Annotated in this window: 57 protein-coding genes, 2 tRNA genes and 1 other RNA gene (1 of these 60 cut by a window edge); 40 read left to right on the top strand and 20 right to left on the bottom strand. The window is 56.8% G+C overall.

Annotated elements, in window-relative coordinates; genetic code table 11:
- The 3 genes in view from kdsC to ABLU95_RS23170 are tightly spaced (at most 14 nt apart) and all read right to left on the bottom strand, a layout consistent with a single transcriptional unit that may run on beyond the window.
- Positions 1-500 carry the 5' portion of a 3-deoxy-manno-octulosonate-8-phosphatase KdsC gene (gene kdsC / locus ABLU95_RS23180; RefSeq protein ID WP_023319211.1) on the bottom strand. Its footprint begins 67 nt before the window's first position, so the window shows 500 of its 567 coding nt (coding positions 1-500); it begins with the start codon at positions 498-500; its stop codon lies beyond the left edge, outside the window.
- A 14-nt stretch (positions 501-514) separates the two neighbouring features.
- Entirely contained in the window at positions 515-1,501 is a 987-nt protein-coding gene (gene kdsD / locus ABLU95_RS23175) for an arabinose-5-phosphate isomerase KdsD (RefSeq protein ID WP_023291128.1), read from the bottom strand.
- 14 nt (positions 1,502-1,515) lie between these two features.
- The gene (locus tag ABLU95_RS23170; RefSeq protein ID WP_023291127.1) at positions 1,516-2,493 is read right to left on the bottom strand and encodes a calcium/sodium antiporter; all 978 of its coding nucleotides are present in this window, start codon (positions 2,491-2,493) and stop codon (positions 1,516-1,518) included.
- 209 nt (positions 2,494-2,702) lie between these two features.
- Here ABLU95_RS23170 and mlaF point away from each other — a divergent pair, with 209 nt between their 5' ends.
- The 7 genes from mlaF (at position 2,703) to murA (ending at position 7,509) form a co-directional block, all read left to right on the top strand.
- Positions 2,703-3,515: a phospholipid ABC transporter ATP-binding protein MlaF gene (mlaF, locus tag ABLU95_RS23165; protein ID WP_004206196.1), complete on the top strand. Its 813-nt coding sequence runs from the start codon at positions 2,703-2,705 to the stop codon at positions 3,513-3,515.
- Between the two features lie 7 nt (positions 3,516-3,522).
- Positions 3,523-4,305 carry a lipid asymmetry maintenance ABC transporter permease subunit MlaE gene (gene mlaE, locus ABLU95_RS23160; RefSeq protein ID WP_004150949.1) on the top strand — a complete coding sequence of 261 codons (783 nt, stop codon included), beginning with the start codon at positions 3,523-3,525 and terminating at the stop codon, positions 4,303-4,305.
- Positions 4,306-4,309: 4 nt separating this feature from the next.
- Positions 4,310-4,861: an outer membrane lipid asymmetry maintenance protein MlaD gene (mlaD, locus tag ABLU95_RS23155; protein ID WP_004206195.1), complete on the top strand. Its 552-nt coding sequence runs from the start codon at positions 4,310-4,312 to the stop codon at positions 4,859-4,861.
- 18 nt (positions 4,862-4,879) lie between these two features.
- Positions 4,880-5,515, top strand: a complete 636-nt coding sequence (mlaC, locus tag ABLU95_RS23150; RefSeq protein ID WP_023291126.1) for a phospholipid-binding protein MlaC — start codon at positions 4,880-4,882, stop codon at positions 5,513-5,515.
- Positions 5,515-5,805 (top strand): lipid asymmetry maintenance protein MlaB, encoded by a 291-nt coding sequence (gene mlaB / locus ABLU95_RS23145; protein WP_023291125.1) that lies wholly within the window; start codon positions 5,515-5,517, stop codon positions 5,803-5,805. The genes mlaC and mlaB overlap by 1 nt, the downstream gene beginning before the upstream one ends.
- A 136-nt stretch (positions 5,806-5,941) precedes the next feature.
- Positions 5,942-6,196 carry a BolA family iron metabolism protein IbaG gene (gene ibaG / locus ABLU95_RS23140; protein ID WP_004144910.1) on the top strand — a complete coding sequence of 85 codons (255 nt, stop codon included), beginning with the start codon at positions 5,942-5,944 and terminating at the stop codon, positions 6,194-6,196.
- Positions 6,197-6,249: 53 nt separating this feature from the next.
- Entirely contained in the window at positions 6,250-7,509 is a 1,260-nt protein-coding gene (gene murA / locus ABLU95_RS23135) for a UDP-N-acetylglucosamine 1-carboxyvinyltransferase (protein ID WP_023291124.1), read from the top strand.
- 54 nt (positions 7,510-7,563) lie between these two features.
- Here murA and sfsB read toward each other — a convergent pair whose 3' ends face one another.
- Together sfsB and ispB are read right to left on the bottom strand one after the other, a co-directional pair.
- Entirely contained in the window at positions 7,564-7,836 is a 273-nt protein-coding gene (gene sfsB / locus ABLU95_RS23130) for a DNA-binding transcriptional regulator SfsB (RefSeq protein WP_004206189.1), read from the bottom strand.
- 197 nt (positions 7,837-8,033) lie between these two features.
- Positions 8,034-9,005, bottom strand: coding sequence for an octaprenyl diphosphate synthase (ispB, locus tag ABLU95_RS23125; RefSeq protein ID WP_023291123.1), 972 nt, complete (start codon positions 9,003-9,005; stop codon positions 8,034-8,036).
- A 260-nt stretch (positions 9,006-9,265) separates the two neighbouring features.
- On the opposite strand from ispB, the gene rplU reads away from it, so the two are divergent.
- The 4 genes from rplU to cgtA all read left to right on the top strand — a co-directional run bounded on the left by rplU (position 9,266) and on the right by cgtA (position 12,108).
- A complete protein-coding gene (rplU, locus tag ABLU95_RS23120) occupies positions 9,266-9,577 on the top strand; it encodes a 50S ribosomal protein L21 (RefSeq protein WP_002918379.1) in 312 nt (103 codons plus the stop codon).
- Positions 9,578-9,597: 20 nt separating this feature from the next.
- Positions 9,598-9,855 carry a 50S ribosomal protein L27 gene (rpmA, locus tag ABLU95_RS23115; protein ID WP_002434222.1) on the top strand — a complete coding sequence of 86 codons (258 nt, stop codon included), beginning with the start codon at positions 9,598-9,600 and terminating at the stop codon, positions 9,853-9,855.
- A 93-nt stretch (positions 9,856-9,948) separates the two neighbouring features.
- Entirely contained in the window at positions 9,949-10,914 is a 966-nt protein-coding gene (locus ABLU95_RS23110) for a DMT family transporter (protein ID WP_004206187.1), read from the top strand.
- A 15-nt stretch (positions 10,915-10,929) separates the two neighbouring features.
- The gene (gene cgtA, locus ABLU95_RS23105) at positions 10,930-12,108 is read left to right on the top strand and encodes an Obg family GTPase CgtA (protein ID WP_004206186.1); all 1,179 of its coding nucleotides are present in this window, start codon (positions 10,930-10,932) and stop codon (positions 12,106-12,108) included.
- A 52-nt stretch (positions 12,109-12,160) separates the two neighbouring features.
- On the opposite strand, the gene dacB is transcribed toward cgtA, so the two are convergent.
- Entirely contained in the window at positions 12,161-13,594 is a 1,434-nt protein-coding gene (dacB, locus tag ABLU95_RS23100) for a serine-type D-Ala-D-Ala carboxypeptidase (RefSeq protein ID WP_023291122.1), read from the bottom strand.
- Positions 13,595-13,829: 235 nt separating this feature from the next.
- Here dacB and greA point away from each other — a divergent pair, with 235 nt between their 5' ends.
- Positions 13,830-14,306, top strand: coding sequence for a transcription elongation factor GreA (gene greA / locus ABLU95_RS23095; RefSeq protein WP_002918375.1), 477 nt, complete (start codon positions 13,830-13,832; stop codon positions 14,304-14,306).
- A gap of 152 nt (positions 14,307-14,458) precedes the next feature.
- Here the strand turns inward: greA and yhbY are convergent, their stop codons facing one another.
- Positions 14,459-14,752, bottom strand: a complete 294-nt coding sequence (gene yhbY / locus ABLU95_RS23090) for a ribosome assembly RNA-binding protein YhbY (protein ID WP_002918374.1) — start codon at positions 14,750-14,752, stop codon at positions 14,459-14,461.
- A gap of 123 nt (positions 14,753-14,875) precedes the next feature.
- Here yhbY and rlmE point away from each other — a divergent pair, with 123 nt between their 5' ends.
- From rlmE to ABLU95_RS23055, 7 genes are all read left to right on the top strand, one after another.
- On the top strand, positions 14,876-15,505 hold the full coding sequence (gene rlmE, locus ABLU95_RS23085) for a 23S rRNA (uridine(2552)-2'-O)-methyltransferase RlmE (protein WP_008806638.1): 630 nt from the start codon (positions 14,876-14,878) through the stop codon (positions 15,503-15,505).
- Positions 15,506-15,604: 99 nt separating this feature from the next.
- The gene (gene ftsH, locus ABLU95_RS23080; RefSeq protein WP_004206183.1) at positions 15,605-17,539 is read left to right on the top strand and encodes an ATP-dependent zinc metalloprotease FtsH; all 1,935 of its coding nucleotides are present in this window, start codon (positions 15,605-15,607) and stop codon (positions 17,537-17,539) included.
- 96 nt (positions 17,540-17,635) lie between these two features.
- The gene (gene folP, locus ABLU95_RS23075) at positions 17,636-18,484 is read left to right on the top strand and encodes a dihydropteroate synthase (RefSeq protein WP_348875106.1); all 849 of its coding nucleotides are present in this window, start codon (positions 17,636-17,638) and stop codon (positions 18,482-18,484) included.
- Entirely contained in the window at positions 18,477-19,814 is a 1,338-nt protein-coding gene (gene glmM, locus ABLU95_RS23070; RefSeq protein WP_004206179.1) for a phosphoglucosamine mutase, read from the top strand. Before folP ends, glmM begins: the two co-directional genes overlap by 8 nt.
- A gap of 229 nt (positions 19,815-20,043) precedes the next feature.
- A complete protein-coding gene (gene secG / locus ABLU95_RS23065) occupies positions 20,044-20,373 on the top strand; it encodes a preprotein translocase subunit SecG (RefSeq protein WP_002918369.1) in 330 nt (109 codons plus the stop codon).
- A 9-nt stretch (positions 20,374-20,382) separates the two neighbouring features.
- Positions 20,383-20,469, top strand: a tRNA-Leu gene (locus tag ABLU95_RS23060).
- A 297-nt stretch (positions 20,470-20,766) separates the two neighbouring features.
- Positions 20,767-21,015, top strand: coding sequence for a hypothetical protein (locus ABLU95_RS23055; RefSeq protein WP_072096600.1), 249 nt, complete (start codon positions 20,767-20,769; stop codon positions 21,013-21,015).
- Between the two features lie 42 nt (positions 21,016-21,057).
- Here the strand turns inward: ABLU95_RS23055 and ABLU95_RS23050 are convergent, their stop codons facing one another.
- The 3 genes from ABLU95_RS23050 to argG all read right to left on the bottom strand — a co-directional run bounded on the left by ABLU95_RS23050 (position 21,058) and on the right by argG (position 24,099).
- Complete coding sequence (locus tag ABLU95_RS23050; RefSeq protein WP_032454172.1) at positions 21,058-21,609, bottom strand: YfaZ family outer membrane protein; 552 nt, start codon at positions 21,607-21,609, stop codon at positions 21,058-21,060.
- A gap of 344 nt (positions 21,610-21,953) precedes the next feature.
- Positions 21,954-22,583 (bottom strand): winged helix-turn-helix transcriptional regulator, encoded by a 630-nt coding sequence (locus ABLU95_RS23045; protein WP_023291118.1) that lies wholly within the window; start codon positions 22,581-22,583, stop codon positions 21,954-21,956.
- A gap of 172 nt (positions 22,584-22,755) precedes the next feature.
- Positions 22,756-24,099 carry an argininosuccinate synthase gene (gene argG, locus ABLU95_RS23040; protein ID WP_004144895.1) on the bottom strand — a complete coding sequence of 448 codons (1,344 nt, stop codon included), beginning with the start codon at positions 24,097-24,099 and terminating at the stop codon, positions 22,756-22,758.
- A gap of 307 nt (positions 24,100-24,406) precedes the next feature.
- Between argG and ABLU95_RS23035 the strand changes: the two genes are divergently transcribed.
- The 12 genes from ABLU95_RS23035 to mtr all read left to right on the top strand — a co-directional run bounded on the left by ABLU95_RS23035 (position 24,407) and on the right by mtr (position 38,107).
- Positions 24,407-24,483 (top strand) — tRNA-Met (locus tag ABLU95_RS23035).
- A 208-nt stretch (positions 24,484-24,691) separates the two neighbouring features.
- Positions 24,692-25,144, top strand: a complete 453-nt coding sequence (gene rimP, locus ABLU95_RS23030) for a ribosome maturation factor RimP (RefSeq protein ID WP_002918364.1) — start codon at positions 24,692-24,694, stop codon at positions 25,142-25,144.
- A gap of 27 nt (positions 25,145-25,171) precedes the next feature.
- The gene (nusA, locus tag ABLU95_RS23025; RefSeq protein ID WP_002918252.1) at positions 25,172-26,659 is read left to right on the top strand and encodes a transcription termination factor NusA; all 1,488 of its coding nucleotides are present in this window, start codon (positions 25,172-25,174) and stop codon (positions 26,657-26,659) included.
- A gap of 24 nt (positions 26,660-26,683) precedes the next feature.
- Positions 26,684-29,374 (top strand): translation initiation factor IF-2, encoded by a 2,691-nt coding sequence (gene infB, locus ABLU95_RS23020; protein ID WP_023291117.1) that lies wholly within the window; start codon positions 26,684-26,686, stop codon positions 29,372-29,374.
- A gap of 102 nt (positions 29,375-29,476) precedes the next feature.
- A complete protein-coding gene (gene rbfA / locus ABLU95_RS23015; protein ID WP_002918248.1) occupies positions 29,477-29,878 on the top strand; it encodes a 30S ribosome-binding factor RbfA in 402 nt (133 codons plus the stop codon).
- Positions 29,878-30,822 (top strand): tRNA pseudouridine(55) synthase TruB, encoded by a 945-nt coding sequence (truB, locus tag ABLU95_RS23010; RefSeq protein ID WP_023291116.1) that lies wholly within the window; start codon positions 29,878-29,880, stop codon positions 30,820-30,822. The genes rbfA and truB overlap by 1 nt, the downstream gene beginning before the upstream one ends.
- Positions 30,823-30,969: 147 nt before the next feature.
- Entirely contained in the window at positions 30,970-31,239 is a 270-nt protein-coding gene (gene rpsO, locus ABLU95_RS23005; protein ID WP_002918244.1) for a 30S ribosomal protein S15, read from the top strand.
- 242 nt (positions 31,240-31,481) lie between these two features.
- The gene (gene pnp / locus ABLU95_RS23000) at positions 31,482-33,617 is read left to right on the top strand and encodes a polyribonucleotide nucleotidyltransferase (protein WP_023291115.1); all 2,136 of its coding nucleotides are present in this window, start codon (positions 31,482-31,484) and stop codon (positions 33,615-33,617) included.
- A gap of 108 nt (positions 33,618-33,725) precedes the next feature.
- Positions 33,726-34,610 carry a lipoprotein NlpI gene (nlpI, locus tag ABLU95_RS22995; RefSeq protein WP_004206169.1) on the top strand — a complete coding sequence of 295 codons (885 nt, stop codon included), beginning with the start codon at positions 33,726-33,728 and terminating at the stop codon, positions 34,608-34,610.
- Positions 34,611-34,714: 104 nt separating this feature from the next.
- Positions 34,715-34,795 (top strand): protein YrbN, encoded by an 81-nt coding sequence (gene yrbN, locus ABLU95_RS22990; RefSeq protein WP_085903200.1) that lies wholly within the window; start codon positions 34,715-34,717, stop codon positions 34,793-34,795.
- Positions 34,788-36,719, top strand: a complete 1,932-nt coding sequence (gene deaD / locus ABLU95_RS22985; RefSeq protein ID WP_023291114.1) for an ATP-dependent RNA helicase DeaD — start codon at positions 34,788-34,790, stop codon at positions 36,717-36,719. The genes yrbN and deaD overlap by 8 nt, the downstream gene beginning before the upstream one ends.
- A 143-nt stretch (positions 36,720-36,862) precedes the next feature.
- The gene (gene mtr, locus ABLU95_RS22980; RefSeq protein WP_023291113.1) at positions 36,863-38,107 is read left to right on the top strand and encodes a tryptophan permease; all 1,245 of its coding nucleotides are present in this window, start codon (positions 36,863-36,865) and stop codon (positions 38,105-38,107) included.
- 44 nt (positions 38,108-38,151) lie between these two features.
- Here mtr and ABLU95_RS22975 read toward each other — a convergent pair whose 3' ends face one another.
- From ABLU95_RS22975 to ABLU95_RS22965, 3 genes are all read right to left on the bottom strand, one after another.
- On the bottom strand, positions 38,152-39,159 hold the full coding sequence (locus ABLU95_RS22975) for an LLM class flavin-dependent oxidoreductase (RefSeq protein ID WP_017899898.1): 1,008 nt from the start codon (positions 39,157-39,159) through the stop codon (positions 38,152-38,154).
- 143 nt (positions 39,160-39,302) lie between these two features.
- A complete protein-coding gene (locus ABLU95_RS22970; protein ID WP_023291112.1) occupies positions 39,303-40,181 on the bottom strand; it encodes a U32 family peptidase in 879 nt (292 codons plus the stop codon).
- A 5-nt stretch (positions 40,182-40,186) separates the two neighbouring features.
- Complete coding sequence (locus ABLU95_RS22965; RefSeq protein WP_004206164.1) at positions 40,187-41,182, bottom strand: peptidase U32 family protein; 996 nt, start codon at positions 41,180-41,182, stop codon at positions 40,187-40,189.
- 221 nt (positions 41,183-41,403) lie between these two features.
- Here ABLU95_RS22965 and ABLU95_RS22960 point away from each other — a divergent pair, with 221 nt between their 5' ends.
- Complete coding sequence (locus ABLU95_RS22960; RefSeq protein ID WP_348880429.1) at positions 41,404-41,928, top strand: SCP2 domain-containing protein; 525 nt, start codon at positions 41,404-41,406, stop codon at positions 41,926-41,928.
- Positions 41,922-42,425 (top strand): N-acetyltransferase, encoded by a 504-nt coding sequence (locus ABLU95_RS22955; protein ID WP_023291110.1) that lies wholly within the window; start codon positions 41,922-41,924, stop codon positions 42,423-42,425. The genes ABLU95_RS22960 and ABLU95_RS22955 overlap by 7 nt, the downstream gene beginning before the upstream one ends.
- Here the strand turns inward: ABLU95_RS22955 and ABLU95_RS22950 are convergent.
- Entirely contained in the window at positions 42,412-42,702 is a 291-nt protein-coding gene (locus ABLU95_RS22950; RefSeq protein WP_074186135.1) for a GIY-YIG nuclease family protein, read from the bottom strand. The two genes, ABLU95_RS22955 and ABLU95_RS22950, sit on opposite strands and share 14 nt — an antisense overlap.
- A 49-nt stretch (positions 42,703-42,751) precedes the next feature.
- On the opposite strand from ABLU95_RS22950, the gene ABLU95_RS22945 reads away from it, so the two are divergent.
- The gene (locus ABLU95_RS22945) at positions 42,752-43,195 is read left to right on the top strand and encodes a YhbP family protein (protein WP_065882612.1); all 444 of its coding nucleotides are present in this window, start codon (positions 42,752-42,754) and stop codon (positions 43,193-43,195) included.
- On the opposite strand, the gene ABLU95_RS22940 is transcribed toward ABLU95_RS22945, so the two are convergent.
- A complete protein-coding gene (locus ABLU95_RS22940) occupies positions 43,157-43,693 on the bottom strand; it encodes a type 1 glutamine amidotransferase domain-containing protein (protein WP_004206160.1) in 537 nt (178 codons plus the stop codon). The genes ABLU95_RS22945 and ABLU95_RS22940 overlap by 39 nt on opposite strands.
- A gap of 128 nt (positions 43,694-43,821) precedes the next feature.
- On the opposite strand from ABLU95_RS22940, the gene ABLU95_RS22935 reads away from it, so the two are divergent.
- Entirely contained in the window at positions 43,822-44,469 is a 648-nt protein-coding gene (locus tag ABLU95_RS22935; RefSeq protein ID WP_023291107.1) for an NAD(P)H-binding protein, read from the top strand.
- A gap of 75 nt (positions 44,470-44,544) precedes the next feature.
- The gene (locus ABLU95_RS22930; RefSeq protein WP_023291106.1) at positions 44,545-45,585 is read left to right on the top strand and encodes a permease; all 1,041 of its coding nucleotides are present in this window, start codon (positions 44,545-44,547) and stop codon (positions 45,583-45,585) included.
- Positions 45,586-45,705: 120 nt separating this feature from the next.
- Here the strand turns inward: ABLU95_RS22930 and dolP are convergent, their stop codons facing one another.
- The 4 genes from dolP to ABLU95_RS22910 are packed head-to-tail and all read right to left on the bottom strand — an operon-like array spanning position 45,706 to position 49,359.
- Entirely contained in the window at positions 45,706-46,281 is a 576-nt protein-coding gene (dolP, locus tag ABLU95_RS22925) for a division/outer membrane stress-associated lipid-binding lipoprotein (protein WP_023291105.1), read from the bottom strand.
- Between the two features lie 9 nt (positions 46,282-46,290).
- A complete protein-coding gene (gene diaA, locus ABLU95_RS22920; RefSeq protein WP_002918211.1) occupies positions 46,291-46,881 on the bottom strand; it encodes a DnaA initiator-associating protein DiaA in 591 nt (196 codons plus the stop codon).
- Positions 46,882-46,906: 25 nt separating this feature from the next.
- Complete coding sequence (locus tag ABLU95_RS22915; RefSeq protein WP_023291104.1) at positions 46,907-47,293, bottom strand: YraN family protein; 387 nt, start codon at positions 47,291-47,293, stop codon at positions 46,907-46,909.
- Positions 47,251-49,359 (bottom strand): penicillin-binding protein activator, encoded by a 2,109-nt coding sequence (locus ABLU95_RS22910; RefSeq protein ID WP_048298403.1) that lies wholly within the window; start codon positions 49,357-49,359, stop codon positions 47,251-47,253. Before ABLU95_RS22910 ends, ABLU95_RS22915 begins: the two co-directional genes overlap by 43 nt.
- A gap of 63 nt (positions 49,360-49,422) precedes the next feature.
- Between ABLU95_RS22910 and rsmI the strand changes: the two genes are divergently transcribed.
- On the top strand, positions 49,423-50,286 hold the full coding sequence (rsmI, locus tag ABLU95_RS22905) for a 16S rRNA (cytidine(1402)-2'-O)-methyltransferase (RefSeq protein ID WP_004144878.1): 864 nt from the start codon (positions 49,423-49,425) through the stop codon (positions 50,284-50,286).
- A 223-nt stretch (positions 50,287-50,509) separates the two neighbouring features.
- Here the strand turns inward: rsmI and garD are convergent, their stop codons facing one another.
- Entirely contained in the window at positions 50,510-52,081 is a 1,572-nt protein-coding gene (gene garD, locus ABLU95_RS22900; RefSeq protein WP_048298401.1) for a galactarate dehydratase, read from the bottom strand.
- Between the two features lie 563 nt (positions 52,082-52,644).
- Here garD and garL point away from each other — a divergent pair.
- The 3 genes from garL (at position 52,645) to rnpB (ending at position 54,963) form a co-directional block, all read left to right on the top strand.
- Complete coding sequence (garL, locus tag ABLU95_RS22895) at positions 52,645-53,415, top strand: 2-dehydro-3-deoxyglucarate aldolase (RefSeq protein ID WP_023291100.1); 771 nt, start codon at positions 52,645-52,647, stop codon at positions 53,413-53,415.
- Between the two features lie 26 nt (positions 53,416-53,441).
- Positions 53,442-54,332 carry a 2-hydroxy-3-oxopropionate reductase gene (garR, locus tag ABLU95_RS22890; protein WP_032454164.1) on the top strand — a complete coding sequence of 297 codons (891 nt, stop codon included), beginning with the start codon at positions 53,442-53,444 and terminating at the stop codon, positions 54,330-54,332.
- Positions 54,333-54,580: 248 nt separating this feature from the next.
- An RNA gene (gene rnpB / locus ABLU95_RS22885) (RNase P RNA component class A) lies at positions 54,581-54,963 on the top strand.
- Positions 54,964-55,048 lie beyond the last annotated feature (85 nt).

The following is a 55,048-nucleotide window of genomic DNA, read 5'->3' as shown; positions in this document are numbered from 1 at the left end:
CGTACCGCGCCGCGTCCGCCATTAATTCGGGTGATGTAATCGGCGCGCGGCAGCAGCAGCGGATGCGCATCCGCGACGGCGACGCTGAGGCCCACTTCGGCCATCACCGGCCAGTCAATCAGATCGTCGCCGATGTAGGCGACTTCCTCTGGCCGCACGCCCAGTTTGTCAGTGAGATCGCGGAACGCCAGCAGCTTGTCCGACTGCCCCTGATACAAATGCGTAATGCCCAGCGTCTGACAGCGATCTTCTACCAGTTTAGCTTTTCGTCCGGTAATAATCGCCACTTCAATGCCAGAGGTCAGCGCGCAGCGGATACCATAGCCATCGCGGACATTGAACGCTTTCAGCTCCTCGCCGTGATTACCCATATAGATAAGCCCGTCGGATAATACACCGTCGACATCGAGGATCAGTAGACGGATCTTAGCCGCGCGATCGAGAAACGTCTGGCTTACCGGCCCATAGCAGGTCGCTAACTGAGCATCAGCATTATTCATTATTTTTTCCTTACTTACACTACGCCCGCGCGCAGGAGATCGTGCATATGTACCACACCCAGCAGATGGTCGCCATCGGCAACCAGCACGCAGGTGATATGACGGGATTGCATCAGGTTTAGCGCATCCACCGCCAGAGTGCCGGGACGGATGCGGATCCCTCCCCGGGTCATGACGTCGGCAATGCTGGCATCGCGCATATCGACGCCGGTGTCGAAGACCCGGCGCAGGTCACCGTCGGTAAAGATACCGATGATGTTCATGTCGTCATCGCAGATAGCGGTCATACCTAAATTTTTACGAGTGATTTCCAGCAGCGCATCGCGCAGGGTGGCCTGCAGGCCGACGTGCGGGATCTCATCACCGGTATGCATAATATCATTGACGCGCAGCAACAGCTTACGACCGAGTGCGCCGCCCGGATGCGAGAGAGCGAAATCCTCAGCGGTAAAGCCGCGAGCCTCCAGCAGGGCGACGGCGAGGGCATCGCCCATCACCAGCGCGGCGGTGGTGCTGGAGGTGGGGGCCAGCCCTAATGGACAAGCCTCTTTCGGCACTTTCACGCACAGATGGATATCCGCCGCGCGCGCCATGCTGCTTTCAGGCCGGCTGGTGATGCAGATAAGCTTCACCTGCTGGCGTTTCAGGACCGGGATCAGCGCGAGGATTTCGTTCGATTCGCCGGAGTTCGACAGCGCAATCACCACGTCCTGCGGCGTAACCATGCCCAAATCGCCGTGCGCGGCTTCGCCAGGGTGGACAAAAAATGCCGACGTGCCGGTACTGGCGAAGGTTGCCGCCATTTTGCGGCCGATATGACCGGATTTGCCCATCCCCATCACCACGACTTTCCCGCCGCAGCGGAAAATCGTTTCGCAGGCGCGGGTGAAATCTTCATTTATATATTGATCGAGCTGGGCCAGACCTTCACGTTCAATTTCCAGCACCTGACGGCCGGCCTGTTGAAAGTCAAAATCCGTGGGCAAATCTATTTGCGACATGATGTTATCCCGAGTCATTCAACGAAGAGCGGCGCTGTCCAGAACAGCATCGCCAACCAAACCACAAAACCACCGACCAGCAGCGCGCCAACCAGTCGTCCCGGCTGCTGCCTACGGCGCCAGCACAGCACCGCGAAGATCAGGCTGACCAGCAACATCACGCCATAGTCGCGGGTAAAGGCTTCCGCCGCAAAGGCTCCCGGCGCGATCAGCGCCGGCAAACCCAGCACCAGCGCAATATTGAGGATATTCGCGCCGATGATATTGCCGATGGCAATGTCATCTTCCCCTTTGCGCGCCCCGGCGATGGCGGTGGCCAGCTCCGGCAGGCTGGTGCCTATCGCCACTACCGTCAGGCCGACGGTCAGTTCGCTGATAGCAAAATAGTTTGCCAGCACCGTGCTGTTATCCACCACCATGCGGGTGGCCATCGGCATGACGATCATCGCCACCCCTAACCACAGCAGAGCGACCGGCAGCGACCCTTCACGCGGCAGTTCCGCCAGCTGTTCGCGGGTCAGGCTATCGCTTCCCTGGCGTTCCGCCAGACGGGCGATCTTGATGGTGAACAGCAGCCATAGCAGCGCCAGCGCCAGTAAAAACAGGCCGTCGAGACGGGACAGTTGACCATCATAGAGCACCAGCCCCGCCAGCACGCTGACCAGCAACATTAGCGGTAATTCGCGGCGCAGAATATCAGAATGCACGGTAAATGGCCTGAGTAAGGCAGCCAGACCGAGGATCAGGAGAATATTGGTGATATTGGAGCCGAGCGCGGTGCCCACCGCCAGATCGGTCTGCCCATGCAGCGAGGCCGCGGTGGAAACCATGATCTCTGGCAGGCTGGTGCCAATACTCACCACCGTCATACCGATGATCAGCGGCGGGATCCCCAACATGCGACAAAGGATGGAGGCGGCATAGACCAGACGATCGGCGCTGTAGACAACCAGCAATAAACCAATAATTAACAGAGCCGTCGCTAAGAGCATCTAAAGTCCTTTCTTCAGGTATAATCGTCGCCTCGCTGGGTTATCCCTACGCAGCGTAACGAATTCTTAATTTTGACTTTATGCGTGCCAAAAGTAAAACAAATGCCAGCTTTCGCTAACCTGTGCAGGTAAGATTCTGTAAAAATGTTGTGATTGTGGCGTAAGAAAGGGCGATGCTTGCCCATCAGGTGCTTAGTAAGGATGATTTTATGAGCCAAACTCAGGCGAATTTAGTTGAAGTGCGCGGTATCCGCTTTTCTCGCGGCGATCGCGTGATCTTCGACGACATCTCGCTGTCGGTGCCGCGCGGTAAAATTACTGCGATTATGGGACCTTCGGGGATCGGCAAGACTACCCTGTTACGCCTGATCGGCGGACAGATCCCGCCGGACAGGGGAGAGATCCTGTTCGATGGCGAGAACGTGCCGCAGATGACCCGTTCACGTCTGTACACGGTGCGTAAGCGGATGAGCATGCTGTTCCAGTCCGGGGCGCTGTTTACCGACCTCAATGTTTTTGACAACGTCGCCTACCCGCTGCGCGAACATACGCATCTGCCGCCTGCGCTGCTGCATACGACGGTGATGATGAAGCTGGAGGCGGTGGGGCTGCGCGGTGCGGCGAAGTTAATGCCCTCCGAGCTTTCCGGCGGCATGGCGCGTCGCGCCGCCCTGGCGAGGGCCATCGCCCTGGAGCCGGATCTCATTATGTTCGACGAACCGTTCGTCGGGCAGGATCCCATCACCATGGGCGTGCTGGTGAAGCTGATTTCTGAACTCAACAGCACGCTGGGCGTCACCTGCATCGTGGTTTCGCACGATGTGCCTGAGGTGCTGAGCATCGCGGACTATGCGTATATCGTGGCGGATAAAAAGATTGTCGCCCACGGCAGCGCCCAGTCGCTACGGGAGAATGCCGACCCTCGGGTTCGTCAGTTCATTGATGGTATTGCCGACGGTCCGGTGCCGTTCCGTTATCCGGCTGGCGACTATCACCATGATTTATTAGGCATAGGGAGTTGAGCGACTGATGCTGTTTAATGCGCTGGCCGCGCTAGGCCATCGCGGTATTAAAACCACCGCGACCTTTGGACGCGCCGGATTAATGCTGTTTAACGCCGTTGTCGGCAAACCAGAGTTTCGCAAGCACGCGCCGCTGCTGGTTCGTCAACTCTACAACGTCGGCGTTCTGTCGATGCTGATTATCATTGTATCGGGCCTGTTTATCGGTATGGTGCTCGGGCTGCAGGGTTATCTGGTCTTAACCACCTACAGCGCAGAGACCAGTCTTGGCATGCTGGTGGCGCTGTCGCTGCTGCGCGAGCTGGGGCCGGTGGTCGCCGCGCTGCTGTTTGCCGGTCGCGCCGGGTCGGCGCTGACCGCCGAGATTGGCCTGATGCGGGCCACGGAACAGCTCTCCAGTATGGAGATGATGGCGGTGGATCCGCTGCGCCGCGTCATTTCTCCCCGTTTCTGGGCCGGCGTCATTTCGCTGCCGCTGCTGACGATTATCTTCGTCGCGGTGGGGATCTGGGGTGGCGCGCTGGTGGGCGTGAGCTGGAAGGGCATTGACGGTGGTTTTTTCTGGACCGCGATGCAAAATGCCGTCGACTGGCGAATGGATCTGGTGAACTGCCTGATTAAGAGCCTGGTATTCGCCATTACGGTAACCTGGATTGCGTTATTCAATGGTTATGACGCTATCCCCACTTCCGCCGGGATTAGCCGGGCGACTACGCGCACCGTGGTGCATGCGTCGCTGGCGGTTCTGGGGCTGGATTTTGTGCTGACTGCGCTGATGTTTGGGAATTGAGTTCATGCAAACGAAAAAAAATGAAATCTGGGTAGGGGTGTTCTTACTGGTGGCGCTGCTGGCGGCGCTGTTTGTCTGCCTGAAGGCGGCCAACGTCACCTCGTTACGTACCGAGCCGACTTACCGTCTTTACGCGACCTTCGATAATATCGGCGGCCTGAAAGCGCGCTCGCCGGTGCGCATCGGCGGTGTGGTTGTTGGCCGCGTGGCGGACATCACCCTCGACCCGAAAACCTATCTGCCGCGCGTGGAGCTCGATATTGATGAGCGCTACAACCATATCCCCGATACCAGTTCGCTGGCGATCCGCACCTCTGGCCTGCTGGGCGAGCAGTATCTGGCGCTGAACGTCGGTTTTGAAGACCCGGACCTCGGGACGACTATCCTTAAAGACGGCGGTACTATCCAGGACACCAAGTCCGCCATGGTGCTGGAAGATCTGATTGGTCAGTTCCTTTATAACAGCAAGGGCGGCGACAATCAGAATTCTGGCAATGATAAGGCCGAGGCAGAAGGTCATACTGACGCGACGCCGGCAGCCGGCACGACGCATTAATTTCAGGAGAAATACGATATGTTTAAACGCTTACTCATGGTCGCCATGCTGGTGATTGCCCCGCTGACCGCGGTCCAGGCGGCAGACCAGTCCAATCCGTATAAGCTGATGAATGAAGCGGCGCAGAAAACCTTCGATCGCCTGAAGAATGAACAGCCGAAGATCAAGGCCAACCCTAACTATCTGCGCGACATCGTCGACCAGGAGCTTCTGCCGTATGTGCAGGTGAAGTATGCCGGCGCGCTGGTGCTGGGCCGCTATTACAAAGAAGCCACCCCGGCGCAGCGTGAAGCCTATTTTGCCGCCTTCCGTGAATACCTGAAGCAGGCCTATGGCCAGGCGCTGGCCATGTACCACGGTCAGACCTACCAGATTGCCCCGGAACAGCCGCTGGGCAGCGCGACCATCATTCCGATCCGCGTCACCATCCTCGACCCGAATGGCCGTCCGCCGGTACGTCTCGACTTCCAGTGGCGTAAAAACACCCAGACCGGCAACTGGCAGGCCTACGATATGATCGCGGAAGGGGTCAGCATGATCACCACCAAACAAAACGAGTGGAGCGATCTGCTGCGTACCAAGGGCGTTGATGGCCTGACCGCGCAGCTGAAAGCGATCTCCGCTCAGCCGATCACCCTGGAACAGAAAAAATAATGAGCGGGCAGCTGAGCTGGACTCGTGATGGCGAGACGCTGGCGCTGCACGGAGAGCTGGATCAGGATCTGCTGGTCCCGCTCTGGGAGGCACGCGCCCAGGCGACGGCGGGGACAGCGATCATCGATCTCAGCCAGACCACGCGCGTGGATACGGCGGGCCTGGCGCTGTTAGTGCATTTTGTCGCGCTGATTCGCCGCCAGGGCCGGGAAGCGCAGCTGATCGGCAAGAGCGAAAATCTGCAAACGCTGGTCGGTCTTTACAACCTGCCTGCCGATATGATCCCATAATCTTTTCAGTGCCTTAGCATTGAAGCTATTCCGAAAGCCCCGGCAATCTTTTCGCCGGGGCTTTTTGCTTGTTTAAGACCGCGCCACTTTCCTCTAAGATGTTGGGCTGTTTTCACTATCAGATAAATTTGAGCCCATGGAAAATCATGAAATTCAGACCGTGCTGATGAACGCACTCCCCCTCCAGGAAGTCCACGTCTCTGGCGATGGCAGCCACTTTCAGGTTATTGCTGTGGGTGAGATGTTCGATGGCATGAGTCGGGTTAAAAAGCAGCAGAGCGTCTACGCGCCGCTGATGGAATATATTGCTGACAACCGCATCCATGCGCTGTCGATCAAGGCCTTTACTCCGCAGGAGTGGGCGCGAGACCGCAAACTAAATGGCTTCTAAGCTGTGGGGGATCCCCTGCAGCGTATGTGAATTTTTAATAGAGAACAGAATCAATGGATAAATTCCGTGTTCAGGGGCCGACTCGCCTTCAGGGCGAAGTCACCATCTCCGGTGCAAAAAACGCCGCCCTGCCAATCCTCTTTTCCGCGCTGCTTGCCGAAGAGCCGGTAGAGATCCAGAACGTACCTAAGCTGAAAGACATCGATACCACCATGAAGCTGCTGAGTCAGCTGGGCGCGAAGGTAGAGCGCAATGGTTCGGTGTGGATTGACGCCGGCCCGGTCGATGTATTCTGTGCTCCGTACGATCTGGTGAAAACCATGCGCGCCTCCATCTGGGCGCTGGGCCCGCTGGTGGCGCGTTTCGGTCAGGGACAAGTCTCTCTGCCTGGCGGCTGCGCCATCGGCGCGCGTCCGGTCGATCTGCATATTAGCGGGCTGGAACAGCTGGGCGCCGAGATCAAACTGGAAGAAGGTTATGTTAAAGCCTCGGTCAATGGTCGTCTGAAAGGCGCGCATATCGTGATGGATAAAGTGAGCGTCGGCGCCACCGTCACTATCATGAGCGCAGCGACCCTCGCCGAGGGGACGACGATTATCGAAAACGCCGCTCGCGAGCCGGAGATCGTCGATACCGCGAACTTCCTTAACGCGTTGGGCGCAAAAATCAGCGGCCAGGGCACCGATCGCATCACCATCGAAGGCGTGCAGCGTCTGGGCGGCGGCGTTTACCGCGTGCTGCCGGACCGTATTGAAACCGGGACCTTCCTGGTTGCCGCAGCCATTTCCGGCGGCAAGATCCTCTGCCGTCACGCGCAACCAGATACCCTGGACGCCGTACTGGCGAAGCTGCGCGACGCCGGAGCCGACATCGAAACGGGCGAAGACTGGATCAGCCTTGATATGCACGGCAACCGTCCGAAAGCGGTTAACGTGCGTACCGCGCCGCATCCGGGCTTCCCGACGGATATGCAGGCCCAGTTCACGCTGCTCAACCTGGTCGCGGAAGGGACCGGCGTGATCACCGAAACGATCTTTGAAAACCGCTTTATGCACATTCCGGAACTGATCCGTATGGGCGCCCACGCGGAGATCGAGAGCAATACCGCGATCTGTCACGGCGTGGAGCAGCTTTCGGGCGCGCAGGTGATGGCGACCGATTTGCGTGCCTCGGCGAGCCTCGTGCTGGCAGGTTGTATCGCTGAGGGAACCACCATCGTCGATCGCATTTATCATATCGATCGTGGCTATGAGCGTATCGAAGATAAACTGCAGGCGCTGGGTGCCAATATTCAGCGCGTGAAAGGCGAGTAACCGCATCCTGTCAGGGCCCGGGCGTCTATCCCGGGTCCTTGTCGAACAATCACATCACTTGTCCATCTTCTTTTGACGCATCATCTGCGTTCTGTCGATAAACTCATGCGTTACCGGATCATGGTAGCGTGACGGCCAGATGACCCACGGCTGTGTATCCAGCGCCGTGGCGATGATTAATTCGCCTTTCGGCCAGGGGCGGGTCAGGGCGTTCGCCAGCGTTGAAGAACTCAGACCGTGCCGTCGCGACTCTGCCGCCAGCGATGTTCCCCGTTTACGTAATCCCGCAACAATATCTGCGGGATGCCAGTCGATGAACTTATCCATAAATTCTCCTGGTGATAAAGATCCTGATCGGCCCATATGGGCGACGGGGACACTATACCCGCGCACCAGGTAAGGTTCTAACAAGTTCTGTTAAAGCGCCGGAATATTCAGAATGTATCAAGGTATCCGGAAATTTACGGTAGGGAATAGGTTTTTACTGGAACTTTCCCGCGCATTGCGCGGGAAGGGGGAGGAGATTAATGATCGCGCTGAACCGCGATATGCGCCAGCCCGATCAAGGCTTCACGCCAGGGGGTGTCAGGGAGAACCTGCAGCGCGGCAATCGCTTTGTCAGCTTCTTCTTCGGCACGTTTCTGCGTCCACTCCAGCGAACCGCAGGCAGCCATCGTTTCCAGGACGGCATCCAGCAGATGGCGGCCGTTGCCCTGCTCGATTGCCCCGCGGATCATCGCCGATTGATCGGCGGTACCATGGTGCATGGCGTGCAGCAGCGGTAGCGTCGGTTTGCCTTCGTTGAGGTCATCACCGACGTTTTTACCAAGCCGCTCTCCGTCGGAGCTGTAATCGAGTAAATCGTCGATCAGCTGGAAAGCGGTGCCGAGATAGCGGCCATAATCCTGCAACGCGCGCTCTTCTTCCGCAGTGCAGTCGGCCAGTAATCCCGCACACTGCGAGGCTGCCTCAAACAGACGCGCCGTCTTGCTGTAGATGACGCGCATGTAGTTCTCTTCCGTGATATCCGGGTCATTGACGTTCATCAGCTGCAGCACTTCGCCTTCGGCAATGACGTTCACCGCTTCCGACATGACCTCGAGGATCTTCAGCGAGCCCAACTGGGTCATCATCTGAAAGGCGCGGGTATAGATAAAATCGCCGACCAGCACGCTGGCGGCATTGCCAAACGCCGCATTTGCCGTGGCTTTGCCGCGACGCATATCAGACTCATCGACGACGTCGTCATGCAGCAGGGTGGCGGTATGAATAAATTCAATCAGCGCAGCAATGGTGACATGCGCGCTCCCCTGATAACCCACCGCGCGGGCGGCGAGCACAGCAATCATCGGGCGAATGCGTTTGCCGCCGCCGCTGACGATGTAATAGCCTAACTGATTGATAAGCTGAACATCGGAGTTGAGTTGCTCAAGAATCGTCGCATTGACACCCGCCATATCTTGCGCGGTTAACTCATTGATTTTTTCTAAATTCATCGCAAAAGCCGGGCCAAATGTCCTGTTACCATGAATCCAGGTGGGATCACAGAAGGATTAAGACAGAATTAAAAGAAGTTATGATTGTACTGAAAAATTGCCGTAGATAAACGTTGTCGTGAAAGTTGTGTTTTTTTTCTGCATTGATCGCTAATCGCTCTTGTCAAAGGCTCGCGTTTTGCGTAATATTCGCGCCCTATTGTGAATATTTATAGCGCACTCTGAATCACACGAAGAGGTGCGCGGAAGCGGAGTTTTATATGTACGCGGTTTTCCAAAGTGGTGGTAAACAACACCGAGTAAGCGAAGGTCAGACCGTTCGCCTGGAAAAGCTGGACATCGCAACTGGCGAAGCTGTTGAGTTCGCTGAAGTGCTGATGATCGCAAACGGTGAAGAAATCAAGATCGGCGTTCCTTTCGTTGAGGGCGGCGTAATCAAAGCTGAAGTTGTTGCTCACGGTCGTGGCGAGAAAGTTAAAATCGTTAAGTTTCGTCGTCGTAAACACTATCGTAAGCAGCAGGGCCATCGTCAGTGGTTCACTGATGTGAAAATCACTGGCATCAGCGCCTAAGACCTGAGGAGTAGATTTAAATGGCACATAAAAAGGCTGGCGGCTCGACTCGTAACGGTCGCGATTCAGAAGCTAAACGTCTGGGCGTAAAACGTTTCGGCGGTGAAGCAGTTCTGGCAGGTAGCATCATCGTTCGTCAACGTGGTACCAAATTCCACGCTGGCACCAACGTTGGTTGCGGCCGTGACCACACTCTGTTCGCTTTGACTGACGGTAAAGTCAAGTTCGAAGTTAAAGGCCCGAAAAACCGTAAATTCATCAGCATCGTTGCTGAATAAGTTTTTCGCGTCCCGGTAACGGATGAAAGCCCCGCAACACGTTGCGGGGCTTTTTACATTCGTCTACCGGAAAATTTTTGCAGGGAAACAGGCATGAAGCAGCAGGCTGGGATTGGCATTATTCTGGCGCTTACCACCGCGATGTGTTGGGGAGCGTTGCCGATTGCAATGAAGCAGGTTCTTGAAGTGATGGCGCCGCCAACGGTGGTGTTTTATCGCTTCCTGATGGCCAGTATTGGCCTTGGCGCGATCCTCGCGATCAAAGGCAAACTGCCGCCGCTGCGAATTTTTCGCAAGCCGCGCTGGCTGGTCTTATTAGCGATTGCCACCGGCGGCCTGTTCGGTAACTTCATCCTGTTCAGTTCTTCCCTGCAGTATCTCAGCCCCACGGCTTCTCAGGTCATCGGCCAGCTATCGCCGGTAGGCATGATGGTGGCTAGCGTCGTGATTCTGAAAGAGCGCATGCGCGGCACCCAGGTGGTGGGCGCGTTGATGCTGCTCAGCGGGTTGGTGATGTTCTTCAACACCAGCCTGATTGAAATCTTTACCCGCCTGACGGACTACACGTGGGGGGTAATTTTCGGCGTTGCTGCCGCCACGGTGTGGGTAAGCTACGGCGTCGCGCAAAAGGTGTTATTGCGCCGTCTGGCATCGCAGCAGATACTATTTTTGCTGTACACTTTATGTACGATTGCATTACTGCCGCTCGCTGAGCCTGGGGTGATATCCCGGTTAAGCAGCTGGCAACTGGCATGCCTGATTTTTTGCGGGCTGAATACCCTTGTCGGCTACGGGGCGCTGGCGGAAGCCATGGCGCGCTGGCAGGCGGCGCAGGTCAGCGCGTTAATCACCTTGACGCCACTGTTTACGCTACTGTTTTCTGATTTATTATCAATGGCCTGGCCCGATGTTTTCGCCAGACCGATGTTAAACCTGATTGGTTATCTCGGTGCGTTTGTCGTGGTTGCGGGCGCGATGTATTCCGCCATCGGTCATCGTCTTTGGGGACGTTGGCGTAAGCGAGAGGCGGTAGTACCGCTGCCCCGCTCAGGCGAATGATTTACGGAGAGTAAAATGAAGTTTGTAGATGAAGCAACGATCCTGGTCGTAGCAGGTGACGGCGGCAATGGTTGCGTAAGCTTCCGCCGCGAAAAATATATTCCGAAAGGCGGCCCGGACGGCGGCGATGGCGGTGACGGCGGCGATGTCTGGCTGGAAGCGGACGAAAACCTGAATACCCTGATCGACTACCGTTTTGAAAAATCTTTCCGCGCCGAACGCGGGCAGAATGGCCAGAGCCGCGACTGTACCGGTAAGCGTGGTAAAGACGTGACGGTAAAAGTGCCGGTCGGGACCCGGGTTATCGACCAGGGCACCGGCGAGACCATGGGCGATATGACCAAACACGGTCAGCGTCTGATGGTGGCGAAGGGCGGCTGGCACGGTCTGGGCAACACCCGTTTTAAATCATCCGTTAACCGTACGCCGCGTCAGAAGACCATGGGTACGCCGGGTGATAAGCGCGACCTGCAGCTGGAGCTGATGCTGCTGGCGGACGTCGGAATGCTGGGGATGCCGAACGCCGGTAAATCCACTTTCATCCGTGCGGTCTCCGCCGCCAAGCCGAAAGTGGCTGACTATCCGTTTACCACCCTGGTGCCAAGCCTGGGCGTGGTGCGTATGGACAATGAGAAGAGCTTTGTGGTCGCCGATATCCCGGGGCTGATTGAAGGCGCAGCGGAAGGCGCAGGCCTCGGCATCCGCTTCCTCAAGCACCTTGAGCGCTGCCGCGTATTGCTGCACCTGATCGACATCGAGCCTATCGACGGTTCCGATCCGGTTGAGAACGCGCGCATCATCATCGGCGAGCTGGAGAAATACAGCGAGAAGCTGGCCTCCAAACCGCGCTGGTTAGTCTTTAACAAGATTGACCTGATGGACAAAGCGGAAGCCGAAGCTAAAGCGAAGGCGATTGCTGAAGCGCTGGGTTGGGAAGAGAAATTCTACCTGATCTCCGCCGCCAGCCAGCAGGGCGTAAAAGATCTGTGCTGGGACGTGATGACCTTCATCATCGAAAACCCCATCGTGCAGGCGGAAGAAGAGCAGAAGCCGGAGAAAGTCGAGTTTATGTGGGACGACTATCACCGTCAGCAGCTTGAAGAGGCCGAAGCCGAAGTGGAAGATGACGAAGACTGGGATGACGACTGGGACGAAGACGACGAAGAAGGCGTTGAATTCATCTACAAACGTTAATCCTGACTTCTCTGGATCAAAAAGGGCCGCATCTGATGCGGCCCTTTTGTTTTTAGTTGTTCTGGTACAAATCTTTATAAAGCCGGCTTTCAAAGCGCACCAACGGTATGCGGCGGTTACGCTGATCGGCTGGCTCCACGGCGTAGCCGGAGAGGTATTGCACGAAGGCCACCTTTTGCCCGCTGGCGGTAGTGATGAAGCCCGCAAGGTTATAAACCCCCTGCAGCGACCCGGTTTTCGCCGAGACTTTGCCATCGACGCCCGCCTGATGGAGGCCGGCGCGATACTGCAGCGAGCCGTCATGGCCCGCCAGCGGCAGCATAGAGATGAAGTTGAGCTCGGTGTCGTGCTGGGCGATATACTGCAACACCTGCATCATGGTCGCCGGGGCGATCAGGTTGTGGCGCGACAGGCCAGAGCCGTCGGCGATGATGGTGTTGCCGAGATCAACCCCAGCCTGTTGACGCAGGATCTGACGTACGGCATCGGATCCTGCCCGCCAGGTCCCTGGTACGCCGAACCGGGCATGACCGATGGTACGAAAAACGGTATCCGCAATCATGTTGTCGGATTTTTTCAGCATGATCCGCAGCAGATCGTGCAGCGGCGCCGACTGGGTGGTGGCTAATACCGTGCCGGGCTCATTGGCCAGCGTCTGACGCAGCAGCGTGCCGCTATAGGCGATCCCCGCCTGCTTCAGCTCCGCTTTAAGGATCGCCCCGGCGTAGCTGGCGCCATCCTGTATCGCGAAGGCCAGCGGCAGCGGTTCGCTACGCTGCGGCAGGCAGCCGGTGAGGGTATAGCGATTGAGGTCGCCCGGCACCACGTCCAGTTCGCAATACTGGGCTTCCGATGAGCCACGCGCCAGGGTGCGAACCTGACTGAACATGGTGACCGGATAATAGGAGGCGACGCGAATGAAGGCGAGATCGCCCGGCTTCTGCGCGCTATACAGCGAGACCGAGAAGCAGTTGCGGTCGACAATCGCCGCCGCAGGCGGAGCGCTGAAGCATTGTGTCAGGTCGTTCCACGGCCACCCCGGCGCTTTATCATGGCTGGCGAAGACCGAGGTATCGATAAGCACATTGCCGTCGATACGCTGCACGCCAGCTTTTTTCAGCGTCGCCACCATATTGCGAATATCCTGCCGCTTCAGCGTCGGGTCGCCGCCGAAGCGGGCGATCAGATCGCCTTTCAGCACGCCGCCGTCCAGTGAGCCTTTGGTTTCCAGCGTGGTGGTGAAACGAAAATCGGGACCCAGCTGCAGCAGGGCCGCCAGCGCGGTGATGACCTTTTGCGTACTGGCCGGAAGCGCCATTTGCTGGCTGTGATAGTCGATTTCCGGCGTCGATGCGCCGACCTTTTGCGCCATAAAGGCAAGGTTCGCACCGGCGGGAAGCTGGGTGATGTACTCGTCAATATTCGCCGCCTGAGCGCTAAGCGCTATACCGGCAGTCAATCCGATGATAAATCTGGGAAATCGCATAATCTCGCGCTAACAACCTGAAGCCAGGCCGTCATACTACGGTGCAACGCCCAGTAAAGTAAACGATGACCCATAATGAACTTCGGGGTAAAATACCTATCAAATGAAAAATTGCTGCTGACCTGGGGAGTGTTTCCCGGGTCGGTTTCTTTTTGCTCGTGTCCTGCCCGTGGACAGGACAGGTGGCGGAGCGGAGCTATCCGTTTCCTGAAGGAATGATAAAGAGGTATAACTAATGCAAGCGATTCCGATGACCTTACGTGGCGCTGAAAAACTGCGCGAAGAACTGGATTATCTGAAGTCTGTGCGTCGTCCTGAAATCATTGCCGCTATTGCTGAGGCCCGTGAACACGGCGATCTGAAAGAGAATGCCGAGTATCATGCCGCGCGTGAACAGCAGGGCTTCTGCGAAGGGCGTATCAAGGATATCGAAGCGAAGCTGTCCAATGCGCAGGTTATCGATATCACCAAAATGCCGAACAATGGCCGGGTGATTTTTGGCTCTACTGTCAGCGTGCTGAACCTCGATACTGACGAGGAACAGACCTACCGTATCGTGGGCGATGACGAAGCTGATTTTAAGCAGAATCTGATCTCCGTGAACTCGCCGATTGCCCGTGGTCTGATCGGTAAAGAGCAGGATGACGTCGTGACTATCCGTACACCGGGTGGGGAAGTGGAATACGAAATTACCAAGGTTGAATACCTGTAAGGCGTATTTCCCGCTACGATGTTTATAGATTGTAAAGAAAGGAAAAAGGCCGCATAGCGGCCTTTTATCAACGTCACGAGCATGGCATTTTGCTCGCCTGGCCACAGAAATCCCTCGTTTTACACAAAGTTGTGTCGGGATTGAGGATATTCTTAGCGTGGCAGCGAGATTTTACGCTCTGGCGTTGGGCGGTACAGAACCAGCGTTTTACCGATGACCTGTACGTTACAGGCGCCGGTTTCGCGCACGATGGCTTCCACGATCAAGGCTTTAGTTTCGCGATCTTCTGAGGCGATCTTCACCTTGATGAGTTCATGGTGCCCTAACGCTTGTTCGATCTCGGCCAGTACCCCTTCGGTCAAACCATTGTTGCCAAGCATAACTACCGGCTTGAGCGGATGTGCCAGACCTTTCAGGTGCTGTTTTTGTTTAGTACTCAGATTCATCGTATTTTTTTGCTTACGTTGGGATTGAAAACGGGTCATTCTACCGCCATCTCCCATATATCGCCAAACTACCGCGTCGATTTTTACGCAGTAAAGTACGATGAACCCGAACGGGAATGTTAAATGACAGGTAAAAAGCGTTCTGCCAGCTCAAGCCGCTGGCTTCAGGAACACTTTAGCGATAAATATGTTCAACAGGCACAGAAAAAGGGGTTACGTTCCCGTGCCTGGTTTAAACTTGATGAAATACAGCAAAGTGACAAAATTTTTAAGCCGGGGATGACGATAGTTGACCTCGGCGCTGCTCCCGGAGGCTGGTCGCAGTATGCGGTCACGCAGATCGGCAACAGCGGCCGCATCATCGCTTGCGATCTTTTACCAATGGATCCAATCGTTGGTGTGGACTTCCTTCAGGGCGACTTTCGTGATGAATTAGTCCTGAAAGCGTTACTTGAGCGAGTAGGCGACAGTAAAGTACAAGTGGTCATGTCCGATATGGCGCCGAATATGTGCGGAACACCGGCGGTGGATATTCCCCGGGCGATGTATCTGGTAGAACTGGCGCTTGAAATGTCTCGTGATGTATTAGCGCCAGGTGGTAGTTTTGTAGTGAAGGTGTTCCAGGGCGAAGGCTTCGATGAGTATCTTCGAGAAATTCGCTCCCTGTTTACGAAGGTCAAAGTTCGTAAGCCGGACTCTTCCCGCGCTCGTTCGCGTGAAGTGTATATTGTAGCGACCGGGCGTAAACCATAACCGGCAGATTTCAAATGAAAGTTTGAAAGAAACTGGATATAGCGTATCCTGACGCTGTTTTTAACACAGTTGTAATAAGAGGTTAATCCCTTGAGTGACATGGCGAAAAACCTAATACTCTGGCTGGTCATTGCCGTTGTGCTGATGTCAGTATTCCAGAGCTTTGGGCCCAGCGAGTCGAATGGCCGCAAGGTGGATTATTCTACCTTCCTGCAAGAGGTCAATCAGGACCAGGTTCGCGAAGCGCGTATCAACGGACGTGAGATCAACGTTACCAAGAAAGATAGTAACCGTTACACGACTTACATTCCGGTTAACGATCCGAAGCTGCTCGATAACCTGTTGACTAAAAACGTCAAAGTTGTTGGTGAACCACCAGAAGAGCCAAGCCTGCTGGCTTCCATCTTCATCTCCTGGTTCCCAATGCTGCTGTTGATCGGCGTCTGGATCTTTTTTATGCGGCAAATGCAGGGCGGCGGCGGAAAGGGCGCGATGTCCTTCGGCAAAAGCAAAGCCCGTATGCTGACGGAAGATCAGATCAAAACCACTTTTGCTGACGTTGCCGGGTGTGACGAAGCGAAAGAGGAAGTCGGCGAACTGGTGGAATACCTGCGTGAGCCGAGCCGCTTCCAGAAACTGGGCGGTAAGATCCCGAAAGGCGTCCTGATGGTCGGTCCTCCGGGTACCGGTAAAACGCTGCTGGCGAAAGCGATCGCTGGCGAAGCAAAAGTGCCGTTCTTTACTATTTCCGGTTCTGACTTCGTAGAAATGTTCGTCGGTGTTGGTGCATCCCGTGTACGTGACATGTTCGAACAGGCTAAGAAAGCAGCGCCTTGCATCATCTTCATCGATGAAATCGACGCCGTCGGCCGCCAGCGTGGCGCCGGTCTTGGCGGTGGTCACGATGAACGTGAGCAGACCCTGAACCAGATGCTGGTTGAGATGGACGGCTTCGAAGGTAACGAAGGCATTATCGTTATCGCGGCGACTAACCGTCCGGACGTTCTTGACCCCGCGCTGCTGCGTCCGGGCCGTTTTGACCGCCAGGTGGTGGTTGGCCTGCCGGATGTTCGCGGTCGTGAGCAGATCCTGAAAGTGCATATGCGTCGCGTTCCGCTGGCGCCGGATATCGATGCGGCAATCATTGCTCGCGGTACCCCTGGCTTCTCCGGTGCGGACCTGGCCAACCTGGTCAACGAAGCGGCCCTGTTTGCTGCCCGCGGCAACAAACGCGTCGTATCGATGGTTGAGTTCGAAAAAGCGAAAGACAAAATCATGATGGGTGCGGAACGCCGCTCCATGGTGATGACGGAAGCGCAGAAAGAGTCCACCGCTTACCACGAAGCGGGCCACGCGATTATCGGTCGTCTGGTGCCGGAGCACGATCCGGTGCACAAAGTGACGATTATCCCGCGCGGTCGTGCGCTGGGTGTGACCTTCTTCCTGCCGGAAGGCGATGCGATCAGCGCCAGCCGTCAGAAACTGGAAAGTCAGATCTCCACCCTGTACGGCGGTCGTCTGGCGGAAGAGATTATCTACGGTCCGGAACATGTTTCTACCGGCGCGTCTAACGACATTAAAGTGGCGACGAACCTGGCGCGTAACATGGTGACCCAGTGGGGCTTCTCCGACAAACTTGGTCCGCTGCTGTACGCGGAAGAAGAGGGTGAAGTGTTCCTCGGCCGCAGCGTCGCGAAAGCGAAGCATATGTCCGATGAAACTGCACGTATCATCGACCAGGAAGTGAAATCGCTGATTGAGCGTAACTACGGTCGTGCTCGCCAGCTGCTGAACGACAACATGGACATTCTGCACGCGATGAAAGATGCGCTCATGAAGTATGAGACCATCGATGCGCCGCAGATTGACGACCTAATGGCTCGTCGCGATGTTCGTCCGCCAGCGGGATGGGAAGAACCCGGTTCTTCTAACAACTCTGACAACAATGGCACGCCTCGTGCGCCGCGTCCGGTCGATGAACCGCGTACGCCGAACCCGGGCAACACCATGTCAGAGCAGCTGGGCGACAAATAAGCTGCCGCTGTTGATGTCTTGTTTTAACCTTAAAACCCCGGGGCGCCCGCTCCGGGGTTTTTCTTTTTTAACCTCTTCAGTCTCAGGGATTTTGTGATGAAACTTGTAGCCCAGGGCTCAACCCTCGATCTCTCTCACCCCCACGTGATGGGTATTCTTAATGTGACGCCTGACTCCTTCTCCGATGGCGGCGCCCATAATTCGCTGATTGAGGCGGTGAAGCATGCCAATCTGATGATCAACGCCGGGGCGACCATCATTGATATCGGCGGTGAATCGACGCGGCCAGGGGCGGCTGAGGTTAGCGTGGAAGAGGAGCTTGCGCGGGTGATCCCGGTGGTGGAGGCTATCGCCCAGCGCTTTGAGGTGTGGATCTCCGTGGATACCTCCAAAGCGGAGGTTATCCGCGAATCCGCCCGGGCAGGGGCGCATATCATTAACGATATTCGTTCGCTGACCGAACTCGGCGCGCTGCAGGCTGCGGCGGACACCGGGCTGCCGGTGTGTCTGATGCATATGCAGGGACAGCCGAAAACCATGCAGGAGGCGCCGAAGTATGAGGATGTCTTCGCCGATGTGGAGCGCTTTTTTAATGAACACATCGTGCGCTGCGAACAGGCAGGGATCGCAAAAGAAAAATTGCTGCTCGACCCGGGATTCGGTTTCGGTAAAAATCTCACCCACAATTATCAATTGCTGGCCAGGCTGGGAGAGTTTCATCACTTTGGTCTGCCGCTGCTGGTCGGTATGTCGCGTAAGTCGATGGTAGGTCAGTTGCTGAACGTCGGGCCGTCGGAACGGCTGAACGGCAGCCTGGCGTGTGCCGTCATTGCAGCAATGCAGGGCGCGCAGATTATCCGCGTCCATGATGTCAAAGAAACGGTAGAAGCGCTGCGCGTGGTGGAAGCCACTCTCGCCGCTAAGGGAAAAAAACGTTATGAGTAACCGCAAGTATTTTGGCACCGATGGTATTCGTGGCCGCGTCGGCGATGCGCCGATCACTCCGGAATTTGTGCTTAAGCTCGGCTGGGCGGCGGGCAAAGTGTTAGCGCGTCACGGCTCGCGTAAAATTATCATCGGCAAGGATACCCGTATTTCGGGCTATATGCTGGAATCGGCGCTGGAAGCCGGGCTGGCGGCAGCGGGGCTCTCTGCGTCGTTCACCGGGCCAATGCCAACGCCGGCGATCGCCTACCTGACGCGCGCCTTTCGCGCCGAGGCGGGGATCGTCATCTCCGCTTCACATAACCCTTTCTACGACAACGGCATCAAGTTCTTCTCCATTGAGGGCACCAAGCTGCCGGATGATGTGGAAGAGGCGATTGAAGCCGAAATGGAGAAAGAACTCACCTGTGTGGACTCGGCTGAGCTGGGTAAAGCCAGCCGCATCGTCGATGCCGCAGGCCGCTACATTGAGTTTTGTAAAGGCACCTTTCCTAACGAGCTGAGCCTCTCCACGCTGAAAGTGGTGGTGGACTGTGCACACGGCGCAACCTACCACATCGCGCCCAATGTTTTCCGCGAACTGGGCGCCCAGGTTATCGCGATGGGCTGCGAGCCTGACGGCCTCAACATCAACGAAGAGGTCGGGGCCACCGACGTGCGGGCGCTGCAGGCGCGCGTGCTGGCGGAAAAAGCCGATCTGGGCATTGCCTACGATGGCGATGGCGATCGGGTGATCATGGTTGACCACGAAGGCAATAAAGTCGATGGTGACCAGATCCTCTACATCATCGCCCGGGAAGGGCTGCGTCAGGGACAGCTGCGCGGCGGCGCCGTCGGTACGCTGATGAGCAATATGGGCCTGGAGCTGGCGCTCAAGCAGCTGGGCATCCCGTTTGCCCGCGCTAAGGTGGGTGACCGCTATGTGCTGGAGATGCTCCAGGAAAAAGGCTGGCGCATCGGTGCGGAAAACTCCGGCCATGTGATCCTGCTGGATAAAACCACCACCGGCGATGGCATCGTCGCCAGTTTGCAGGTGGTTGCGGCGATGGTACGCAACCATATGAGCCTGCATGACCTGTGCAGCGGCATGAAGATGTTCCCTCAGCTGCTGGTGAATGTGCGCTTTACCGAGGGCAGCGGTAACCCTCTGGAGAATGAGCATGTCAAAGCGGTGACCGCAGAAGTGGAAGCGGCGTTAGGTAAGCGTGGCCGCGTCCTGTTGCGTAAATCGGGTACGGAACCGCTGATCCGCGTCATGGTGGAAGGCGAGCATGAAGATCAGGTGCACGAGTTTGCGCATCGCATCGCCGAAGCGGTAAAAAGCGTCTAAGCTTGCCGGCTAAGTGGTTAAAAAGGCGGCGCTTGCCGCCTTTTTTATGATCGAACACCGGCTTTTTGCTGTTTTTTTCTGCAGTTGATACAATGTGTCGAAATTGCCCTTGCGAAGGTCATTCGCTTTGGTTAGTATTCACACCCGCTTCAGTGGGAAACGTTAAAACGTCCCGCTTTATTGGTCGAAGCACTTGGTATGCGGCGAATCCGCAAGGAACAGGTTGATTATGTACGAAGCTCTTTTGGTTGTTTTCCTTATTGTAGCGATTGGCCTCGTAGGTCTGGTTATGCTGCAGCAAGGTAAAGGCGCTGATATGGGAGCCTCCTTCGGTGCAGGCGCTTCCGGCACACTGTTTGGGTCCAGCGGTTCTGGTAACTTCATGACCCGTATGACCGGCATCCTGGCTGCGCTGTTCTTCATCATCAGTCTGGCGCTGGGTAACATCAACAGCAACAAGACCAGTAAAGGAAGTGAGTGGGATAACCTGAGCGCGCCGAAAACAGAGCAAACTCAGCCAACTGCGCCGGCTCAGCCGACCAGCGATATCCCGCACTAAGTATTCTGTACCGAGGTGGTGGAATTGGTAGACACGCTACCTTGAGGTGGTAGTGCCCTAACGGGCTTGTGGGTTCGAGTCCCATCCTCGGTACCAATATTCCAGAAAAAAGACGCTGAAAAGCGTCTTTTTTTGTTTTTATCCCCACCGGTCATTTATTAATAAACATCTCTTCACTGGCTCCCGCCTTTTACTGTCGTTAAAGTCGCCACGTCTAATCAACAGAGGTGAAGTGACACAATGAACAAGATCGGGTTGCTTATCGTCGCCGGCGCGCTCGGTTTAGCGGGATGCAGTTCAACATCGCCATCCAAAACGGTGGAGACGATTAATGCGCTAACCGTACCGGTATCATACAGTGAGCCTGGCGTTGCAGCGAATAATCCCCAGGCGGTGACGCGCTATTTCCAGGACAATACGGCACTGATTGGCCGCCTTAACCATTCATTGAAAAGCAATTATCTGCAGGATGTTGAGCGCCGCGATGTGTTCGACAGACACAGCGAGGCGTATCAGGTGTATGGCGCTCTGACCCGCCTGGAGCAGATGGCGTCCATGAATGAGGTTTACCGCAAAGAGAATAATGTTGCTGGCCTGCAGGAGATTAACCGCGTACTGAAAAGCGTGCCGCAGGCCAGTTAAGAATGAAGCAGGGACTGCCGGATGGCAATCCCTGTGCATGGATTAAAAGCGGAAGTTAACCCCGGCGTAGGCCCCGTCGGCGAGGGTGTTGTCGCGATGGCCGTCTTTCCCCGCCATATCGATATATCGATAGCCTGCTTCGATATTCAGCGACGGCAGCACGTTAAGGCGTACCCCGGCATTGGCCTCCACATAATCATCGACGCCGCTGGACATCGAGTCCGGCGAGTAATAACCCTCACCGAAGAGCGTGAAGTACTGGCCGAGAGGAAGCTCTGCTCCGCCACCCGCGGCGATGGCGTAGCCTTCATCCCCATCTTTAGGGTTCAGATAGATGCCTTTACCGCCCAGCGTCATCAGGAAAGGCCCGAGGTTGAAGTTATAACCCATACCCAGTCCAATAGTGTCGCCGTCATTGTCACTATGCGCCCACTGGGTATTGAACGTCATTCCAGGTTCCCCGGCGCCAAAGCTGGCAGACAGATTGGTAAACTCGCTACCGGCTTCACCATGCAGATTAACGGATGCGCAGGCGGCGCCGCTGGCCCCCACAGCGATCATCAAGGCTACCATTTTTGGAGCAATAGACTTCATTGTTGAATTCCTTCAGATAAAAAAAAGCCCGATACGGGTGTTCGGGCAAAATTAACGGGTTTTTGGATCTCATCGTTATGGTCGAGCAGGCGGTAGGAGAGGGGATCAACTCCCGCTACCGCTGCTCACGCCTGGCCGATTGCCGGCGGCATATCCTGCACCTGCGCAGGCCCGGCGATGCACGCCTTGGCTGTCTGCTGGTCGTACCCGGCACAGGATGTCCTCCGGTAACTCAGGTATTTAGCTTAAAATTATTTTTTTGTTACCGTTAGCGTTTATTGGTTTAAATTTAAACAACTTCAGCTGTGAGATGAATAGCCACAAATGACAGAGGTTGGCGCGAGTCAGAATTTTTCAGGAAGTGAGGCAATGCTTTGTAAATAACCCCCCCGGGCAAAGGCAATATAACCGCCTTTCTTTAAGGCTGACAAGACATTAAGAATACTGCTGCGTGAGAGATGAGTCCGGTCCTGAATATATTCAAGAATAGATACGCGCTGTCGTGTCTCTTCGGTTAAGAGCATCATTTCCAGCAGATGGTTACGGATCACCGAATAGGTTCGCTGTTGCAAGACCAGATCGTCACGATACACCATATACGAGGTATGATAGGCCAGCAGGATTGTCACTTCTTCCCACAGATTATGCTGACGAAATAGCGCCGACGCCAGATCGTAGTCGATACGTAGCAGCTCGGATGAGACCTCTGCACGCAGGCTATGACTGCGGCTGGGCTGCAGCATTTCCGCCACGCCGAAAAGGTGGGGTTCATAGACGGTCACCATCAAGAGCCTGTCGGAATTACGAATAATCGACAACTCGCCTTTTTTAAAAATAAAGAGCTGGGTTTTGCCTTTATATTCCCACGTAAGTCTTTTTCTGGCGATCGCATTAACGGGCGTCGCGTGTGGCTCAAGCACATCGATCAATCGGTCAATGGCCTTCTGCGGCCTGATAGGCGGTTTAATATTCATGATGTTTATCACCAGATACGAATTAATCAATTGAGGATATTATAGTCAACAATTTTGCTGACCAGGCGATAAGGAAATAATGCCTCTTTTCGAATTTTCTGGTGCGGACTGGTAACAAAAAATAAAAAAGCCGGCGGAGAGCCGCCGGCAGAGAGCAAACATCGTCAGGCGATTATTTGCCTTTGTTTTCCAGATTTTCAACCTGCGGTAAACCCGTCGCTGAGGAGGCGCTCAGCAGGCCAGACTGCGCGTAGCCGAACAGCTTCTCGCGGGTATCGGTGATATCCAGATTACGCATGGTCAGCTGGCCGATACGGTCTTCAGCGGTAAACATGGAATCGCCTTTTTCCATGGTCAGACGCTCTGCTTTATAGGTCAGGTTGTCTGATACCGTATTGAGGATCGAGTAGTCGTTGCCGCGACGCAGCTCAAGGGTGACTTCGCCGGTGATCTGGCTGGCGACCCAGCGCTGCAGCGAATCACGCAGCATCAGCGCCTGGGAATCGAACCAGCGGCCCTGATACAGCAGACGGCCCAGCTGGCGACCGTGAGCGTGATATTGCTCAATAGTATCTTCGTTATGAATACCGGTCAGCAGACGCTCGTAAGCGATATGCAGCAGCGCCATCCCCGGGGCTTCATAAATGCCGCGGCTTTTCGCTTCGATAATCCGGTTTTCGATCTGGTCGCTCATGCCCAGGCCGTGACGACCGCCGATGCGGTTGGCTTCCAGCATCATCTCGACGTCATCGGCGAAGGTTTTGCCATTAAGCGCTACCGGGTGACCCTGCTCAAAACGTACGGTGACCTCTTCCGCAGGGATCTTCACGTTTTCGTCCCAGAACTTCACGCCCATAATCGGGTTGACGATCTTGACGCTGGAATTCAGAAACTCCAGATCTTTCGCTTCGTGGGTAGCGCCGAGCATGTTGGAGTCGGTGGAATAGGCTTTCTCGACCGACATCTTGTAGTCAAAGCCGCAGGCGATCATAAATTCGGACATTTCGTGACGGCCGCCGAGTTCATTGATGAAATCGCTGTCCAGCCACGGTTTGTAGATCTGCAGTTCAGCGTTGGTCAGCAGGCCGTAGCGATAGAAACGTTCGATATCGTTGCCTTTATAGGTGCTGCCATCGCCCCAGATGTTGACGCCGTCTTCTTTCATTGCCGCTACCAGCATGGTGCCGGTGACAGCGCGGCCCAGCGGCGTGGTGTTGAAGTAGGTCAACCCGCCGGTGGTGTTATGGAAAGCGCCACACTGAATCGCGGCGATCCCTTCTGCGACCAGCTGTTTGCGGCAGTCGATCAGACGGGCGCCTTCGGCGCCGTACTCTTTCGCGCGGCGCGGAATAGCATCGTAATCGTCTTCGTCCGGTTGACCCAGGTTAGCGGTATATGCATAAGGCACGGCGCCTTTTTTGCGCATCCATAACAGCGCGGCGCTGGTATCCAGTCCACCAGAGAAAGCGATACCAATACGTTGACCAACCGGGAGATGCTTGAGAATCGTCGTCATAAAATAAAACCCTGCTCGATAGACTGTGGTGAGTTCGACTCAACAACCTTAACCGCATTTTTATGCATTAATTGTGAGTATTCATTTAACCATCTTTTACTGGTGACAGGAAGGGCTTCATCATCTTTTTGCTAAAAAAGCCTGAAATACCAGCACAAACGGCAATCGGGGGCGATAAAATGCATGTTGACAAAATATACTAATTGTCGTTACAATTCATCCCGATTTTATGTCCCGTCTTCGGTACCAAATCCCAGCAGTATTTGCGTCTTTTGCTCAAAAAGAGTAAAATATGCCACGTTTCAGGCGCGGGGTGGAGCAGCCTGGTAGCTCGTCGGGCTCATAACCCGAAGGTCGTCGGTTCAAATCCGGCCCCCGCAACCACTTTCCCATTAAGTACTTTTTCAAATATACTGTGAGGACTAGGTGTCCTTCGTAGCCGAATTTGAAAGAATTCTTGCGGAAGGTGTTCCAGATCGCCATGGCGATCTCAGGGTTCAGTTATCTAAAGCCCCGATTTATCGGGGTTTTTTGTTATCTGACTTCAGAATAACTGGGCTATACGCCCTTTTTTTATGTCTTGGGGGTGGGTTTGTCCACATTAGAGCAAAAATTGACAGAGATGCTCACTGCGCCGGTTGAAGCGCTTGGCTTTGAGCTGGTCGGCATCGAATTTATTCGCGGTCGCACATCCACACTGCGCATCTATATTGATAGTGAAGATGGCATCAACGTTGATGATTGTGCTGATGTGAGCCACCAGGTAAGCGCCGTCATGGATGTCGAAGACCCGATCACTGTCGCTTACAACCTGGAAGTCTCTTCGCCTGGTCTCGACCGTCCGATGTTCACCGCCGAACACTATCAACGTTTCACTGGCGAAGAAGTTGCGCTGGTGCTGCGCATGGCGGTTCAGAACCGTCGCAAATGGCAGGGCATTATCAAAGCGGTAGACGGTGAAATGATCACGGTAACCGTCGAAGGCAAAGATGAAGTGTTCGCGCTGAGTAACATCCAGAAGGCGAACCTGGTTCCCCACTTTTAACAGTCTGGATTGAGGTGAAAGGCCCCGATGAACAAAGAAATTTTGGCTGTTGTTGAAGCCGTTTCCAACGAAAAAGCGCTGCCGCGTGAGAAAATTTTCGAAGCGCTGGAAAGCGCGCTGGCAACGGCCACCAAGAAAAAATACGAACAAGAGATCGACGTTCGCGTTGAAATCGACCGCAAGAGCGGCGATTTCGACACTTTCCGTCGCTGGCTGGTTGTAGAAGAAGTCACCCAGCCGACGCGCGAGATCACGCTGGAAGCCGCGCGTTTCGAAGATGAAAGCATGAACGTCGGCGACTACGTCGAAGATCAGATTGAATCTGTCACCTTCGACCGCATCACCACCCAGACCGCTAAACAGGTTATCGTGCAGAAAGTTCGCGAAGCCGAGCGCGCGATGGTGGTCGATCAGTTCCGCGAGCACGAAGGTGAGATCATCACCGGCGTGGTGAAAAAAGTGAACCGCGACAACATCACTCTGGATCTGGGCAACAACGCTGAAGCCGTGATCCTGCGTGAAGATATGCTGCCGCGTGAAAACTTCCGTCCGGGCGACCGCATTCGCGGCGTACTGTACGCCGTCCGTCCGGAAGCGCGTGGCGCCCAGCTGTTCGTGACCCGTTCCAAACCTGAGATGCTGATCGAACTGTTCCGCATCGAAGTGCCGGAAATCGGTGAAGAAGTGCTGGAGATCAAAGCGGCAGCTCGCGATCCGGGCTCTCGTGCCAAAATCGCGGTGAAAACCAACGACAAGCGTATCGACCCGGTTGGCGCTTGCGTCGGTATGCGCGGCGCGCGCGTGCAGGCGGTATCCACCGAGCTGGGCGGCGAGCGTATCGATATCGTCCTCTGGGATGATAACCCGGCGCAGTTCGTGATTAACGCTATGGCGCCGGCAGACGTCGCGTCCATCGTGGTGGATGAAGATAAACACACCATGGATATCGCGGTAGAAGCGGGCAACCTGGCGCAGGCGATTGGCCGTAACGGTCAGAACGTCCGCCTGGCCTCGCAGCTTAGCGGCTGGGAACTCAACGTGATGACCGTTGACGATCTGCAGGCTAAGCACCAGGCGGAAGCGCATGCCGCTATCGATACCTTCACCAAATATCTAGATATTGATGAAGATTTCGCGACAGTGCTGGTTGAAGAAGGCTTCTCCTCACTGGAAGAGCTGGCCTATGTGCCGATGAAAGAACTGCTGGAAATCGACGGTCTGGATGAAGCCACCGTTGAAGCACTTCGTGAGCGTGCGAAAAACGCACTGACTACGCTGGCGCTGGCTCAGGAAGAAAGCCTGGGAGATAACAAACCTGCCGATGATCTGTTGAATCTCGAAGGTCTGGATCGTGCCCTGGCATTCAAACTGGCTGCCCGTGGTGTTTGTACGCTGGAAGATCTCGCCGAGCAGGGCGTTGATGACCTGGCTGATATCGAAGGGATGACCGACGAGAAAGCTGGCGAGCTCATCATGGCCGCTCGCAACATTTGTTGGTTCGGCGACGAAGCGTAATAAACTGTAGCAGGAAGGAACAGCATGACAGATGTGACTATTAAAGCGCTGGCCTCAGAGATTCAGACCTCTGTGGATCGCCTGATACAGCAATTTGCTGACGCAGGCATCCGCAAAACGGCTGATGATTCTGTGACCTCGCAAGAGAAACAAACTTTGTTGACGCACCTGAACCGTGAGCACGGTTCGGCGCCAGACAAGCTGACGTTACAGCGTAAGACGCGCAGTACGTTGAATATTCCAGGTACCGGTGGAAAGAGTAAATCGGTACAAATCGAAGTCCGCAAGAAACGCACCTTTGTGAAACGCGATCCGCAAGAGGCTGAACGCCTGGCCGCGGAAGAGCAGGCGCAGCGTGAAGCGGAAGAGCAGGCCCGTCGTGAAGCTGAAGAAGCAGCGAAACGCGAGGCGCAATTAAAAGCTGAACGTGAGGCCGCAGAACAAGCTAAACGTGAAGTCGCTGATAAAGCGAAACGTGAAGCTGCGGAAAAAGACAAAGTGAGCAATCAACATACCGACGAAATGACCAAAACCGCCCAGGCTGAAAAGATCCGTCGCGAGAACGAAGCCGCGGAACTGAAGCGCAAATCGGAAGAAGAAGCACGCCGCAAACTTGAAGAAGAAGCGCGCCGTGTAGCGGAAGAAGCACGCCGTATGGCAGAAGAAAACGAAAAAAATTGGTCTGAAACTTCAGACAGCCCGGAAGACACCAGCGACTATCACGTCACCACGTCACAGCATGCACGTCAGGCTGAAGATGATAACGATCGTGAAGTCGAAGGCGGCCGCAGCCGCAGCCGTAGCAGCAAAGCGGCGCGTCCGGCGAAGAAAGGCAACAAACACGCTGAATCTAAAGCCGATCGTGAAGAAGCCCGTGCGGCCGTTCGCGGCGGCAAAGGCGGTAAGCACCGTAAAGGTTCCGCTCTGCAGCAGGGCTTCCAGAAGCCGGCGCAGGCCGTTAACCGTGACGTCGTGATCGGCGAAACCATCACCGTTGGCGAACTGGCTAACAAGATGGCGGTGAAAGGTTCGCAGGTCATCAAAGCGATGATGAAGCTGGGCGCCATGGCGACCATCAACCAGGTCATCGACCAGGAAACCGCACAGCTGGTTGCCGAAGAGATGGGCCACAAAGTTATCCTGCGTCGTGAAAACGAGCTGGAAGAAGCGGTAATGAGCGACCGTGACACCGGCGCGGCGGCTGAACCGCGCGCACCGGTTGTGACCATCATGGGTCACGTTGACCACGGTAAAACCTCGCTGCTGGACTACATTCGTTCCACTAAGGTTGCCTCCGGCGAAGCGGGTGGTATTACCCAGCACATCGGTGCTTACCATGTAGAAACCGACAACGGCATGATCACCTTCCTGGATACCCCGGGCCACGCCGCGTTTACCTCCATGCGTGCTCGTGGTGCGCAGGCGACGGATATCGTGGTTCTGGTGGTGGCGGCAGACGACGGCGTGATGCCGCAGACTATCGAAGCTATCCAGCACGCCAAAGCGGCGCAGGTGCCGGTGGTGGTTGCGGTGAACAAGATCGATAAGCCTGAAGCCGATCCGGACCGTGTGAAGAACGAACTGTCCCAGTACGGCATCCTGCCGGAAGAGTGGGGCGGCGAGAGCCAGTTCGTCCACGTCTCCGCGAAAGCCGGTACCGGTATCGACGACCTGCTGGACGCGATCCTGCTGCAGGCTGAAGTACTCGAGCTGAAAGCGGTCCGTAACGGGATGGCGAGCGGCGCGGTGATCGAATCCTTCCTTGATAAAGGTCGTGGTCCGGTCGCTACCGTTCTGGTTCGCGAAGGTACGCTGCACAAGGGCGATATCGTTCTGTGCGGCTTCGAATACGGTCGTGTGCGTGCGATGCGTGACGAACTGGGTCGCGAAGTGCTGGAAGCGGGTCCGTCCATTCCGGTGGAAATCCTCGGCCTGTCCGGTGTGCCGGCTGCCGGTGATGAAGTGACCGTGGTTCGTGACGAGAAAAAAGCGCGTGAAGTGGCGCTGTATCGTCAGGGCAAATTCCGTGAAGTTAAGCTGGCGCGTCAGCAGAAATCTAAACTGGAAAACATGTTCGCTAACATGACCGAAGGCGAAGTTCACGAAGTGAACATCGTGCTGAAAGCGGACGTACAGGGTTCTGTCGAGGCGATTTCCGATTCCTTACTGAAACTGTCTACCGACGAAGTGAAAGTGAAGATCATCGGTTCCGGCGTAGGTGGTATCACCGAAACCGACGCCACCCTTGCTGCAGCATCCAACGCGATTCTGGTTGGCTTCAACGTTCGTGCCGATGCCTCTGCGCGTAAAGTTATCGAAGCGGAAAGCCTGGATCTGCGTTACTACTCCGTCATCTATAACCTGATCGACGAAGTGAAAGCGGCGATGAGCGGCATGCTGTCTCCGGAACTGAAACAGCAGATCATCGGTCTGGCTGAAGTGCGTGATGTCTTTAAATCGCCGAAATTCGGCGCCATCGCGGGCTGTATGGTTACCGAAGGGACGATCAAACGTCACAACCCAATCCGCGTGCTGCGTGACAACGTGGTTATCTATGAAGGCGAGCTGGAATCCCTGCGCCGCTTCAAAGATGACGTTAACGAAGTCCGTAACGGCATGGAATGTGGTATCGGTGTGAAGAACTACAACGACGTTCGCGTTGGCGATATGATCGAAGTGTTCGAAATCATCGAAATCCAGCGTAGCATCGATTAATCATCGGATGGCTAAGCCGCCGGGGAAGCGAAGCGCCACCCGGCAATCATTTTAAAAAGGGGCTTTAGGCCCCTTTTTTGTCTTTATTCTGGAGAATTTATTATGGCGAAAGAATTTGGTCGCCCGCAGCGCGTGGCCCAGGAGATGCAAAAAGAGATTGCTATCATCCTGCAGCGTGAAATCAAAGACCCGCGTCTGGGCATGATGACCACCGTTTCCGGTGTGGAAATGTCCCGTGACCTGGCCTATGCCAAGGTGTATGTCACCTTCCTCAACGACAAAGATGAAGCCGCGGTGAAAGCGGGCATCAAAGCGCTGCAGGAAGCCTCTGGCTTTATCCGCTCTCTGCTGGGGAAAGCGATGCGCCTGCGCATCGTGCCGGAGCTGACCTTCTTCTACGACAACTCACTGGTGGAAGGGATGCGTATGTCCAACCTGGTCACCAGCGTGGTGAAACACGACGATGAGCGTCGTGTGAACCCGGACGACAGCAAGGAGGACTGATGAGTCGTCCTCGTCGTCGCGGCCGCGACGTGCACGGCGTATTGCTGCTGGATAAGCCTCAGGGCGCCTCCAGCAACGATGTGCTGCAGAAAGTAAAGCGTATATATAACGCCAATCGCGCCGGACACACCGGCGCGCTGGATCCGCTGGCGACCGGTATGCTGCCGATCTGTCTTGGCGAAGCGACCAAGTTTTCCCAATACCTGCTGGACTCCGATAAGCGCTACCGCGTGATAGCTAAACTTGGCCAGCGCACCGATACCTCCGATGCCGATGGCCAAGTGGTGGAAGAGCGCCCGCTGACCTTTAGCGATGAACAGCTGGCGGCGGCGCTGGACAGCTTCCGCGGCGAGACGCAGCAGGTGCCGTCGATGTATTCGGCGTTGAAATATCAGGGCAAGAAGCTGTACGAATATGCCCGTCAGGGGATTGAGGTCCCGCGTGAAGCTCGGCCGATTACCGTTTATGAGCTGCTGTTTATTCGCCATGAAGGCGATGAACTGGAGCTGGAGATCCATTGTTCGAAGGGCACCTACATCCGGACGATTATCGATGATTTAGGTGAGAAGCTCGGCTGCGGCGCGCACGTGATTTTCCTGCGTCGCCTGGCGGTGAGCAAATACCCGGTTGAGCGGATGGTGACCCTCGAGCAGCTGCAGGCGCTGGTCGATCAGGCGGCGGCGCAGGATATTCCTGCCGCGCAGCTGCTCGATCCGCTGCTGATGCCCATGGACAGCCCGGCGTCGGACTATCCGCTGGTGACGATCCCGGAGACCTCCGCGGTCTACTTTAAAAACGGCAACCCGGTACGTCAGTCAGGCGCGCCGCTTAACGGGCTGGTGCGGGTGATGGAAAGTGAATCCGGCAAGTTTCTCGGCATGGGCGAAATTGACGATGAAGGCCGCGTGGCGCCGCGTCGTCTGGTGGTGGAATACCCGGCGTAAGCGCTTTTCTTGCGATAAAAGCCTGCTACGAGTAGAATATCGCCGCTTAACGTCCGCTAAAGTGTTTTAACATTTTCGGGCGTTGCATCAGGGGTCGCTGAATTAGAGATCGGCACCCTTTCTTTCTTTTAATTTTGGAGTTCTAAAATGTCTCTAAGCGTTGAAGCTAAAGCAAAAATCGTTTCTGAGTTTGGTCGTGGCGAAAACGACAGCGGTTCTACCGAAGTTCAGGTTGCACTGCTGACTGCACAGATCAACCACCTGCAGGGCCACTTTGCAGAGCACAAAAAAGATCACCACAGCCGTCGTGGTCTGCTGCGCATGGTTTCTCAGCGTCGTAAACTGCTCGACTACCTGAAACGTAAAGATGTTGCACGTTACTCTGCGCTGATCGAGCGTCTGGGTCTGCGTCGCTAATTCTGCGAGTTTCAGAAAAAGGGGCCTGACGGCCCCTTTTTTCGACCGGGCGGCAGCAATTCATTCAAAACTCATGTATTGTTGCTAGTAATGATCTTCATGCAGAGGTTCGCGCGGCTAATGAGAGGCTTCATCCGCAGGGGCGGGTAAAGGTTGTCATTAGTCGCGAGGATGCAGAGGATCGGGTCAATAGACGCTATGTCGTAGATATGGCGTGATTTATAGATAAAAAGGATAGAATTTTGCTTAATCCGATCGTTCGTAAATTCCAGTACGGCCAGCATACCGTGACCCTGGAAACCGGCATGATGGCGCGCCAGGCAACGGCCGCTGTAATGGTTAGCATGGATGACACTGCGGTATTTGTGACCGTTGTGGGCCAGAAAAAAGCGAAGCCAGGCCAGGACTTTTTCCCGCTGACGGTTAACTACCAGGAGCGTACCTACGCTGCCGGTAAAATCCCAGGTGGTTTCTTCCGTCGTGAAGGCCGCCCAAGCGAAGGCGAAACCCTGATCGCGCGTCTGATTGACCGCCCGGTTCGCCCGCTGTTCCCGGAAGGCTTCGTTAACGAAGTTCAGGTTATCGCCACCGTGGTTTCCGTTAACCCGCAGGTTAACCCGGATATCGTCGCGATGATCGGCGCTTCCGCAGCGCTGTCCCTGTCTGGTATTCCGTTCAATGGCCCAATCGGCGCCGCGCGCGTGGGTTACATCAACGACCAGTACGTACTGAACCCAACCCAGGAAGAGCTGAAGTCCAGCAAACTGGATCTGGTGGTTGCCGGTACTGAAGCGGCCGTGCTGATGGTGGAATCCGAAGCGGAACTGCTGAGCGAAGACCAGATGCTGGGCGCGGTGGTCTTTGGCCACGAGCAGCAGCAGATTGTTATTCAGAACATCAACGACCTGGTGAAAGAAGCCGGTAAACCGCGTTGGGACTGGCAGCCGGAAGCCGTCAACGAAGCGCTGAACGCGCGCGTGGCTGCGCTGGCTGAATCCCGCCTGAGCGATGCTTACCGTATCACCGACAAACAAGAGCGTTACGCTCAGGTTGATGTGATCAAATCTGAAACCATCGCTACGCTGGTTGCAGAAGATGAAACCCTGGACGCTAACGAACTGGGTGAAATCCTGCACGCTATCGAGAAAAACGTGGTTCGTAGCCGCGTGCTGGCCGGTGAGCCGCGTATCGATGGCCGCGAAAAAGATATGATCCGTGGTCTGGACGTTCGTACCGGCGTTCTGCCGCGTACTCACGGTTCCGCACTGTTCACCCGTGGCGAAACGCAGGCGCTGGTTACCGCGACTCTGGGTACCGCACGCGATGCGCAGAACATCGACGAACTGATGGGCGAGCGTACCGACTCCTTCCTGTTCCACTACAACTTCCCTCCGTACTCCGTAGGCGAAACTGGCATGGTGGGATCTCCGAAGCGTCGTGAAATCGGTCACGGTCGTCTGGCTAAGCGCGGCGTTCTGGCCGTGATGCCGACTATCGACGAATTCCCGTACACCGTTCGCGTGGTGTCTGAAATCACCGAATCCAACGGCTCTTCTTCCATGGCTTCCGTCTGTGGTGCCTCTCTGGCGCTGATGGATGCTGGTGTGCCGGTGAAAGCCGCCGTGGCGGGTATCGCCATGGGCCTGGTGAAAGAAGGCGACAACTTCGTCGTGCTGTCTGACATCCTCGGTGACGAAGACCACCTTGGCGATATGGACTTCAAAGTAGCGGGTTCCCGCGACGGTATCTCTGCGCTGCAGATGGATATCAAAATTGAAGGTATCACCAAAGAAATCATGCAGGTTGCATTGAACCAGGCTAAAGGTGCGCGTCTGCACATCCTGGGCGTGATGGAGCAGGCGATTAACGCGCCGCGCGGCGACATCTCTGAATTCGCACCGCGCATCCACACCATCAAGATCAACCCGGACAAGATCAAAGACGTTATCGGTAAAGGCGGTTCTGTTATCCGTGCCCTGACCGAAGAGACCGGTACCACCATCGAAATCGAAGATGACGGTACCGTGAAGATCGCAGCGACCGACGGCGACAAAGCACAACATGCAATCCGTCGTATCGAAGAGATCACCGCTGAGATCGAAGTTGGCCGTATCTACAATGGTAAAGTGACCCGTATCGTTGACTTTGGCGCGTTCGTTGCCATCGGCGGCGGTAAAGAAGGTCTGGTTCACATCTCGCAGATCGCCGACAAGCGCGTTGAGAAAGTGACTGACTACCTGCAGATGGGTCAGGAAGTACCGGTTAAGGTTCTGGAAGTTGACCGCCAGGGCCGTGTCCGTCTGAGCATCAAAGAAGCAACTGAACAGACTCCGTCTGCCGCAGCGCCGGAAGTTCCGGCTGCCGAGCAGGGCGAGTAAGGTTGCCGTTAGCCCTCCGCTTTTGCGGAGGGCGTTTTACGGGCAGGACGCCTCGTTTGCAGCCGGGGAACAGGACGTTCATCCAATCGTTGTCTTCGGGAGTGGGAAATGAAGCCTTTTTTGCGCTGGTGTTTCGTGGCGACAGCTCTCACGCTGGCAGGATGCAGTAGCACCGCCTGGCGTAAGGACGCCGTCCTCGCAGTACCATTGCAACCGACTTTACAGCAAGAAGTGATTCTGGCACGTATGGAACAAATTCTTGCCAGTCGGGCTTTATCCGATGACGAACGCGCACAGCTTTTATATGAGCGCGGAGTGTTGTATGATAGTCTCGGTCTGAGGGCATTAGCGCGAAATGATTTTTCACAAGCGCTGGCAATCCGACCCGATATGCCTGAAGTATTCAATTACTTAGGCATTTACTTAACGCAGGCAGGCAATTTTGATGCTGCCTATGAAGCGTTTGATTCTGTACTTGAGCTTGATCCAACTTACAACTACGCGCACTTGAACCGCGGTATCGCCCTGTATTACGGCGGCCGGGCTAAGTTAGCGCAAGATGATCTGCTGGCGTTTTATCAAGACGATCCCAATGATCCTTTCCGTAGCCTGTGGCTTTATATCGCCGAGCGTAAACTCGACGAGAAGCGGGCGCTTGAAGCACTCAGAGAGCGCTTAGACAAGTCGGACAAAGAGCAATGGGGATGGAACATTGTCGAGTTCTACCTTGGCGACATTAGCGAAAAAGAGCTGATGACTCGTCTGAAGGCAGACGCAACGGATAACACCTCGCTCGCTGAGCATCTCAGTGAAACCAACTTCTATTTAGGTAAGTACTACCTAAGTCTGGGGGACAAGGACAGCGCTACGGCACTGTTCAAACTGGCGGTCGCCAACAACGTACATAACTACGTTGAGCACCGATACGCATTGTTGGAATTATCGCTCTTGGGCCAGGAGCAAGATGACCTGGCAGAATCGGACCAGCAATAGCTGACGAACACATCAGCCCATAGTTTTTTGCTTGCCATCACCTTCGCGGGTGAGGGCGTTGTTGTTCGTTAATACACCTACTTTGAGCCGGTTCACACTTTTCAATGAAAATTACCGTAAATTTTCACGATGAGTTATGTAGACTGGCCGCCATTAATTTTGAGGCACACGTACTACATGGCTGAATTCGAAACCACTTTTGCAGATCTGGGCCTGAAGGCTCCTATCCTTGAAGCGCTTACCGATCTGGGTTACGAAAAACCATCTCCGATCCAGGCTGAGTGCATTCCGCATCTGCTGGACGGCCGCGACGTTCTGGGTATGGCCCAGACCGGTAGCGGTAAAACCGCAGCGTTCTCTTTACCGCTGCTGAACAACATCGATCCTGAGCTGAGAGCACCACAGATCCTGGTGCTGGCGCCGACCCGCGAGCTGGCGGTACAGGTTGCTGAAGCAATGACGGAATTCTCTAAACATATGCGCGGCGTAAACGTGGTTGCCCTGTACGGCGGCCAGCGTTATGACGTGCAGCTGCGCGCCCTGCGTCAGGGTCCGCAGATCGTTGTCGGTACCCCGGGTCGTCTGCTGGACCACCTGAAGCGCGGCACCCTGGACCTCTCTAAACTGAGCGGCCTGGTACTGGATGAAGCAGATGAAATGCTGCGCATGGGCTTTATCGAAGACGTAGAAACCATTATGGCGCAGATCCCGGAAGGGCATCAGACCGCGCTGTTCTCCGCCACCATGCCGGAAGCGATCCGTCGCATTACCCGCCGCTTTATGAAAGAGCCGCAGGAAGTGCGTATTCAGTCCAGCGTGACGACTCGTCCGGACATCAGCCAGAGCTACTGGACTGCCTACGGCATGCGTAAAAACGAAGCGCTGGTGCGTTTCCTGGAAGCGGAAGATTTTGATGCGGCGATTATCTTCGTCCGTACCAAAAACGCGACCCTGGAAGTGGCTGAAGCGCTGGAGCGTAACGGCTACAACAGCGCGGCGCTGAACGGCGACATGAACCAGGCGCTGCGTGAGCAGACCCTGGAGCGTCTGAAAGACGGTCGTCTGGATATCCTGATTGCGACTGACGTTGCAGCCCGTGGTCTGGACGTTGAGCGTATCAGCCTGGTGGTGAACTACGACATCCCGATGGATTCCGAGTCTTACGTTCACCGTATCGGCCGTACCGGCCGTGCGGGCCGCGCCGGCCGCGCGCTGCTGTTCGTTGAGAACCGCGAGCGTCGTCTGCTGCGCAACATCGAACGTACGATGAAGCTGACCATTCCGGAAGTTGAACTGCCGAACGCAGAGCTGCTGAGCAAACGTCGTCTGGAAAAATTCGCCGCGAAAGTCCAGCAGCAGCTGGAAAGCAGCGATCTGGACCAGTACCGTGCGCTGCTGGCGAAAATCCAGCCGACGGCGGAAGGCGAAGAGCTGGACGTGGAAACGCTGGCTGCTGCGCTGCTGAAAATGGCCCAGGGCGAACGCTCGCTGATCGTGCCGCCGGATGCGCCGATGCGTCCGCGTCGTGAGTTCCGTGACCGTGACGATCGCTTCGAGCGTCGTGGCGACCGCAACGACCGCGCTCCGCGTGGCGATCGCGAAGATCGTCCGAAGCGTGAGCGTCGTGACGTAGGCGATATGGAACTGTATCGCATTGAAGTGGGTCGCGATGACGGTGTTGAAGTACGTCATATCGTTGGCGCGATCGCTAACGAAGGCGATATCAGCAGCCGTTACATCGGTAACATCAAGCTGTTCGCTTCTCACTCCACCATCGAACTGCCGAAAGGGATGCCGGGCGAAGTGCTGCAGCACTTTACTCGTACCCGCATCCTGAACAAGCCGATGAACATGCAGCTGCTGGGCGATGCGCAGCCGCGCACCGAACGTCGTGGCGGCGGTGAACGTCGTGAAGGCGGTCGTAGCTTCGGCGGTGAGCGTCGTGAAGGCGGTCGTGGCTTCGGTGGCGAGCGTCGTGAAGGTGGTCGTGGTGATGGTCGTCGTTTCAGCGGCGAACGTCGTGAAGGCCGTGCGCCGCGTCGTGACGATGCATCCGCGCCGCGCCGCGATGACTCTGCCGGTCGCCGTCGCTTCGGTGGCGATGCGTAATTAACGCAGCCCGCTAGCGTAAACTAAATAATACAGCCCCGATCGTCATGATTGGGGCTTTTTTTATTTCTTTTGTACTCGTGTACTGGTACAGTGCATCACACCCATCGTGGGAAAGTATTTTTGACTGGAGATTTCGGTAAATGGCGACACTAACCACTACGGCAACCCGTCCGTCCCTGTTTGGCGGCGTGGTGATCATCGGCGGCACGATTATCGGCGCGGGCATGTTCTCGCTGCCGGTGGTGATGTCCGGCGCGTGGTTTTTCTGGTCGCTGGCGGCGCTGGTCTTCACCTGGTTCTGCATGTTGCACTCTGGTCTGATGATCCTCGAGGCCAACCTTAACTACCGGATCGGCTCCAGCTTCGACACCATTACCAAAGATCTGCTCGGCAAGGGCTGGAACCTGGTCAACGGCGTGTCGATCGCCTTTGTGCTATATATTCTGACCTACGCCTATATTTCAGCCAGCGGCTCGATACTGCATCATACGTTTAGCGAGATGTCGCTGAACGTACCGGCGCGGGCGGCGGGTTTTGGCTTTGCGCTGCTGGTGGCATTTATCGTCTGGATGAGCACCAAAGCGGTGAGCCGCATGACGGCTATCGTGCTTGGCGCCAAGGTGATCACTTTCTTCCTGACCTTCGGCAGTCTGCTGGGGCACGTCGAGCCGGCGACGCTGTTTAACGTCGCGGAAAAGAACGCCTCCTATGCGCCATACCTGCTGATGACGCTGCCGTTCTGCCTGGCCTCGTTTGGCTACCACGGCAACGTGCCGAGCCTGATGAAATACTACGGAAAAGATCCACGTACCATCATCCGCTGCTTAACCTACGGTACGCTGCTGGCGCTGGGTCTGTACGTGGTCTGGCTGCTGGTGACGATGGGCAATATCCCGCGCCCGCAGTTTATCGACATCGCGCAGAAGGGCGGCAACATTGATGTGCTGGTGCAGGCCCTGAGCGGGGTGCTGAACAGCCGGAGCCTGGATCTGCTGCTGGTGGTGTTCTCTAACTTTGCCGTCGCCAGCTCGTTCCTTGGCGTCACGCTGGGGCTGTTCGACTACCTGGCGGATCTGTTTGGCTTTGACGACAGCGCGCTGGGGCGCTTTAAAACTGCGCTGCTGACCTTTATTCCGCCGATGATTGGCGGGTTGGTGAAACCCGATGGCTTCCTCTACGCCATCGGCTATGCCGGCCTGGCGGCGACGATCTGGGCGGCGATTGTACCGGCGCTGCTGGCTCGCGCCTCGCGTAAACGCTTCGGCAGCCCACAGTTCCGCGTATGGGGCGGAACACCGATGATTGTGCTGATCCTGCTGTTTGGCCTGGGCAATGCGGTCGTGCACATTCTGTCGAGCGTTAATCTGCTGCCGGTTTACCAGTAAGAGGCTTACCCGGTGGCGCGACGTCCACCGGGCCTGGATTTTGATTAACCCAACAATTCCTCTTTCACCTGCATCGCTAAATCGAAAGAATGCAGGCGCGCCTGGTGGTCGAAGATCTGGCCATTGACCATGATTTCGTCCGCCTCGGTTTCCCGCAAAATCGACTCCAGGCCGTGGCGGACTTTGGTTTTATCACCCACCAGCGACATGCGCAGCGCCTGCTGCACGCCATACTGCTCGGACGCTGACCACAGCTGATGCATATTTTCCACCGGCGGCGGTAGCTGTCCGGTTTCGCCGCGACGTAGCTTCACAAACGCCTGCTGCATGGAAGTGAAGAGAAACTCCGCATCGCGGTTGCTGTCGGCGGCGATGATATTAATGCACACCATGGCATACGGTTTTTCCAGCCGCGCTGAGGGCGTAAAGTTGCTGCGATACAGGTGCAGGGCCTGGAACAGCATATCCGGCGCGAAGTGAGAAGCGAATGCGAACGGCAGGCCGAGCTGCGCCGCCAGCTGGGCGCTGTAGAGGCTTGAGCCCAGCAGCCACACCGGAATTCGTTCGCCATAGCCCGGAACCGGGCGCACGTGCGGGTTCGGATCGCGGGCGTCAAACCAGTCCACCAGTTCCGCCACATCGCGCGGGAAGTTATCGACATCGCCGCTCATATGGCGACGCAGGGCGCGCATGGTGGGCTGATCGCTGCCCGGCGCGCGGCCAAGGCCGAGATCGATGCGTCCCGGGTAGAGCGTATTGAGCGTACCGAACTGCTCGGCAATCACCAGCGGAGAGTGGTTGGGCAGCATCACGCCACCGGACCCCAGATGCAGGGTGGTGGTATTGGCCGCGAGATAGCCAATGAGCACCGAGGTCGCTGCGCTGGCAATGCCGACCATATTGTGGTGCTCCGCCAGCCAGTAGCGGTGATAGCCGCGCGATTCGGCCAGCCGGGCGAGATCCAGAGAGTGGGTAAAGGCTTCTTTAGCAGAAGATCCTTGCGGGATCGGCGCCAGATCGAGCACCGAGAACGGAACAGATTTGTCAGTCATAAAGGCTCACTTTGCTACAGCATCGTCATCAGATTGAAGGTCTTCTTCCAGCCTGGCGCATCCAGGACGCGCCAGCCAGAAAAGCTGCATCTTTAATAATGCATTAAAATCTGAGCACTGCTGTTAACAAAGTGAGCGGTTTATCAGGCCTGCAGCGCCAGCCCAGGCAGCCGTTTCCAGTAGCCGTTGCAATCGCTGTTGCCGGTGAGCGCCAGCGGCGCAGCGCCGTTTTCATTGGCGCGGAAGGCGTCGAGCATGGCGAAGGTCTCGTTGCCCATCGGCGACAGGCGCACCATATCCACCAGGCCGTGCATGGACGTCAGCTCATTGCCCAGGTTGTAGACATAGCCGCTCATGGTCTGGATACCGTTGAGCACGAACACCTGCTGGTTCTCCTGGGACAGCATGCTGCGCCCGGTTGGGTACTTGATGCAGCAGGTCTCGCACTCATCCTTTGGCCGATCTTCCGAGCGGGCGGTAAAGCAGCGGGCGGAATAAGCCAGCGGCAGATGGCCGTAGCTCAGCACTTCGACTTCAAACTGATTGCGAATACCCAGCTCTTCGCACTGGGTCAGTAAATTAGCCAGCCAGTCGCGGGAAAGCTCCACCGGCATGCACCAGCGCACCATACCTTGCTTAAGCAGCAGACGCAGAGTGACGGCGTTGTAGCAGTTCAGCGCATGCCCGGCGACGAACGGCAGCTTGCGTTCGGCGCAGAGGTTCACCACGCCCAAATCGCTGGCCTCAATCAGGAACTCACCGTTATCGACATAGCGCTTCAGCTCGCCCAGTTCAGAGGAGGCCTGCACCAGCGCGAGGGTAGACAGCACCACCTGCTTGCCGCTGCCGGCCAGCGCTTTCGCCATCTCGATCCAGTCGCCGACTTTGGTGGCGCGGCGTTTGCTGCACACCGCTTCGCCGAGATAAATGGTGTCGGCGCTGCAGTTTGCCGCCTGCTGGTAAAAATCTTCCAGCGTCTCTTTTGGCCAGTAGTAAAGCACCGGCCCTAATGAATATTTCATGTTTCTCACTGCCATTTACGGTGATAGGCGCCAAGGGTGGTTTGTGTCCCTTCGGACATGGAGCCAAGGGTTTCCATCCATGCGGATTGCGGCACGAAATTCTGCGGATCGGCTTTGCAGCGATCGATCGCCTGGCGCCAGACTTTCGCCACCTGGGTGACGTAGGCTGGGCTGCGCTGACGGCCTTCGATTTTCACTGAGGCGATATTGGCGGCCATCAGCTCCGGCAACAGTTCCAGAGTGTTGAGGCTGGTGGGCTCCTCCAGCGCGTGATAGCGCTCGCCATCGACCAGGTAGCGGCCTTTACACAACGTTGGGTAGCCCGCGTTTTCCCCATCCTGATAGCGGTCAATCAGCACCTCATTGAGACGCGATTCCAGCCCCTGCGGGGTTTGCTGCCAGCGAACGAAGCGCGCAGGCGAACAGGCGCCGACGGTGTTGGGCGATTCGCCGGTCAGGTAGGAAGAGAGATAGCAGCGGCCTTCCGCCATGATGCACAGGCTGCCGAAGGCAAAGACTTCCAGCGGCACCGGCGTGGCGCGGGCCAGCTGTTTCACCTGGTGAATAGATAACACCCGCGGCAGTACGACGCGCGCCACGTCGAAGTTGCGATGATAGAAGCGAATGGCCTCTTCATTGGTGGCGGAAGCCTGTACCGACACATGGCGTTCTATATGCGGATAGCGCTCCGCGGCGTACTCCAGCATGGCGATATCGGCCAGAATGAGCGCATCGGCACCCAGCTGAGCCGCCATATCCACCGCGCGCTGCCAGCGGGCGTAGCCGTCGGGGTGGGCGAAGGTGTTGATGGCGATATGCAGCTTACGACGGTGCTGATGCACAAAGCTGACGGCTTCCTGCAGTTTCTTTTCGGTGAAATTAAGGCCGGCAAAGTGGCGGGCGTTGGTGTCATCTTTCAGCCCGATATAGACGGCATCGGCGCCGTTTTCGATGGCCGCCTTAAGCGCCGGAAGGTTACCGGCTGGGCAGAGCAGCTCCATAATTTTTCCTGAAAAATGCGGCCCGTCAGGGACGCTGAATGGTTAACGAGCAGGGATTTTAGTTAACCTTCTGGTGACAATTTTTGATTTGAGGCAGTTAAAAGTGTATTGGCGGCGCCAATAACTGGCTGCCGTCATCGCGTTTTTGTTGATTTACGCCGCTATGTTGTTTATGTGATATGGCACAATAGCGGCACAATTGCATTCATGGAGTAAAGCTTGTGTTGGATAAACTGCGTTTCCGGCTGGTCCACTTTGGCCCGTCTTTAATGAGCGTGCCGGTTAAGCTGGCGCCTTTTGCCCTCAAGCGCCAGGTGCTGGAGCAGGTGCTTAGCTGGCAGTTTCGCCAGGCGCTGGCGGAGGGTGAGCTGGAGTTTCTCGAGGGGCGCTGGTTAAGTATTCATGTGCGTGACATCGGTCTGCTGTGGTATACCTCGGTAGTCGATAGTCGCCTGGTGGTCAGCCAGCAGGCCGACGCCGACGTCAGCTTCAGCGCCGACGCCAGCGATCTGTTAATGATCGCCGCGCGCAAGCAGGATCCGGATACGCTATTCTTCCAGCGTCGTCTGGTTATTGAAGGCGATACGGAGCTGGGGCTGTATGTAAAAAATTTGATGGACGCCATTGAGCTCGAGCAGATGCCCAAAGCGCTGCGCGTGATGTTGCTGCAACTGGCGGATTTTGTCGAAGCTGGACTGAAGAGCCCGCAGAAACCTGAACAGACATCGGTAGGTGAGGCATGCTGATTCGAGTGGAAATTGGGATTGATGCACCGGGAATCGACGCGCTGCTGCGTCGTACCTTCGGCCGCGATGCCGAAGCGCAGCTGGTGCACGATCTGCGTGAAGATGGACTGATCACGCTGGGGGTAGTGGCGACGGATGATGAAGGCCAGGTGATCGGCTACGTTGCCTTCAGCCCGGTTGCGGTGGAAGGTGAAGAGCTGCAGTGGGTCGGCCTGGCGCCGCTGGCGGTGGATGAACGCTATCGCGGACAGGGCATTGGCCGGCAGCTGGTCTATGAAGGGCTGGATTCGCTGAATGAGTTTGGCTATGCCGCGGTGGTGACGCTGGGGGACCCGGCGTTATACCGTCGCTTTGGTTTTGAACCGGCCGCGCGCTTCGATCTCCGCTGCCGCTGGCCGGACAGCGCGGAGGCGTTCCAGGTGCATCGCCTGGCGGATGACGCCCTCGAAGGTGTCCACGGCCAGGTCGAATACAGCGACCACTTTAATCGTTTTTAAGCCTTGCCAGCAGGGTTTCAACGGTATCCTCTCCGGCAACGAGGCGCTCTTTTTCGCGCTTCGTTAGCTGCTTAATGCGGTATTCCAGCCGCAAAGCAAGTGAGTGTTCACCAACTTCATGACTAAAGGCCAGTCGCAGGTCGCCTTTGCCGCGCAACGCCTTCGCGCCTTTCCCTGCCTGATGCTGGCGAAAGCGGCGCTGCACATCGGTGGTGATGCCGGTATAGAGGCGATTATCCGCGGTTCGAATGAGATACAGAAACCAGCACACGGTCACAAAGTCACTATGGTAAGGTGTATGCACCATAGCATAACGGAGAAGAAAGATGGATACGCTTGCCGCCATTGGCCGCTGGCTGAGTAAACAGCACGTCGTCACCTGGTGCGTCTCCCGTGACGACGAGCTGTGGTGTGCGAATGCCTTTTACGTCTATGACCCGGATGCCGTGGCCTTTTATCTGCTCAGCGAGGAGCACACCCGCCACGGCCAGATGACCGGCGAGCGGGCGAAGGTGGCCGGGACGGTCAACGGTCAGCCCAAGACCGTGGCCCTGATCCGCGGCGTGCAGTTCCAGGGCGAGATCCGTCGTCTGCGCGGCGACGAAGAGGCGCGAATGCGCCAGCGCTACGTCAAGCGTTTCCCGGTGGCCCGCATGCTGTCGGCGCCGGTCTGGGAGATTCGTCCGGACGAAATCAAGTTTACCGACAACACGCTGGGGTTCGGGAAAAAGCTACACTGGCGGCGCGATGCCGGCGCCGAGCAGGCGTAGCGCTTCGCGATTGAAGGCCGGCAGATCGTCCGGCGTTCTGCTGGTGACCAGCTGTTCGTTATCGACCACCACCTCCTGGTCGTAAAACTCGCCCCCGGCGTTTTTCACATCCACCACGATCGGTTTTACCGCCGTGAGCTTGCGCCCGCGGATCACATCGGCGCTGATCAGCAGCTGCGGGCCGTGGCAGATGGCGAAGACCGGCTTCCCGCCGTTGACAAAATCGCGCGTAAAGGTGACAAAGCGTTCATCCCCGCGCAGCTGGTCCGGGGAATAGCCCCCTGGCAGCAACAAGGCATCAAATTCACCCGGTGTGACGTCATCAATGGCCCGATCGATGGCGACCTCTGCTTCTCCCTGTTTACCCTTCACCGTCTTGCCAGCCTGCTTTTCGATCGTCACGACCTGATGCCCGGCGAGCTTAAACGCCTCGGCGGGAGAGGTAAATTCAGAATCTTCAAAGTCGTCGGTAATGAGCACGGCTATCTTTTTACTCATGCTTCCTCCGCTGTCTGGATGGTCAATGAGGTAATTCCATGATGATGGTGGATACTTACCTTGTAAGGTATTAAGCCTGGAACATGAGCGCGAAAGTGCAAGGCAGAGAATTCCGTAAAGGAGAATCAATGAGTCAGGTATTATTGACCGGCGCGACCGGGTTAGTTGGCGGTCACTTACTCCGGCTGCTGCAGAATGAACCCCGCATCAGCACCATCGCCGCCCCGACGCGTCGCCCACTGGCGCCGGCGGAAGGCGTGTTTAATCCGTACGATCCGCAGCTGACCGATGCCCTGGCGCAGGTGGTCGACCCGGTCGATATCGTCTTCTGCTGTCTGGGAACGACGCGCCGGGAAGCGGGAAGTAAAGAGGCCTTTGTCCATGCCGACTTTACGCTGGTTGTTGATACGGCGCTGACCGGCAAACGGCTAGGCGCTCAGCATATGCTGGTGGTCAGCGCGATGGGCGCTAACGCCCACTCGCCATTTTTCTACAATCGGGTGAAGGGGGAAATGGAGGCGGCGCTGATCGAGCAGGGATGGCCGCGGCTGACCATTGCCCGGCCGTCGATGCTGTCAGGCGAGCGGGAAAAAAAACGGGCCAATGAGACCTTCCTCGAACCGCTGTTCCGACTCTTACCGGGGAACTGGAAATCCATTGCGGCCCGCGACGTGGCGATTGCCCTGCTGGAGGAGGCGCTGTCGCCCACTCACGAAGGGGTGCAAATTCTGTCATCGTCCGAGCTGCGGGAGCGCGCCGCGCGGCAGGCGGAATAGCGGTTTGCAAACGCAGGCTTCCGGCGTAGTATTCACGGCTTCAATTCATATCCACATTTCTTGCTGGGGAATGCTATGGCTGGTCAGTCTTCATCTCAGGCGGCGTCACCATTTCAATGGTGGAAACCCGCGCTTTTCTTTCTCGTCGTGATTGTCGGCCTGTGGTTCGTCAAATGGCAGCCGTACTACGGGAAAGCCTTCACCGCGGCGGAAACCCACAGTATCGGTAAATCCATTCTCGCCCAGGCCGACGCTAATCCGTTAAAGGCGGCGTGGGACTACGCGATGGTTTACTTCCTTGCCGTCTGGAAAGCGGCGGTGCTCGGCGTGCTGCTCGGGTCGCTGATTCAGGTGCTGATCCCGCGCGACTGGCTGCTGCGCACCCTGGGGCAATCGCGTTTTCAGGGGACGCTGCTGGGGGCGATTTTCTCGCTGCCAGGCATGATGTGCACCTGCTGCGCCGCGCCGGTCGCGGCCGGGATGCGCAAACAGCAGGTGTCGATGGGCGGGGCGCTGGCGTTCTGGATGGGCAATCCGCTGCTCAACCCGGCGACATTGGTGTTTATGGGCTTTGTTCTGGGCTGGCAGTTTGCGCTGGTTCGCCTGGTGGCGGGCCTGGCGACGGTGCTGATTGTCGCAACGCTGGTGCAAAAATGGGTAAAAGAGGCGGCGACGCAGCCTGCCGTGGTGCCTGAAGCGCAACCGGAAGCGGCCCAGGGCGGTTTCTTTAGCCGCTGGCTGCGGGCGCTGTGGACGTTGTTCTGGAACACCATCCCGGTTTATATCCTTGCGGTACTGGTGCTGGGGGCGGCGCGCGTCTGGCTGTTCCCGCACGCTGATGGCGTGGTGGATAATACCTTGTTCTGGGTCATCGCGATGGCGATCGCCGGCTGCCTGTTTGTGATCCCTACCGCGGCGGAAATTCCGATTGTCCAGACGATGATGCTGGCAGGGATGGGCGTCGCGCCGGCGCTGGCGCTGCTGATTACGTTGCCGGCGGTGAGCGTGCCGTCGCTGATTATGCTGCGCAAAGCCTTCCCGGCCAAAGCGCTGTGGCTGACCGGCGGGCTGGTGGCGCTGTGCGGCGCGATTGTCGGTGCGCTGGCGCTGGTGTAGTGTGCTGTAAACGTACGGATAGCCGGATGGTGTGCCGGGCGGCGCTACGCCTAACCCGGCACATAACGAACAGGGGACTGCAGCCCGGCTAAGCGTAGCGCCAGCCGGGAAACTGCAGCTTTATTTGATGTAGGTAAAGGCGGTAGTCACCCGGGACACGCCGCTCACCCGGCTGGCGATATCCGCCGCCGCGCGGCCTTCACGGTCGGTCACCAGCCCCATCAGGAAGACTTCGCTGTTTTCCGTGGTCACCTTCACGTTCGAGGATTTGACCTGATCGGTGCCCAGCAGCTGCGAACGCACCTTGGTGGTAATCCAGGTATCAGAAGAGGCGGTGCCTAAACCAATCGGCTGGCCCTGGCGCACTTCGTTAAACACTTCCGTGGTTCCTTCCACGCCCATGGCGATTTGCTTGGCGCGGGCTGAGAGGTCCGGCGTCGGCGACTGACCGGTCAGCAGGACTTTGCCCTGATAAGCGGTAACGTTGATGCGGGCCTGTTTCTTAATCTGTTCATCTTTCGACAAGGCGCTATTGACGCGCAGTTCCAGGGTGCTGTCATCGACCTGGGTTCCCACCGTACGCGGGTCCGTTGCGGCTTTAGTGCCGACTGCTGCCGTTCCGACTACCGCGGCGGCAACGCAGCCCTGCAGCAGTAGTGCAGAAAGCAGGATGGCGAGGGGCGAGAGAGCCTTCATGTGTTCTCCTTAATCGTCCTGGTGTGGAAAAAGAGTGTTATCTATCAAATCGCACAGACAGTTGACGGTCAGCATATGCATCTCCTGGATACGCGCGCTGCGGTGCGAGGGGATGCGAATTTCGACATCCTGCTGACCTAACAGGCCCGCCAGCTCACCGCCGTCATAGCCGGTCAACGCGACGATGGTCATGTCGCGGGTCACGGCGGCTTCCACTGCCTTGACGATGTCCCGGCTGTTACCGCGCGTGGAGATTGCCAGCAGCACATCGCCGGCATGTCCCAGGGCGCGCACCTGCTTGGCGTAAATCTCGTCATGCAGGCGATCGTTAGCGATGGCAGTTAAGACCACATTATCGGTGTTTAGTGCAATGGCGGGTAAACCAGGGCGTTCCGTTTCAAAACGATTAATCATGCTGGCAGCAAAATGCTGTGCGTTGGCGGCGGAAGTGCCATTACCACAACAGAGGATTTTGTTGCCGTTGAGCAGGGACTGCACGAGCGTCATCGCCGCCCGGGAGATGGCGTCCGGGAGTGCTTCTGCTGCGGCAATTTGGGTTTGAATGCTTTCGGTAAAGCAGGCTTTGATTCTGTCGAGCACGGGATCCCTTACTTCTGGTATTACGCTATTCGCCAAAGGCGTTTTTTAGCCATTGGATGTCGTTTCCGGTGAAGGCTACCACATCGAAACGGCAATCCACAGTCTCAAAGCTCCCATTCTGTCGGCAGAGCCACAAACGGGCGGCTTTAAGGAGGCGTTGCTGTTTTTGCGGGGTGACGCTGGCCGCCGCGTCACCGTACAGGGCGCTGCGGCGGTAGCGCACCTCGACAAAGACGGTGACGGCGCCGTCGCGCATGATGAGGTCAATTTCGCCGCCACGCTCGCGGGCGTTGGCGGCGATAAAACGCAGGCCCTGGCCTTCCAGCCAGCGGCGAGCACGGTGTTCCCATGCATCGCCGGTCTGTTTGCTTAGCTGGCCGGGACGATTTGTCCCTGCTGGTACTTGAGCCATGACAGTTTCCTGTTAATCACGCAGTCCTGAGTCGCCGTCAGATCGCCGGTATTCCCGTTCAGTTCGAAGCCCGGCGTCTGGCGCATTTGCGTGAAGTGGTTTGCCAGCGACCAGGCGTCAGCGCCCATCGCATACAGACGCGCCAGCGAGTAGTCATTGCGCACCGCAGACAGCGCCTGCTGCATCAGCGCCGGGTTGCTGCCAGCCAGCATCGGGATTTCGCTATACTGCAGGCCTTCCATCTCCAGACGGAAATCCGGACCTGCGGTGCCCTGCGCGCTACGCGAGCTGGCGTACAGGGTGACATTGCTCTGGCTGCCGTTGCGCATCGCGATCATGGGTTTGATATAGCCAATCTGTTCCGGGGTGGCGAGGATGTAGGCCGCGTCGACGCTGCCGCCGCTGCTAACCGGCATCTCATCCGCACTGCCGAGGACGCTGTTCTGCGCTGATGGCAGGGTGGAGACCGGGGTGCCGCTCAGCGCAATGCCCCCTCCGCCGTTAACGCCGGCGCGCAGCTCCGCCGTGGAGCCAAAACGCTGCTGCAGGACGCTGGCGCCGCCCAGCTTCAGCCACTCGTCGGCAAACGCGCTGACCACACGATCGCCCAGCGCGCCGCGCGGAACCAGCAGCAACGGCGTCTGTTTGCCCTGTTGATGGATATGTCGGGCGGCGTCACGCGCTTCGTCTTCCGGCGACAGCGCGAAATAGCAGATATTAGCGCGGCCTTCGACCTTCTCCGGCTGGTTGAGCGCCAGCACGTTGAGCGGCGTATTGCTCTTGATAACATCTTCGACGTTCTCTTTCAGCAGCGGTCCGACGACGAGGGTGGCGCCGTCCTGCTGAGCCTGAGCAAGCAGCTGGCCGATCGGCTGGCTGGTGGTATCGTAAATTTTCAGTTCTGCAGAGGGGTTGGCGGCGGTGGCGACCACTGGCTGCGGCTGTGCGGCCGGGGCAGTGACCGGCTGGGTGGCCGGAGAGGCGGTGGTCTGCGGCGCGGCGACCGCTGCCGGGGCCTGAGCGGCCGGCTCCGCGGCTGGCGTTGCCTGGGTTTGCGCCGGGGCCTGCACCGGTTCAGCGCGACTTCCGGTAGCCGTAAGATCGCTAATTTCCGCCTGCGACGGGCTTACCACGTCATCATTACCGGACGCGTTCGCCGCCTGGGCGACCTGAGCGGGAACCGCGCTGCCCGTCACCGACGGCGCGCCGTTTTTGGCGGCTTCGAAGCCCTGCTGGATGGTACGGCCGAAGATCGACGCCTGGCCGTTCAGCGGCAGGAAAAGCGCAATCTTGTTGATGGAGGCGGGCTTATAGTTTTGCATGTTCACCAGCGCCGTCGGCAGCATTTTGGCGCCCGGGTTTTGCGGGTAGCGCGTCTGCCAGTCTTTGACGCCGGCTTTCAGCAGCGTGGGATCGTTGCGGTTGTCAAACCACATCCGCTGCAGATCCAGCCAGCCCTGGAGGGTATTTTCATCGGCATTGATCACCAGCGCATTGGCCTGATCCTGGGTCATCGCGGTCAGCGCTTGCCAGGTCGCGTCAATATTTTGCTGGCGCTGTTTGGCATCGCTCAGCAGCGGCTGCTGGGCGATTAAGGCGCGCAGCAGCGTAACCGATGGTTTACCCTGGCTGGCATCGATTTGCGCCTGCCAGTAGCGCGCCTGCTGAGGCTGCTCCAGGCTTGCCGGGTCAAGCTTAGCCAGCAGCGTACGGGCCCCCTGATAGTCGTTCTGCGCCAGCTTCACTTCTATCGCCAGCAGTGACTGTTCACGGGCCTGGGTGCTGTCCAGGTTCGACGGCAGCTGGTTAAACAGGTCGATGGCCTGCTGCTTCTTTCCTTCCTGCAGCAGTGCACGAATGGCGAGTAATTGCCAGTTGGTCTTGCTATCATTCGTGCTTTGCTGCATCTGCTGCAAGTAGAAACTGGAGTTGGCCTGCGACGTACCCTGCATAAACGCCGTACTTTGATCCTGCGTGTGGGTGCCGCAGCCAGCAAAAAGAAGAGTAGCCAGCAATACGGGCAGACAGCGCGCGGGCTTAGAACGAAGAAATGTTGACGGTACCATAAGTGTCCAGTGATATTTTTTTGGCTCAATGCTCAATATTAAATCGGCAATACGGACGAGACAATGAAACAACACGAATCAGCGGATAATTCTCAGGGGCAGCTCTATATTGTGCCCACTCCGATAGGAAATCTGTCTGATATCACGCAGCGCGCACTGGAAGTGTTGCAAGCCGTTGATTTAATTGCTGCGGAGGATACCCGCCACACCGGTTTGCTGCTGCAGCATTTTGCGATTAACGCCCGCTTGTTTGCGCTTCATGACCATAACGAGCAGCAAAAGGCGGAAACACTTCTCGCTAAACTGAAAGAAGGGCAAAACATCGCGCTGGTCTCCGATGCCGGCACGCCGCTGATTAACGACCCAGGCTACCATCTGGTGCGCACCTGTCGTGAAGCGAATATTCGCGTCGTACCGCTGCCGGGACCCTGCGCGGCCATCGCCGCCCTCAGCGCCGCCGGTTTGCCCTCCGATCGTTTCTGCTATGAAGGCTTCCTGCCGGCGAAATCGAAAGGCCGTCGCGATACCCTGAAAGCGCTGGAAGAAGAGCCGCGTACCCTCATCTTCTACGAGTCGACCCACCGGCTGGTGGAGAGTCTGGAAGATATCTGCGCGGTACTGGGAGAATCCCGCTACGTGGTGCTGGCCCGCGAGCTAACCAAAACCTGGGAATCGATCCACGGGGCGCCGATTGGCGAGCTGGTGGCGTGGGTCAAGGAAGACGAAAACCGGCGCAAAGGCGAGATGGTGCTGATCGTCGAAGGCTTTAAGGCGCAGGAAGAGGCGCTGCCGGCGGCGGCGCTGCGTACCCTGGCGCTGCTGCAGGCGGAGCTGCCGCTGAAGAAAGCCGCTGCGCTGGCCGCGGAGATCCACGGTGTGAAGAAGAATGCGCTGTATAAGTATGCCCTGGAGCAGCAGGGGGAGTGATCCTGTAAAACCAGTGAAAGCCTGGCAAGCCGCCCTTGAGATTGTGAAGGGCGGCTTGAGCGTCATCCGACATGTCGGAAGAAATGTCGGAAGAAATGTCGGAAGAAATGTCGGAAGAAATGTCGGAAGAAAAGTGCAGCCCGCCTTCCTTGCCGCACAGCCCCCCTAACCAACCAGCCCGGATAAATCCGGGCTTAAAGTGGTTAAACCCTTACGCTCTCGATCAGGTCACCGGCGCCGGGTTAAACACCGCCAGCTGGTTATGCAGACCCCATTGATCGGAGAAGGTTTTCTTGCGTCCGCTGGCGACGTCGAGAATGAATTCGAACAGCTTCAGCCCCACATCCTCAATCGTCTCTTCGCCGGTGGCGATGGTGCCGGCGTTAATGTCCATTAAGTCATACCAGCGGTTAGCCAGCTCGGTACGGGTCGCCATTTTTATCACCGGTACCGCCATCAGTCCGTAAGGCGTGCCGCGGCCGGTGGTGAATACCTGCACCGTGATGCCAGAGGCCACCTGCTGGGTGCCGCAGACAAAATCGCTGGCGGGGGTGGCAGCGTAAATCAGGCCGCGTTTGGTCGGGCGCTGCCCAGGGGAAAGCACCTCAACGATGGCGCTTTTGCCTGATTTGGCAATCGACCCCAGCGCTTTTTCCACCACGTTGGCCAGGCCGCCTTTCTTGTTGCCGGGGGAGGGGTTGGCGCTGCGGTCGGTTTTGCCCATGTCGAGATAGTTATCGTACCAGGCCATCTCTTCCAGCAGGCGTTGACCCACCTCTTCGTTGATTGCCCGCGGGGTCAGCAGATGGATAGCGTCGCGGACTTCGGTCACCTCTGAGAACATCACCGTCGCGCCGCAGCGCACCAGCAGATCGGAGGCGTAACCCACCGCCGGGTTGGCGGTCACGCCGGAGAAAGCGTCGCTGCCGCCGCACTGCATACCCACCACCAGCTCAGAGGCCGGGCAGGTTTCCCGCTGACGCTGGTTGAGTTTCGTCAGATGGCGCTCGGCGACCTGCAGAATGTCATCGACCATCGATTTAAAGCCCACGTGCTTTTCATCCTGCAGGCTGACGATGCTGGCGCTGTCCACCGGGATGCTTTTGACATCTTCGGTCCCCTGCAGCAGGCGTTCGGGCTGCAGCTTTTCACAGCCAAGGCCAATGACCATCACTTCGCCGCCGAAGTTCGGGTTAAGGGCGATATTGTGGATGGTGCGAATCGGCACCACCGCCGCTGGCGCATTAATCGCTACGCCGCAGCCATAGAGGTGATTCAGACCCACCACGCCGTCGACGTTGGGATAGTTCGGCAGCAGGTCGCGTTCAATGAGTTTCACCACGTAATCGACCACGCCCGCAACGCAGTGCACGCTGGTGGTGATACCCAGCAGATTTTTGGTGCCCACGCTGCCGTCGGCATTGCGGTAGCCTTCGAAGGTGTAGCCTTCCAGCGGCGGTAGCGGGGCGGGCACTTTGGTGGCCAGCGGCAGGGTGTTCAACGGCGGGGCGGTAGGCAACTCCACTAACGACTCGTCAATCCAGCTTCCCTGGGGGATGTCGCGCACCGCGAAGCCAATCACTTCTCCGTAACGGATAATTTCACCGCGGGCAGGGATATCCGCCAGGGCGACTTTATGCCCCTGTGGGATGTGCTCGATGAGCGTCAGGCCGTCCGGGAAACGCGTTCCGGCGGTCAATCCCCGATCGTTGACAATAATCGCCACATTATCTGTTGGGTCAACTTTTATATAAAACGCGGTCGGCGATGGTTGTCGAATTGAAATATCGGCCATTGTCCAGTTATCTCCAAACAGGTGCTAAAAATATAATTAAATGGTCATTCTGGCGGGGTAGAGCAGAATAATGAAATAAAGAATGTCAGGTGTGTCGGCATGAAGATGTGATCTAAATCACTCCTTATCGCTATGGACGCGTGCGGTGGGCGGGCAATCGTAAGAAGTGTGGATTAGCGCCCATGGCTTAAGGCGATTGCCCAACTTAAGCTTTAAAAAATGTATTTATATTGTGTTTATGCATAGTGTCTGGCGAGTTGGCGCTGACTATACTGAGTCGTGTTTTTGTGACGTCCGATATCTGCATGGTTGGCCTTTGAATCGCGGGTTAATAATTTAGCCGTGACCTAACGAATAATAAAAAATGGTTAATTTGCGCTGGGCTTACATTTTCCGGACTCAAGGTCAGGGAATAAAAAAGGACACCCATTCGCCGGTTTACTCTGCGGATAATATTTGGGGTCAGGCGATACGCTTTTCCAGCCTAATGGGCTCTCTCGCCGGGCTGGTGATATAACGAATGAATTGCAGAAGTTAGCAACGGTTAACGCAAGGTAAAAATCATGGATAACGCAATTTTCCCGAACAAATTTAAGGCCGCGCTGGCGGCTCATCAGGTGCAGATTGGCTGCTGGTGCGCGCTGGCCAATCCGATTAGCACCGAGGTGTTGGGTCTGGCGGGTTTCGACTGGCTGGTACTGGACGCGGAACACGCGCCGAACGACGTCACCACGCTTATCCCGCAGCTTATGGCGCTGAAAGGCAGTTCCAGCGCTCAGGTGGTTCGCGTGCCGACCAACGAGCCCATCATTATTAAGCGCATGCTGGATATCGGCTTCTATAACTTCCTGGTGCCGTTTGTCGAGACGGCTGAACAGGCGGCGCAGGCGGTGGCTTCTACCCGCTATCCGCCGGAAGGGATCCGTGGGGTTTCCGTTTCCCATCGCGGCAATATGTTCGGCACCGTGCCGGACTACTTCGCCCAGTCCAATAAGAACATTTCCGTTCTGGTACAGATTGAGAGCCAGATCGGGGTGGACAACGTCGAGGCGATTGCCGCGACCGAAGGTGTCGACGGCCTGTTCGTCGGCCCGAGCGACCTGGCCGCCGCGCTAGGTCATCTGGGCAATGCCGCCCATCCTGAGGTGCAGCGCGCCATCCAGCATATCTTCGCCAGCGCGAAGAAGCACGGTAAGCCAAGCGGCATTCTGGCGCCGGTGGAGGCCGATGCGCGGCGCTACCTGGAGTGGGGCGCCACTTTTGTCGCCGTCGGTAGCGATCTGGGCGTCTTCCGTTCCGCAACCCAGAAACTTGCTGATGCCTTTAAAAAATAGTCACCAGGATGAAGAGAGAGAACAATATGACAATCAAAGTGGGTTTTATCGGTCTTGGCATTATGGGCAAGCCGATGAGCAAAAATTTGCTGAAGGCGGGTTACTCGCTGGTGGTGTCTGACCGTAACCCGGAAGCGATTGCCGACGTGATTGCCGCGGGCGCAGAGACCGCGACCACGCCGAAGGCGATTGCCGAGCAGTGCGACGTGATCATCACCATGCTGCCGAACTCGCCGCATGTCAAAGAGGTGGCGCTGGGGGAGAACGGCATTATTGAAGGCGCGAAACCAGGCACCGTGGTAATCGACATGAGCTCTATTGCGCCGCTGGCCAGCCGGGAAATCAGCGAAGCGCTGAAGGCTAAAGGCATTGATATGCTGGACGCGCCAGTAAGCGGCGGCGAACCAAAAGCGATCGACGGCACCCTGTCGGTAATGGTCGGCGGCGACAAGGCGATCTTCGACAAATATTACGAGCTGATGAAAGCGATGGCTGGCTCCGTGGTGCATACCGGCGACATCGGCGCGGGCAATGTGACCAAACTGGCCAATCAGGTGATTGTCGCCCTGAACATCGCGGCCATGTCCGAAGCGCTGACCCTGGCCACCAAAGCCGGCGTCAATCCGGATCTGGTTTATCAGGCGATCCGCGGTGGTCTGGCGGGGAGTACCGTGCTGGATGCCAAAGCGCCGATGGTGATGGATCGTAACTTCAAGCCGGGCTTCCGGATCGATCTGCATATTAAAGATCTGGCCAATGCGCTGGATACCTCCCACGGCGTGGGCGCTCAGCTGCCGCTGACGGCGGCGGTAATGGAGATGATGCAGGCGCTGCGTGCGGACGGTCTGGGCACCGCTGACCATAGCGCGCTGGCTTGTTACTACGAAAAGCTGGCGAAAGTGGAAGTGACTCGCTAACAAGAAGAGCTCTGCGCGGCCCGGTGGTTATGCCTGGCGCAACAGTATCAGACTGCCACGGCGGGGCGAGCCTGGACGCGGTATCGGCGCCGTCTTCCGCGTGTTTACCTCGGTTGCGACGCAGGAAGCGGCGTTTCGCGCGCGTTGGACAATATTTCTCGTGCGTCGCGCAATAGCGCTGCCGCCCTGCAGGGCGGGATGACTACAGAGGGATGACAACGGGCGGTAAACCCACTATACTGCGCGCCGAAGCTGACCAGACAGTCGCCGCTTCGTCGTCGTCCTCTTTCGGGGGGAGACGGGCGGAGGGGAGGAAAGTCCGGGCTCCATAGGGCAAGGTGCCAGGTAACGCCTGGGGGGTGTCACAGCCCACGACCAGTGCAACAGAGAGCAAACCGCCGATGGCCCGCGCAAGCGGGATCAGGTAAGGGTGAAAGGGTGCGGTAAGAGCGCACCGCGCGGCTGGTAACAGTCCGTGGCACGGTAAACTCCACCCGGAGCAAGGCCAAATAGGGGTTCATAAGGTACGGCCCGTACTGAACCCGGGTAGGCTGCTTGAGCCAGTGAGCGATTGCTGGCCTAGATGAATGACTGTCCACGACAGAACCCGGCTTATCGGTCAGTTTCACCTCTTTATGTCAAAACCCCGCTTCGGCGGGGTTTTTTGCTATCTGAATCCGTGACGCGGATGAATGACTGTCCACGACGCTATACCC

This window comes from Klebsiella sp. GG_Kp146 (assembly GCF_040061975.1).
GTDB classification, from domain to species: Bacteria; Pseudomonadota; Gammaproteobacteria; order Enterobacterales; family Enterobacteriaceae; genus Klebsiella; species Klebsiella quasipneumoniae.
The sequence above is the reverse complement of the archived record's forward strand: the minus strand, read 5'-3'. Positions and strand labels throughout refer to the sequence as shown.

Excerpts from the sequence above, each read along its gene's own strand:
- ABLU95_RS23050 (WP_032454172.1), bottom strand. The coding sequence starts at position 21,609 with ATGAAGTCTATTGCTCCAAAAATGGTAGCCTTGATGATCGCTGTGGGG.
- ABLU95_RS23170 (WP_023291127.1), bottom strand. The coding sequence starts at position 2,493 with ATGCTCTTAGCGACGGCTCTGTTAATTATTGGTTTATTGCTGGTTGTC.
- rlmE (WP_008806638.1), top strand. The coding sequence starts at position 14,876 with ATGACAGGTAAAAAGCGTTCTGCCAGCTCAAGCCGCTGGCTTCAGGAA.
- ABLU95_RS22955 (WP_023291110.1), top strand. The coding sequence starts at position 41,922 with ATGCTGATTCGAGTGGAAATTGGGATTGATGCACCGGGAATCGACGCG.
- dolP (WP_023291105.1), bottom strand. The coding sequence starts at position 46,281 with ATGAAGGCTCTCTCGCCCCTCGCCATCCTGCTTTCTGCACTACTGCTG.
- truB (WP_023291116.1), top strand. The coding sequence starts at position 29,878 with ATGAGTCGTCCTCGTCGTCGCGGCCGCGACGTGCACGGCGTATTGCTG.
- garR (WP_032454164.1), top strand. The coding sequence starts at position 53,442 with ATGACAATCAAAGTGGGTTTTATCGGTCTTGGCATTATGGGCAAGCCG.
- ABLU95_RS22930 (WP_023291106.1), top strand. The coding sequence starts at position 44,545 with ATGGCTGGTCAGTCTTCATCTCAGGCGGCGTCACCATTTCAATGGTGG.
- garD (WP_048298401.1), bottom strand. The coding sequence starts at position 52,081 with ATGGCCGATATTTCAATTCGACAACCATCGCCGACCGCGTTTTATATA.
- murA (WP_023291124.1), top strand. The coding sequence starts at position 6,250 with ATGGATAAATTCCGTGTTCAGGGGCCGACTCGCCTTCAGGGCGAAGTC.
- secG (WP_002918369.1), top strand. The coding sequence starts at position 20,044 with ATGTACGAAGCTCTTTTGGTTGTTTTCCTTATTGTAGCGATTGGCCTC.
- ABLU95_RS22935 (WP_023291107.1), top strand. The coding sequence starts at position 43,822 with ATGAGTCAGGTATTATTGACCGGCGCGACCGGGTTAGTTGGCGGTCAC.
- ispB (WP_023291123.1), bottom strand. The coding sequence starts at position 9,005 with ATGAATTTAGAAAAAATCAATGAGTTAACCGCGCAAGATATGGCGGGT.
- mlaB (WP_023291125.1), top strand. The coding sequence starts at position 5,515 with ATGAGCGGGCAGCTGAGCTGGACTCGTGATGGCGAGACGCTGGCGCTG.
- ABLU95_RS22915 (WP_023291104.1), bottom strand. The coding sequence starts at position 47,293 with ATGGCTCAAGTACCAGCAGGGACAAATCGTCCCGGCCAGCTAAGCAAA.
- ABLU95_RS22940 (WP_004206160.1), bottom strand. The coding sequence starts at position 43,693 with ATGAGTAAAAAGATAGCCGTGCTCATTACCGACGACTTTGAAGATTCT.
- rbfA (WP_002918248.1), top strand. The coding sequence starts at position 29,477 with ATGGCGAAAGAATTTGGTCGCCCGCAGCGCGTGGCCCAGGAGATGCAA.
- sfsB (WP_004206189.1), bottom strand. The coding sequence starts at position 7,836 with ATGGATAAGTTCATCGACTGGCATCCCGCAGATATTGTTGCGGGATTA.
- mlaD (WP_004206195.1), top strand. The coding sequence starts at position 4,310 with ATGCAAACGAAAAAAAATGAAATCTGGGTAGGGGTGTTCTTACTGGTG.
- ABLU95_RS23045 (WP_023291118.1), bottom strand. The coding sequence starts at position 22,583 with ATGAATATTAAACCGCCTATCAGGCCGCAGAAGGCCATTGACCGATTG.
- cgtA (WP_004206186.1), top strand. The coding sequence starts at position 10,930 with ATGAAGTTTGTAGATGAAGCAACGATCCTGGTCGTAGCAGGTGACGGC.
- argG (WP_004144895.1), bottom strand. The coding sequence starts at position 24,099 with ATGACGACGATTCTCAAGCATCTCCCGGTTGGTCAACGTATTGGTATC.
- rsmI (WP_004144878.1), top strand. The coding sequence starts at position 49,423 with ATGAAACAACACGAATCAGCGGATAATTCTCAGGGGCAGCTCTATATT.
- nusA (WP_002918252.1), top strand. The coding sequence starts at position 25,172 with ATGAACAAAGAAATTTTGGCTGTTGTTGAAGCCGTTTCCAACGAAAAA.
- glmM (WP_004206179.1), top strand. The coding sequence starts at position 18,477 with ATGAGTAACCGCAAGTATTTTGGCACCGATGGTATTCGTGGCCGCGTC.
- ABLU95_RS22910 (WP_048298403.1), bottom strand. The coding sequence starts at position 49,359 with ATGGTACCGTCAACATTTCTTCGTTCTAAGCCCGCGCGCTGTCTGCCC.
- mlaF (WP_004206196.1), top strand. The coding sequence starts at position 2,703 with ATGAGCCAAACTCAGGCGAATTTAGTTGAAGTGCGCGGTATCCGCTTT.
- mlaC (WP_023291126.1), top strand. The coding sequence starts at position 4,880 with ATGTTTAAACGCTTACTCATGGTCGCCATGCTGGTGATTGCCCCGCTG.
- deaD (WP_023291114.1), top strand. The coding sequence starts at position 34,788 with ATGGCTGAATTCGAAACCACTTTTGCAGATCTGGGCCTGAAGGCTCCT.
- ABLU95_RS23110 (WP_004206187.1), top strand. The coding sequence starts at position 9,949 with ATGAAGCAGCAGGCTGGGATTGGCATTATTCTGGCGCTTACCACCGCG.
- ABLU95_RS22945 (WP_065882612.1), top strand. The coding sequence starts at position 42,752 with ATGGATACGCTTGCCGCCATTGGCCGCTGGCTGAGTAAACAGCACGTC.
- greA (WP_002918375.1), top strand. The coding sequence starts at position 13,830 with ATGCAAGCGATTCCGATGACCTTACGTGGCGCTGAAAAACTGCGCGAA.
- dacB (WP_023291122.1), bottom strand. The coding sequence starts at position 13,594 with ATGCGATTTCCCAGATTTATCATCGGATTGACTGCCGGTATAGCGCTT.
- ABLU95_RS22970 (WP_023291112.1), bottom strand. The coding sequence starts at position 40,181 with ATGAAATATTCATTAGGGCCGGTGCTTTACTACTGGCCAAAAGAGACG.
- ibaG (WP_004144910.1), top strand. The coding sequence starts at position 5,942 with ATGGAAAATCATGAAATTCAGACCGTGCTGATGAACGCACTCCCCCTC.
- ABLU95_RS22965 (WP_004206164.1), bottom strand. The coding sequence starts at position 41,182 with ATGGAGCTGCTCTGCCCAGCCGGTAACCTTCCGGCGCTTAAGGCGGCC.
- ftsH (WP_004206183.1), top strand. The coding sequence starts at position 15,605 with ATGGCGAAAAACCTAATACTCTGGCTGGTCATTGCCGTTGTGCTGATG.
- mtr (WP_023291113.1), top strand. The coding sequence starts at position 36,863 with ATGGCGACACTAACCACTACGGCAACCCGTCCGTCCCTGTTTGGCGGC.
- garL (WP_023291100.1), top strand. The coding sequence starts at position 52,645 with ATGGATAACGCAATTTTCCCGAACAAATTTAAGGCCGCGCTGGCGGCT.
- yrbN (WP_085903200.1), top strand. The coding sequence starts at position 34,715 with ATGAAAATTACCGTAAATTTTCACGATGAGTTATGTAGACTGGCCGCC.
- rplU (WP_002918379.1), top strand. The coding sequence starts at position 9,266 with ATGTACGCGGTTTTCCAAAGTGGTGGTAAACAACACCGAGTAAGCGAA.
- rpsO (WP_002918244.1), top strand. The coding sequence starts at position 30,970 with ATGTCTCTAAGCGTTGAAGCTAAAGCAAAAATCGTTTCTGAGTTTGGT.
- kdsD (WP_023291128.1), bottom strand. The coding sequence starts at position 1,501 with ATGTCGCAAATAGATTTGCCCACGGATTTTGACTTTCAACAGGCCGGC.
- mlaE (WP_004150949.1), top strand. The coding sequence starts at position 3,523 with ATGCTGTTTAATGCGCTGGCCGCGCTAGGCCATCGCGGTATTAAAACC.
- ABLU95_RS22975 (WP_017899898.1), bottom strand. The coding sequence starts at position 39,159 with ATGACTGACAAATCTGTTCCGTTCTCGGTGCTCGATCTGGCGCCGATC.
- folP (WP_348875106.1), top strand. The coding sequence starts at position 17,636 with ATGAAACTTGTAGCCCAGGGCTCAACCCTCGATCTCTCTCACCCCCAC.
- rpmA (WP_002434222.1), top strand. The coding sequence starts at position 9,598 with ATGGCACATAAAAAGGCTGGCGGCTCGACTCGTAACGGTCGCGATTCA.
- nlpI (WP_004206169.1), top strand. The coding sequence starts at position 33,726 with ATGAAGCCTTTTTTGCGCTGGTGTTTCGTGGCGACAGCTCTCACGCTG.
- infB (WP_023291117.1), top strand. The coding sequence starts at position 26,684 with ATGACAGATGTGACTATTAAAGCGCTGGCCTCAGAGATTCAGACCTCT.
- yhbY (WP_002918374.1), bottom strand. The coding sequence starts at position 14,752 with ATGAATCTGAGTACTAAACAAAAACAGCACCTGAAAGGTCTGGCACAT.